General features: G+C 69.4%; 48 protein-coding genes, 1 tRNA gene and 1 pseudogene (1 of these 50 running past the window's edge). 26 read left to right on the top strand and 24 right to left on the bottom strand.

Annotation, left to right across the window (positions count from 1 at the left end; all coding sequences use genetic code 11):
* The 3 genes in view from C5B96_RS14465 to C5B96_RS14455 are tightly spaced (at most 4 nt apart) and all read left to right on the top strand, a layout consistent with a single transcriptional unit that may run on beyond the window.
* Positions 1-694 carry the 3' portion of a MoxR family ATPase gene (locus C5B96_RS14465; protein ID WP_104246055.1) on the top strand. The gene continues 491 nt to the left of window position 1, outside the view, so the window shows 694 of its 1,185 coding nt (coding positions 492-1,185); its start codon lies off the left edge, out of view; its stop codon occupies positions 692-694.
* Positions 695-698: 4 nt separating this feature from the next.
* Positions 699-2,117: a DUF58 domain-containing protein gene (locus C5B96_RS14460; protein WP_146078198.1), complete on the top strand. Its 1,419-nt coding sequence runs from the start codon at positions 699-701 to the stop codon at positions 2,115-2,117.
* Complete coding sequence (locus C5B96_RS14455; protein WP_146078197.1) at positions 2,114-4,690, top strand: DUF3488 and transglutaminase-like domain-containing protein; 2,577 nt, start codon at positions 2,114-2,116, stop codon at positions 4,688-4,690. Before C5B96_RS14460 ends, C5B96_RS14455 begins: the two co-directional genes overlap by 4 nt.
* On the opposite strand, the gene C5B96_RS14450 is transcribed toward C5B96_RS14455, so the two are convergent.
* Positions 4,671-5,522 carry a DUF72 domain-containing protein gene (locus C5B96_RS14450; protein ID WP_104246052.1) on the bottom strand — a complete coding sequence of 284 codons (852 nt, stop codon included), beginning with the start codon at positions 5,520-5,522 and terminating at the stop codon, positions 4,671-4,673. The genes C5B96_RS14455 and C5B96_RS14450 overlap by 20 nt on opposite strands.
* Positions 5,519-7,423, bottom strand: a complete 1,905-nt coding sequence (locus C5B96_RS14445; RefSeq protein ID WP_104246051.1) for a glycoside hydrolase family 15 protein — start codon at positions 7,421-7,423, stop codon at positions 5,519-5,521. Before C5B96_RS14445 ends, C5B96_RS14450 begins: the two co-directional genes overlap by 4 nt.
* Positions 7,424-7,457: 34 nt before the next feature.
* On the opposite strand from C5B96_RS14445, the gene C5B96_RS14440 reads away from it, so the two are divergent.
* From C5B96_RS14440 to C5B96_RS14425, 4 genes are all read left to right on the top strand, one after another.
* Complete coding sequence (locus C5B96_RS14440; RefSeq protein ID WP_104246050.1) at positions 7,458-8,612, top strand: acyl-CoA dehydrogenase family protein; 1,155 nt, start codon at positions 7,458-7,460, stop codon at positions 8,610-8,612.
* Positions 8,609-9,142: a gamma carbonic anhydrase family protein gene (locus C5B96_RS14435; protein WP_104246049.1), complete on the top strand. Its 534-nt coding sequence runs from the start codon at positions 8,609-8,611 to the stop codon at positions 9,140-9,142. The genes C5B96_RS14440 and C5B96_RS14435 overlap by 4 nt, the downstream gene beginning before the upstream one ends.
* Positions 9,143-9,441: 299 nt before the next feature.
* A complete protein-coding gene (locus tag C5B96_RS14430) occupies positions 9,442-10,485 on the top strand; it encodes a glycoside hydrolase family 3 N-terminal domain-containing protein (RefSeq protein WP_146078196.1) in 1,044 nt (347 codons plus the stop codon).
* A 112-nt stretch (positions 10,486-10,597) separates the two neighbouring features.
* On the top strand, positions 10,598-11,356 hold the full coding sequence (locus C5B96_RS14425) for an SOS response-associated peptidase (RefSeq protein WP_104246047.1): 759 nt from the start codon (positions 10,598-10,600) through the stop codon (positions 11,354-11,356).
* A 3-nt stretch (positions 11,357-11,359) separates the two neighbouring features.
* Here C5B96_RS14425 and C5B96_RS14420 read toward each other — a convergent pair whose 3' ends face one another.
* The 5 genes from C5B96_RS14420 to C5B96_RS14400 form a co-directional block, all read right to left on the bottom strand.
* Entirely contained in the window at positions 11,360-11,797 is a 438-nt protein-coding gene (locus tag C5B96_RS14420; protein ID WP_104246046.1) for a MarR family winged helix-turn-helix transcriptional regulator, read from the bottom strand.
* 9 nt (positions 11,798-11,806) lie between these two features.
* Positions 11,807-13,549 (bottom strand): MFS transporter, encoded by a 1,743-nt coding sequence (locus tag C5B96_RS14415; protein ID WP_233189220.1) that lies wholly within the window; start codon positions 13,547-13,549, stop codon positions 11,807-11,809.
* Positions 13,550-13,588: 39 nt separating this feature from the next.
* A complete protein-coding gene (locus tag C5B96_RS14410) occupies positions 13,589-14,305 on the bottom strand; it encodes a Pr6Pr family membrane protein (protein ID WP_104246045.1) in 717 nt (238 codons plus the stop codon).
* Between the two features lie 20 nt (positions 14,306-14,325).
* The gene (locus C5B96_RS14405; RefSeq protein ID WP_233189222.1) at positions 14,326-14,733 is read right to left on the bottom strand and encodes a hypothetical protein; all 408 of its coding nucleotides are present in this window, start codon (positions 14,731-14,733) and stop codon (positions 14,326-14,328) included.
* A gap of 87 nt (positions 14,734-14,820) precedes the next feature.
* Complete coding sequence (locus C5B96_RS14400; protein WP_104246043.1) at positions 14,821-15,828, bottom strand: DUF4349 domain-containing protein; 1,008 nt, start codon at positions 15,826-15,828, stop codon at positions 14,821-14,823.
* An 85-nt stretch (positions 15,829-15,913) separates the two neighbouring features.
* Here C5B96_RS14400 and C5B96_RS14395 point away from each other — a divergent pair, with 85 nt between their 5' ends.
* Complete coding sequence (locus C5B96_RS14395; RefSeq protein ID WP_104246042.1) at positions 15,914-16,897, top strand: aldo/keto reductase; 984 nt, start codon at positions 15,914-15,916, stop codon at positions 16,895-16,897.
* A gap of 31 nt (positions 16,898-16,928) precedes the next feature.
* Here C5B96_RS14395 and C5B96_RS14390 read toward each other — a convergent pair whose 3' ends face one another.
* From C5B96_RS14390 to hrpA, 3 genes are all read right to left on the bottom strand, one after another.
* Positions 16,929-17,753 (bottom strand): aldo/keto reductase, encoded by an 825-nt coding sequence (locus C5B96_RS14390; protein ID WP_104246041.1) that lies wholly within the window; start codon positions 17,751-17,753, stop codon positions 16,929-16,931.
* A 32-nt stretch (positions 17,754-17,785) separates the two neighbouring features.
* Positions 17,786-18,994, bottom strand: coding sequence for an MFS transporter (locus tag C5B96_RS14385; protein ID WP_104246040.1), 1,209 nt, complete (start codon positions 18,992-18,994; stop codon positions 17,786-17,788).
* A gap of 82 nt (positions 18,995-19,076) precedes the next feature.
* Complete coding sequence (hrpA, locus tag C5B96_RS14380; RefSeq protein WP_199176667.1) at positions 19,077-22,949, bottom strand: ATP-dependent RNA helicase HrpA; 3,873 nt, start codon at positions 22,947-22,949, stop codon at positions 19,077-19,079.
* A gap of 102 nt (positions 22,950-23,051) precedes the next feature.
* On the opposite strand from hrpA, the gene C5B96_RS14375 reads away from it, so the two are divergent.
* The gene (locus tag C5B96_RS14375) at positions 23,052-24,755 is read left to right on the top strand and encodes a thioredoxin domain-containing protein (protein WP_104246065.1); all 1,704 of its coding nucleotides are present in this window, start codon (positions 23,052-23,054) and stop codon (positions 24,753-24,755) included.
* A gap of 59 nt (positions 24,756-24,814) precedes the next feature.
* Here C5B96_RS14375 and C5B96_RS14370 read toward each other — a convergent pair whose 3' ends face one another.
* The 3 genes from C5B96_RS14370 to C5B96_RS14360 are packed head-to-tail and all read right to left on the bottom strand — an operon-like array spanning position 24,815 to position 27,139.
* Positions 24,815-25,285 carry a sulfurtransferase gene (locus C5B96_RS14370; protein WP_158507196.1) on the bottom strand — a complete coding sequence of 157 codons (471 nt, stop codon included), beginning with the start codon at positions 25,283-25,285 and terminating at the stop codon, positions 24,815-24,817.
* Positions 25,286-25,340: 55 nt separating this feature from the next.
* On the bottom strand, positions 25,341-25,847 hold the full coding sequence (locus C5B96_RS14365) for a CoA-binding protein (protein ID WP_104246038.1): 507 nt from the start codon (positions 25,845-25,847) through the stop codon (positions 25,341-25,343).
* Positions 25,844-27,139, bottom strand: a complete 1,296-nt coding sequence (locus tag C5B96_RS14360) for an O-acetylhomoserine aminocarboxypropyltransferase/cysteine synthase family protein (protein WP_104246037.1) — start codon at positions 27,137-27,139, stop codon at positions 25,844-25,846. Before C5B96_RS14360 ends, C5B96_RS14365 begins: the two co-directional genes overlap by 4 nt.
* 93 nt (positions 27,140-27,232) lie before the next feature.
* On the opposite strand from C5B96_RS14360, the gene C5B96_RS14355 reads away from it, so the two are divergent.
* Entirely contained in the window at positions 27,233-28,804 is a 1,572-nt protein-coding gene (locus C5B96_RS14355; RefSeq protein WP_104246036.1) for a long-chain fatty acid--CoA ligase, read from the top strand.
* A gap of 34 nt (positions 28,805-28,838) precedes the next feature.
* Here the strand turns inward: C5B96_RS14355 and C5B96_RS14350 are convergent, their stop codons facing one another.
* On the bottom strand, positions 28,839-29,894 hold the full coding sequence (locus C5B96_RS14350; RefSeq protein WP_199176666.1) for a YeiH family protein: 1,056 nt from the start codon (positions 29,892-29,894) through the stop codon (positions 28,839-28,841).
* A complete protein-coding gene (locus tag C5B96_RS14345; RefSeq protein WP_233189219.1) occupies positions 29,885-31,522 on the bottom strand; it encodes a dolichyl-phosphate-mannose--protein mannosyltransferase in 1,638 nt (545 codons plus the stop codon). The genes C5B96_RS14350 and C5B96_RS14345 overlap by 10 nt, the downstream gene beginning before the upstream one ends.
* A gap of 31 nt (positions 31,523-31,553) precedes the next feature.
* On the opposite strand from C5B96_RS14345, the gene rsmI reads away from it, so the two are divergent.
* The 5 genes from rsmI (at position 31,554) to C5B96_RS14320 (ending at position 36,894) form a co-directional block, all read left to right on the top strand.
* Positions 31,554-32,393 carry a 16S rRNA (cytidine(1402)-2'-O)-methyltransferase gene (rsmI, locus tag C5B96_RS14340; protein WP_104246035.1) on the top strand — a complete coding sequence of 280 codons (840 nt, stop codon included), beginning with the start codon at positions 31,554-31,556 and terminating at the stop codon, positions 32,391-32,393.
* Positions 32,394-32,398: 5 nt separating this feature from the next.
* On the top strand, positions 32,399-33,967 hold the full coding sequence (gene metG, locus C5B96_RS14335) for a methionine--tRNA ligase (protein WP_104246034.1): 1,569 nt from the start codon (positions 32,399-32,401) through the stop codon (positions 33,965-33,967).
* Positions 33,964-34,896: a TatD family hydrolase gene (locus C5B96_RS14330; protein ID WP_104246033.1), complete on the top strand. Its 933-nt coding sequence runs from the start codon at positions 33,964-33,966 to the stop codon at positions 34,894-34,896. The genes metG and C5B96_RS14330 overlap by 4 nt, the downstream gene beginning before the upstream one ends.
* A 157-nt stretch (positions 34,897-35,053) precedes the next feature.
* Positions 35,054-35,911 carry a 16S rRNA (adenine(1518)-N(6)/adenine(1519)-N(6))-dimethyltransferase RsmA gene (rsmA, locus tag C5B96_RS14325; protein ID WP_104246032.1) on the top strand — a complete coding sequence of 286 codons (858 nt, stop codon included), beginning with the start codon at positions 35,054-35,056 and terminating at the stop codon, positions 35,909-35,911.
* A gap of 47 nt (positions 35,912-35,958) precedes the next feature.
* Entirely contained in the window at positions 35,959-36,894 is a 936-nt protein-coding gene (locus C5B96_RS14320) for a 4-(cytidine 5'-diphospho)-2-C-methyl-D-erythritol kinase (RefSeq protein WP_104246031.1), read from the top strand.
* Between the two features lie 237 nt (positions 36,895-37,131).
* On the opposite strand, the gene C5B96_RS14315 is transcribed toward C5B96_RS14320, so the two are convergent.
* From C5B96_RS14315 to C5B96_RS14305, 3 genes are all read right to left on the bottom strand, one after another.
* Entirely contained in the window at positions 37,132-37,878 is a 747-nt protein-coding gene (locus tag C5B96_RS14315) for a 2'-5' RNA ligase family protein (RefSeq protein ID WP_104246030.1), read from the bottom strand.
* A gap of 274 nt (positions 37,879-38,152) precedes the next feature.
* Positions 38,153-38,689 carry an adenine phosphoribosyltransferase gene (locus C5B96_RS14310; protein ID WP_255414740.1) on the bottom strand — a complete coding sequence of 179 codons (537 nt, stop codon included), beginning with the start codon at positions 38,687-38,689 and terminating at the stop codon, positions 38,153-38,155.
* 10 nt (positions 38,690-38,699) lie between these two features.
* Positions 38,700-38,951, bottom strand: coding sequence for a DUF6458 family protein (locus C5B96_RS14305; protein ID WP_104246029.1), 252 nt, complete (start codon positions 38,949-38,951; stop codon positions 38,700-38,702).
* 93 nt (positions 38,952-39,044) lie between these two features.
* On the opposite strand from C5B96_RS14305, the gene C5B96_RS14300 reads away from it, so the two are divergent.
* Complete coding sequence (locus C5B96_RS14300) at positions 39,045-40,892, top strand: ABC-F family ATP-binding cassette domain-containing protein (RefSeq protein WP_104246028.1); 1,848 nt, start codon at positions 39,045-39,047, stop codon at positions 40,890-40,892.
* Between the two features lie 49 nt (positions 40,893-40,941).
* On the opposite strand, the gene C5B96_RS14295 is transcribed toward C5B96_RS14300, so the two are convergent.
* Positions 40,942-41,442, bottom strand: coding sequence for a MarR family winged helix-turn-helix transcriptional regulator (locus C5B96_RS14295; RefSeq protein WP_104246027.1), 501 nt, complete (start codon positions 41,440-41,442; stop codon positions 40,942-40,944).
* Positions 41,443-41,546: 104 nt separating this feature from the next.
* On the opposite strand from C5B96_RS14295, the gene C5B96_RS14290 reads away from it, so the two are divergent.
* From C5B96_RS14290 to C5B96_RS14275, 4 genes are all read left to right on the top strand, one after another.
* Positions 41,547-41,618, top strand: a tRNA-Gln gene (locus tag C5B96_RS14290).
* Positions 41,619-41,644: 26 nt separating this feature from the next.
* Positions 41,645-43,087, top strand: coding sequence for a bifunctional UDP-N-acetylglucosamine diphosphorylase/glucosamine-1-phosphate N-acetyltransferase GlmU (gene glmU / locus C5B96_RS14285; RefSeq protein ID WP_104246026.1), 1,443 nt, complete (start codon positions 41,645-41,647; stop codon positions 43,085-43,087).
* On the top strand, positions 43,088-44,065 hold the full coding sequence (locus C5B96_RS14280; RefSeq protein WP_104246025.1) for a ribose-phosphate diphosphokinase: 978 nt from the start codon (positions 43,088-43,090) through the stop codon (positions 44,063-44,065). It begins immediately after the preceding gene.
* Positions 44,066-44,110: 45 nt separating this feature from the next.
* Positions 44,111-44,380: a mycoredoxin gene (locus tag C5B96_RS14275; RefSeq protein WP_104246024.1), complete on the top strand. Its 270-nt coding sequence runs from the start codon at positions 44,111-44,113 to the stop codon at positions 44,378-44,380.
* A gap of 83 nt (positions 44,381-44,463) precedes the next feature.
* Here C5B96_RS14275 and C5B96_RS14270 read toward each other — a convergent pair whose 3' ends face one another.
* Genes C5B96_RS14270 through gndA form a run of 3 tightly spaced genes read right to left on the bottom strand, consistent with a single transcriptional unit; the run spans position 44,464 to position 47,248 of the window.
* A complete protein-coding gene (locus tag C5B96_RS14270; RefSeq protein ID WP_104246023.1) occupies positions 44,464-44,904 on the bottom strand; it encodes a hypothetical protein in 441 nt (146 codons plus the stop codon).
* The gene (locus C5B96_RS14265) at positions 44,892-45,746 is read right to left on the bottom strand and encodes an SDR family NAD(P)-dependent oxidoreductase (protein ID WP_104246022.1); all 855 of its coding nucleotides are present in this window, start codon (positions 45,744-45,746) and stop codon (positions 44,892-44,894) included. The genes C5B96_RS14270 and C5B96_RS14265 overlap by 13 nt, the downstream gene beginning before the upstream one ends.
* 38 nt (positions 45,747-45,784) lie before the next feature.
* Positions 45,785-47,248 carry an NADP-dependent phosphogluconate dehydrogenase gene (gene gndA, locus C5B96_RS14260; protein ID WP_104246021.1) on the bottom strand — a complete coding sequence of 488 codons (1,464 nt, stop codon included), beginning with the start codon at positions 47,246-47,248 and terminating at the stop codon, positions 45,785-45,787.
* Between the two features lie 215 nt (positions 47,249-47,463).
* Between gndA and guaD the strand changes: the two genes are divergently transcribed.
* The 6 genes from guaD (at position 47,464) to mfd (ending at position 55,533) form a co-directional block, all read left to right on the top strand.
* Positions 47,464-48,861, top strand: a complete 1,398-nt coding sequence (guaD, locus tag C5B96_RS14255) for a guanine deaminase (protein ID WP_104246020.1) — start codon at positions 47,464-47,466, stop codon at positions 48,859-48,861.
* Positions 48,862-48,863: 2 nt separating this feature from the next.
* On the top strand, positions 48,864-49,838 hold the full coding sequence (locus C5B96_RS14250; RefSeq protein WP_104246019.1) for an antibiotic biosynthesis monooxygenase: 975 nt from the start codon (positions 48,864-48,866) through the stop codon (positions 49,836-49,838).
* A 9-nt stretch (positions 49,839-49,847) separates the two neighbouring features.
* A complete protein-coding gene (locus C5B96_RS14245; RefSeq protein ID WP_233189218.1) occupies positions 49,848-50,384 on the top strand; it encodes a gluconokinase in 537 nt (178 codons plus the stop codon).
* Positions 50,385-50,551: 167 nt separating this feature from the next.
* A complete protein-coding gene (locus C5B96_RS14240; protein ID WP_104246018.1) occupies positions 50,552-51,157 on the top strand; it encodes a 50S ribosomal protein L25/general stress protein Ctc in 606 nt (201 codons plus the stop codon).
* A 31-nt stretch (positions 51,158-51,188) separates the two neighbouring features.
* Positions 51,189-51,782 carry an aminoacyl-tRNA hydrolase gene (pth, locus tag C5B96_RS14235; protein ID WP_104246017.1) on the top strand — a complete coding sequence of 198 codons (594 nt, stop codon included), beginning with the start codon at positions 51,189-51,191 and terminating at the stop codon, positions 51,780-51,782.
* A 94-nt stretch (positions 51,783-51,876) separates the two neighbouring features.
* The gene (gene mfd, locus C5B96_RS14230; protein WP_104246016.1) at positions 51,877-55,533 is read left to right on the top strand and encodes a transcription-repair coupling factor; all 3,657 of its coding nucleotides are present in this window, start codon (positions 51,877-51,879) and stop codon (positions 55,531-55,533) included.
* Between the two features lie 320 nt (positions 55,534-55,853).
* On the opposite strand, the gene C5B96_RS14225 is transcribed toward mfd, so the two are convergent.
* Together C5B96_RS14225 and C5B96_RS14220 are read right to left on the bottom strand one after the other, a co-directional pair.
* Positions 55,854-56,273 carry a VOC family protein gene (locus C5B96_RS14225; protein ID WP_104246015.1) on the bottom strand — a complete coding sequence of 140 codons (420 nt, stop codon included), beginning with the start codon at positions 56,271-56,273 and terminating at the stop codon, positions 55,854-55,856.
* A gap of 310 nt (positions 56,274-56,583) precedes the next feature.
* A pseudogene (locus tag C5B96_RS14220) lies at positions 56,584-57,441 on the bottom strand (DMT family transporter); the annotation flags it as partial.
* Between the last annotated feature and the right edge of the window lie 230 nt (positions 57,442-57,671).

The following is a 57,671-nucleotide window of genomic DNA, read 5'->3' as shown; positions in this document are numbered from 1 at the left end:
GGAGCGGCAGGTCTCCATCGACGGCACCACCTACTTTCTCGAGCCGCCGTTCAGCGTCGTCGCGACGCAGAACCCGATCGAGATGGAGGGCACCTACGCCCTCCCCGAGGCCCAGCGCGACCGGTTCATGGTGCGGGTGTCGATGGGGTATCCGGATGCCCGTGCCGAGCTCGCGATGCTGCACAACCGTGAGCAGCAGAGCCCGCTCGACGCCCTCGACGCGGTGGTCACGCGGCAGCAGCTGCAGGGCATGATCGAGACCGCGCGCTCGGTGTTCGTCTCGCCCGCGGTGGAACAGTACGCGGTCAACATCGCCCAGGCCACCCGTCGCGACCCCGACATCCGGCTCGGTGTCAGCCCGCGCGCGACCCTGCATCTGGTGCGCGCGGCCAAGGTCGCGGCCGCCCTCGACGGCCGGGAGTTCGTGCTGCCCGACGACGTCGACGCCCTCGTCATTCCCGTTCTGGCGCACCGGCTGCTGCTGACGCGCCGATCGCTCTCCGACAACCGGGTCGGCGGTGCCCCCGCGCCCGGTGCGGGCGGCGGCGTCGGCAGCGGCGGCATCGGTTCGGCCGCATCCGCCGGCAACGCCGCCACGGCCGGCCACGCGGGGGGAACGCACCGCGTCGTCGACGACGTGCTGCGCCGCATCGTCGCGAACACCCCCGTGCCGCTGGTAGCGGCGAGGGCCTAGCAGCGTGACAGCAGGCCAGCGCGTGGTCGCCTTCGTGCGCGACAGGATGCCTCGGCCGACGCTCCGGGGCTGGGGCTTCCTCGTGGCCGGCGTGGCGCTGCTCGTGGTCATGGAGGTCCTGCAGCGCAGGGACTTCGCGTTCCTTGCCCTGGTCGTGCTCGCCCTGCCGGTGCTGGGCGCGGTCGGCGTGTCGCTCTACCGCGTGCCGCTCGAGGTGGAGCGGCGGTTCACCCCCGAGCTCGCCTTCGCCGGCACGGAGGTCGAGGTCGAACTCCTCGTCACCAACACCGGCCTGTTCCCGTCGCCCGAGGCCGTGTGGTTCGACGCGGTCGCGGGCCCTCTGGCCGCCAGCCCGAGGGCAGACCTGCCGAAGTTCTCCCGGGGCCGCACCGACCGGCTGCACTACACCCTCGAGGCGCGGCACCGCGGGGTGCATGTGGTCGGCCCGCTCACGCTGCTGATCTCCGACCCCTTCGGCATGGTGGTGCGCCGCACGCCGGTCGGCGGCGTCGACGTGCTGACCGTGACGCCCTCGACGGTGCCCTTGCCGCGGGGCGCCGTGCGCCTGGCGTCGGGTTCGGGCTCCGCGCCCTCCTCCCGGCAGGTGGGCGGAGCGGGCGAGCAGGATGTGATCTCCCGCAAGTACCAGACCGGAGACTCGATGCGGCGCGTGAACTGGCCGGCATCCGCCCGATTCGGCGAGCTGATGGTGCGACAGGATGACCAGCAGAACGACCAGCACGCCGTCGTCATCCTCGACTGCGCGGCGGCGGGGTACGCGGCCGGCCGCCGGCAGTTCTCGGCGTCGTTCGGATCTGCTGGGCCGTTCGGATTCTCGGCGCCGTTCGAGTGGGCCGTCTCGATGAGCACCTCGATTGCGCTGCATCTGCTCGGCGAGGGGTTCCAGGTGCGCCTGATCGACTCGATCGGCGCCCGTTTCTCGCCGTCGTCTCCCGAGGAGCTGCTGCTGCACGCCGCGCGCACGACGGTGCTCGAGTCTGCCGGGAGCGGTGCTGCCGGGAGCAGCTCTGCCGGGAGCCGCACGGGCGCGGGCGACGGAGCCGACCCCGACGGATCGGTGCACGCAGGCGCCGCGCACGCTGATCCTCTGCACACCGACGCGGGCATCGACTACCGGCTGGCCCTCAGCCGCACCGAGTCGGCGGGAGGCGACCTGCCCCCGGTCTTCGCTGTCATCGGTCGGCTCGCGGATGCCTCGCTGCACTCCCTGGCCGGCGCCGCACGCTTCTCCTCCGGTGCGGTCGCGATCATCGTCGTGCCTCCGGGCGCTGCCGAGGCATCCTGGGCCGTCGCCGAGCGCGAGGTTCTCGAGTCCGCCGGCTGGACGGCGCAGATCATCACCTCCGACGACGCACCCTCCGCGGCGTGGGGAACCGTCGACGGCGAGAGGCTCGCACTGTGACCGGCACCAGGCAGGCCCCCCGATCCCCGCGGCGCACCGCCCGGACTGCACGCCCCGGCGCCCCGGGCCGGTTGCGGCCGGGCGCCGGTGACGGCACCGGCTGGCCCCGGGCATCCCGCTCGGCCGGCGACGAGGCCCCTGGGTCGTTCGACGGGGTGTTCGACGGCGTGTTCGGCGGTTCGGCCGGCACCTCGACGTCACGCGCCGTGAACCGTGACGCAGCCCGTGAGTCGACTCGTGACGCCGCCCGCCCCACCGAACCGCGGCGCCTCGCGCAGGCCGCGCTCTCACCGCTGGTCTTCCTGCTGATCATGCTGCCGGTCGGCGGTCTTGCTCCGCTGCTCTCGGGGTCGGGCTGGTGGTGGAGCACCGCTCTCGTCGTCGGCTTCACGCTCGGCGCAGCCCTGCTCGTGCGTCTGCTGCCCGTGCCGATCTTCGTTCCGCCGATCGCTGCCCTGCTGGCCTGGGCCGGCGCGGTGACGGCGCTGTTCGCCCCCGGCGACGCGGTGTTCGGGCTGGTGCCGACCGTCGGTACGCTCGACACCATCCGCCAGGGCCTCGCGGATGCGGGGGAGTCGATCGCCGTTCAGAGCGTGCCCGCCGACCCCGTGCAACCGATCCTGCTGCTCCTCGCCCTCACGGTGGGGTTGCTCGCCGTGCTCGCCGACGCGCTGGTCTTCGGGCTGCGGATGCCCGCGCTCGTCGGTCTCGTTCCCGCCGCGATTCTCACCGTGCCCTACACCGTGCGGCAGCAGAGCTTCGACCTCGTGCTGTTCGGCGTTCTCGCGGCGACCTACCTGCTGTTGCTCTTCGCAGCGGCCCGCGCCGGTGTCGGGTTGCGGCTCAGGGAGTCGACCGGCATCCGTTCGGGCCGGAACGGAGGGCGCGCCCTGCTCTCGGCGGGCCTCGCGATTCTGCTCGCCTGCTTCCTGCCCGGTGTGACGCCGGGCCTCACCCCGGAGTCGTTCCGCGCCCCGCTCTCGGCGCAGCTGCCGTCGATCTACTCCAGCGGCATCGACCCGTCGATCCAGCTGAGCCAGGATCTGCGGCGCACCAACCCGATCCTCTCGCTGACCTACACGACCACCTCCCCGACCGGGCTCTACCTGAAGCTCGTCAACCTCTCGGACTTCACGAACGGTCCCTGGCAGCCGGAGGGTCTCGACGGCGCGCTGCCGCTCGACACGGGCTTCGACACGCCCGACGGGCTCGCGGCCGACGTGGCCACCCAGCCGGTCACCACCGACGTGCAGGTGACCGGGTTGCGGAGCGACTGGCTGCCCGTGCCCTACCCCGAGTCCGCCGTCTCAGGGCTGCAGGGCGACTGGACCGTCAGCCCCGGCAGCCTCACGGTGACCGGCGTCGACACGAACACCACCGGGCAGGACTACTCGGTGACGAGCCTGGCCGTTCAGCCGACGGCGGCGCAACTCGCCGACGCCGGAGCGAGCGTTCCGGCGGCGCTGCAGGGCTACCTCGCCCTGCCGCGCGGCATCTCGCCGATCATCCGCAACACCGCCCAGCAGATCACTGGAGGTGAGGCGAACGCCTACGACAAGGCTGTCGCCCTGCAGGGGTACTTCACGGGCGGGCAGTTCGAGTATTCGGTGACCGCGCCGGTGGAGGGGCACTACGACGGCGGCAACTTCGCTGCGGTCGCCACGTTCCTGTCGGCGAAGAGCGGGTACTGCATCCACTTCGCCTCGGCGATGGCGGTCATGGCCCGAACGCTCGGCATCCCCTCGCGGGTGGCGATCGGCTACCACCCGGGCGGGTCGGGTTCGATCGCCGATGAGGGCCAGACCACGTTCCAGGTCTACAGCGACCAGCTGCACGCCTGGCCCGAGCTCTGGTTCGACGGCATCGGCTGGCTCGCCTTCGAGCCGACGCCGGGCCTCGGTCTGACGCCGCCCGACTACACGTTGCCGAACTACGAGAGTGCGGCCGCGGCGACGCCGCTCCGCGACAGCGCCGGCTCGTCGGCCGCTCCGACCACGCCGCGGGCCGCGCCGAACCTCGACAGCGGAGCCGTGACGCAGAGCCCGCAGGTGCAGGCCGCCGAGCAGGGCCGCCTCTGGCTGATCATCGCCGGAGTCGTGGTGCTGCTCGCCCTGGCCGGCATCGCCCCCGCCCTGTGGCGGCGAATCCGTCGCCGGCGCCGGCTGGCAGCGATGCTGGTCGGCCGGATGCCCGCCTCGACGGGCTGGCGGGAGGTCGCCGACTCGGCGCGGGACTACCGGTTCGAGCTCCGGCCGGGCGAGACGGCGCGCGGGTTCGCAGCCCGCCTCGGAGCGCTCTACCACATGCCCGCGGAGCCGGTCGATCGGCTGCTGCGTGCGGTCGAGCGGGAGCAGTTCGCGCCGGATCTGGGGGCGGCCCCGGTCGCGGCGGCAGCGGCTGGATCGGCTGCGGGTGGGTCGGCAGCGGCTGGATCGGCAGAGGCGGAACGCCGGAGGGCCCTCGTCGCCGACGTTCGGTCGATCATCCACGCGATCAGCGCCCAGGCGAGCACGGCCGACGACCGTCGGGCGCTCTTCGTGCCGCTGTCGCTGCTCAGCCGGTCAGCGCGCTGACCCGCTGCTGCAACCCCATCGCGTCGACGGGCGAGCGCACCTTCGCGTCGTTGTCGAAGTAGACATACACGTCACGGGGCCCGCCGTCGGGTGCGCCGCTGCCGTTCATCCAGCCGACCACCTCGCCCGCCCACCGATCGAGCGCCTCGTCGGTGTACCCGCTGACGTAGAGCTCGTCGGCGCCGTGCAGGCGGGCATAGACGAAGTCGGCGGTCACGACGTCGCGGAACATCGGCCAGCGCCCGGCCGTGTCGGCGACCACCATCGCGACTCCGTGTCGGGCCAGGATCTCGTGACACGCAGGGTCGTCGAAGCTCGAATGGCGCACCTCGAGGGCGTGCCGCAGCGGGCGGGCGGGGCGTGGCTCGAGCCACGACCGGCCCTCCATCCGCTCGTCGCGGTCGGCCGCCAGCCGGAGCGCCTCGTCTGTCGTCGCCGGGAGCTGCGCCAGGAAGGCGTCGAGCGTCTGCGCGTCGAAGGTCACCTTCTCGGGAAGCTGCCAGAGCAGCGGGCCGAGCTTCTCCTCGAGTGCGAGCACTCCGGAGGCGAAGAAGTTGGCGAGGGCCGTGTGCGCGTTCTTCAGCTTCAGCAGGTGGGTGATGTAGCGGCCGCCCTTGACCGAGAAGACGAACTCGTCGGGGGTGCTGGCCTTCCACGCCTCGAAGCTCGACGGCTTCTGCAGGGCGTAGAACGACCCGTTCAGCTCGATCGAGCCGAGCCGGCTGCTGGCGTACTCGAGCTCCCTGGCCTGCGTCAGGCCCTTCGGGTAGAACGTGCCGCGCCAGGGCGCGTACCGCCAGCCCGAGATGCCGATGTGGGCAGTCGTGCTCACAGCAGGCTCGACGTCACCAGCCCGCCGGAGTGCTCGCCGGCGAGTTCGTCGACGTTCTCGGCGGGCAGCCCGGCCGCCTCCCTGCTCAGCACCGACGGCGCCGTGGTGAGCGCGTCGGCTGCCCGCACGAGCGCGAGGTGGCTGAGCGCCTGCGGGGTGTTGCCCGCCTGCCGTCTGCCTGTGATGTCGTACTCCTCGCTGAGCAGGCCGACGTCGTTCCGCAGCAGCAGCAGAGCATCCATCAGCCGCCTGCCGTCTTCGAGACGGCCGCTTCGCGCATACTGTTCGACCAGCCAGAACGAGCAGGCGAGAAAGGGATACTCGCCCGCCGGCAGCCCGTCGACGCCCGTCTCGGTGCGGTACCGCATCAGCAGGCCTTCGTGCAGCAGCTCCTTCTCGATCTGCGCGACGGTTCCGAGCATGCGCGGGTCGTCGGCCTCGCAGTAGCCGACCTGGGCGAGCTGCAACAGGGAGGCGTCGACAGCGGTGCCGCCGAAGACCTGAGTGTAGCAGCCGAGCTCGGCGTTGAAGCCCTTCTCCTCGATCTCGTCTCGCACCTGGTCGCGGAGCTTCCGCCACGTGTCTACCGGCCCGCGGAGCCCGAACTGCTCGACGCCGCGCACTCCGCGATCGAGCGCCGCCCAGACCATGACGCGGGAGTGGGTGAAGAACTGGTCCCGCCCGCGGATCTCCCAGATGCCGGAGTCGGGTCGGTCGAGGTTCTGCTCGACCACCGAGAGCAGGGCGCGCTGCAGTGCCCAGGCATCCTGGCTCGCTTCGCCGGTGCGCACGCGCGACCGGTGCAGGGCGACCATCACCTCGCCGATCACGTCGGCCTGGTACTGGTCGACCGCGCCGTTGCCGATCCGCACGGGGGCCGCGCCGTTGTAGCCCGGCAGGGAGGGCAGCTCCTGCTCGGGCAGCCAGCGCTCGCCGGCGAGCCCGTACATGATCTGCACGTCGTTCGGGTCGCCGGCGATCGCCCGCAGCAGCCAGCCACGCCAGTCGGCGGCCTCGGTGTGGAAACCGTGGTCGAGCAGCACGGTGAGCGTCAGCGAGGCATCCCGCAGCCAGACGTACCGGTAGTCCCAGTTGCGCTGGCCGCCGAACGCCTCGGGCAGCGAGGTCGTCGCCGCGGCGACGATGCCGCCGGTGTCTTCGTGGGTGAGCGCCCTCAGCACGAGCAGCGAGCGCATCACCGCTCCGTGGTAGGGGCCGTCGTCGGTGCTGTTCGAGCCCCAGTTCTCCCACCAGTCGAGGGTGTCGGCGAGGGAGCGGTCGACATCCTGCGGAAGGGGGGTCGGGCGGTGCGAGGGGTACCACGTCATCACCGTGTCGACGGTCTCGCCTTCGGCCACGGTGTACTCGCGAACGTGGGCGTGGCCCTTGGGGTGCAGTTCGGCGCCGCGCACGACGAGGGCGTCGGGGCCGGCAACAGCGACGAGGTCGACGTGGGCAGCGGAAGCCACGCCGTCGGGATCGCCCGCCACGGTCGGAGTCGGAATCTGCCGCACCCACGGCATGGCCGTGGCGTAGCCGAACCGGATGCGCAGGTCGACCGTCATGTCGACCGACCCCGAGATGCCGGTGACCCGGCGCACGAGATCGGCCCGGCGGTCGCCGTGCGGCATGAAGTCGGTGACCTCCACCACGCCGGTCGACGTGGTCCACACGGTCGTCAGCACGAAGGTGTTGCCGACGTAGGCGCGGTGCGAGCGCGCGGTGCTGTCGGTGGGCGCGATCTTCCAGCGGCCGTGGCTCTCGTCGCCGAGCAGCGCCCCGAAGGTCGAGGGGGAGTCGTAGCGCGGCAGGCACAACCAGTCGATGCTGCCGTCGTTCCCGACCAGAGCTGCGGTGTGACAGTCGCTGATCAGTGCGTAGTTCTCGATCGGGAGGGCCATGTGACTATCTTGCCTGACCGCTTAGTCTTGAACGGTGAGCCCGGAGACAATCATCAGCGACGACCTGCTGCAGGTCATCCGCTCGCGGGCCGCCGGGTACGACGCGCGCAATGCGTTCTTCGCCGACGACCTCGCCGACCTGCAGGAAGCCGGCTACCTGCGGATGTTCGTGCCGACGGAGTTCGGCGGTCTCGGTTTCGGCCTCGAACGGGTCGCCCGCGAACAGCTCCGGCTCGCGACAGCGGCGCCGGCGACCGCTCTCGGCATCAACATGCACCTCGTCTGGACCGGTGTGGCGAAGGCCCTGCTCGATCGCGGCGACGACTCGCTGTCGTTCGTGCTGACGGAGGCGGCCGCGGGGGAGATCTTCGCGTTCGGCAACAGCGAGGCGGGCAACGACCTCGTGCTGTTCGGCTCCACCACCCGCGCCGAGCCCGATGAAGACGGCGGCTACCGCTACTTCGGGCGCAAGGTCTTCACCTCGCTCTCGCCGGCCTGGAGCCGCCTCGGCGTGTTCGGCCTCGACGACACCGACCCCGGGCATCCCACTCTGGTGCACGGCTTCATCGAGCGGGGCGCCGGCGGGTTCAGCACCCTCGATGACTGGGACACGCTCGGCATGCGCGCCACGCAGAGCCGCACGACGGTTCTCGACGGTGCTCGTGCGCGACCCGACCGCGTTGTGCGCAGGCTGCCCGCGGGCCCGAGCGCCGACCACTTCGTCTTCGCCATCTTCGCGAACTTCGAGATTCTGATCGCCGCGGTCTACACCGGCATCGGCGAGCGGGCGTTGCAGCTCGCCGTCGAGGCCGCCCACCGCCGCACCTCCCTGAAGAACGGCGGCCGGCCGTACGCGCACGACCCCGACATCCGTTACCGGGTGGCCGAGGCCGCGATCGCCCAGGACGGTCTGCAGCCGCAGCTCGACACGCTCGCCCGGGCCGTCGACGAGCTCGCCGATCTCGGCTCGACCTGGTTCCCCCGGCTGGTCGGCCTGAAGCTCCGGGCGACGGAGAACGCGCGGTTCGTCGTCGACCAGGCCCTGCGGGTGTCGGGCGGCTCGGCGCTGTCGAACTCGAGTGAACTCGGCCGCCTGTACCGCGATGTGGTCGCGGGCATGTTCCATCCCTCTGACCCCGAGTCGGCGCATTCGACGGTCGCAAACGCCTGGTTAGGACCGCTCCCATGAACCCGTTCGGCAGCATCCTCACGCTCGACGGCGTCACCCCGACCGTTCACGACGAGGCGTGGATCGCGCCCACCGCGCTGCTGATCGGCGATGTTTCGGTCGCCTCGTCGGCCAGCGTCTTCTACGGGGCCGTGGTGCGCGGCGACACCGCACCGATCGCGCTCGGCGAGGGCAGCAACCTCCAGGACAACGTCGTGGTGCACGCCGATCCCGGGTCTCCGGTGTCGATCGGAGCCGACGTGAGCGTCGGCCACGGTGCGGTGCTGCACGGGTGCACGGTCGGCGACCGCACGCTCATCGGCATGAACGCGACCGTGCTGAACAGAGCGCAGATCGGCGACGAGTGCCTGATCGCTGCCGGTGCGCTCGTTCTCGAGGGCACGGTCGTTCCGTCGGGGTCGCTGGTGGCGGGGATGCCGGGCAGGGTGCGTCGGGCACTGACCGATGAGGAGCGGGCGGCCGTGTACGACAACGCTCTGCGGTACCGCGAGACGGCGGCGCGGCACCGGCGCGCCACGGGCGGAGCGTGATCCGGCGGGGGCTGCCGCGGCGCGGTGTGCTGCGGCGCGGTGTGCGGAGGAGTGTTTTCGCTGCCGGTGTCGCGGTTCTCGGGGTCGGGATGCTCGGTGCGTGTTCGACGGGCGGAGGCCCTGGGGCTGACTCTCAGGTCGCGGGCAGTGCTGTTGCGTCGGCCGCCGCTGTTGCGTCTGCGAGTGCCGCTCCGACCGCCAGTTCTGCTCCGACTGCCCGTGCTGCTCCGACCGCCGGTGCCGCTCCGACCGCCGGCTCTACCGCCTCGGCCGGCCCCGCGGGCGCTGCCCCGGCCTTCGTGCCCGCGACCCCTGCGGAGCTCGACACGGTATATGCCGCGACACGCATGCAGTCCCTCTCGCTGAGCGACAAGATCGCGACCCTGTTCATGGTGCAGGTGCCGGGCACCGATCCGGCGCCGATGGAGCAGTACCTGGCCGCTCATCGCCCCGGAGGGTTCCTGCTGCTCGGCAACAATGTTCCGGCCTCTGCGGATGCCCTGCGGGTGCAGCTCGCCGGCGTCACGTCGACACCCGGGCTCACACCACTCATCTCCATCGACGAAGAGGGCGGAGACGTCACGCGCCTCTCCGAAGACACGTTCCCCGGCGCCGACCGGCTGAAATCGATGCCCGTCGACGAGACGACCGCATCGTTCACCCAGCGTGCCGCTCTACTGCAGTCGGCCGGCGTCTCGGTCAACTTCGGAACGGTCGCCGATGTCACCGCAGACCCGGGCTCGTTCATCTTCGACCGGGTGCTCGGCACCGACGCGGCGTCGGCATCCGCCCGGGTCGCGGCATCCGTCACCGCCGAGAACGGTTCGGTGTTCAGTACGCTTAAGCACTTCCCGGGTCACGGCGAGACGAACGCCGACTCGCACACGAGCATCCCGACCACCGACCTGCCGTTCGACCAGTGGCAGGTGCGAGACGCGCCGTCGTTCGCCGCAGGCGTCGACGCCGGTGCCCCGCTCGTGATGTTCGGTCATCTGGTCTACTCCGGGGTCGACTCCGCGCCGGCCTCGCTCTCGCCCCGCTGGCACGACATTCTGCGGAACGATCTGGGCTTCACCGGGGTGGCCGTCACCGACGACATGCTGATGCTCGAGGCGTCGGGCCTGCCCGACTACGCCGACCGCTCGGCGAACGCGGTGCGGGCGGTGTCGGCGGGCAACGACATTCTGTTGTACAACAGTGCGATAGACATGGCGCCGTCGGTCGCCGCCATCGCGGCTGCCGTGCAGTCGGGGCAGATCAGCGAGGCCCAGCTCGACCGGTCGGTCGTGCGGGTGCTCACGCTGCAGCGCGAACAGTGGGAACGCACCCACCCCGCGCCGTAGCGCGAACAATGGGAACGCACCCACCCCGCGCCGTAGCGAGAGACGACGACCAGCGCAGCCACGACCGACGACGACCAGCGCAGCCACGACGAAAGACGAAGGGGAAGACGGGATGTGCGGCAGGTTCGCGATGAACAAGGAGACCGATGACCTCATTCTGGAGTTCATCGCGCGCGGGGGGAGCGCAGAAGACTGGCGACCGAGGTACAGTGTCGCGCCGACGGACGAGGCCCCGATCATCCGAGAGCGCGTGGAGAGAGCCGACGACGCCGCAGCCGACGATCGCGCCGGTGCGGACGCGCCTGGGGGCGTCGAGCGGGGCGTCGAGCGGAGCCTCGAGCTCGCGAAATGGGGGCTGAAACCGGCCTGGTCGAAGCCGGGCGGGCCCGCCCCGATCAATGCGCGGCTCGAGTCGGTGGCGACGAACGGAATGTTCCGCAGCGCCTTCGCCTCCCATCGCTGCATCGTGCCGATGACCGGGTACTACGAATGGCAGCAGCAGAGCGACGGCAAGCAGCCCTACTTCATCCACGCCGATGTCGAGGTGCTCGCCGCTGCCGGTCTCTACAGCGTGCGCAAGGAGAACGACGACTGGCACGTGACCTTCACGATCATCACCCGTGAGGCGCGGGATGCGTCGGGAGAGGTGCACGATCGTATGCCCGTATTCCTGCAGCCCGACCTGTGGACGCAGTGGCTCGACCCCGACCGTGTGACGGCTCCGGATGCCCTGCTGCACCTGCTCGATCGCAGCTCGACCTCGGTGGCCCGTTCCATCACCACCTACCCGGTGGCGCGCACGGTCAACAATTCGCGCACCCTCGACCCGGCCGATGCGACGCTGATCGAACCCGTCGACCTGGCAGGCTGAGCGTCAGGCGCGGTTCGACGCAGCGGCCTCCAGCGCCGGAAGGGCGTTCAGCAGCCGACCGATCTCATCGTCGCTCTGGTCGGCGAGCAGCTGCAGCACGCGGTTGGTGCGCGACAGCTTCGCCGCGGCGACGGCCTCCACACCCGACTCCGACGCGCGGAGGAGAAAGGAACGACCGTCGGCCGGGTCGGGTTCGCGCTCGACGAGCCCCCGGTTCTCGAGGTCGGCCACGATGCGGGTCATCGTCGGCGCGGCCACGTTCTCGAGGCGCGCGAGGTCGCTCGGGCGGAGGGGGCCGGCGTTCTTCACGCTCGAGAGCGCGGAGAGCACGCCGTTGCTCAACTCGTCTCCGACCGGACGGATGCGGCGGTTCAGCCTGCTGATGGCCAGCGTCAGGCGTTCGGCAACGTCGTGGCGGTCGATGCTGGATTCGTCTGGCATTCCTCGACTTTACACCGGGGAGCTGGAGGCCCCCGACAGCTCCTGCGGGCTTTCGGCGGGGGATTCGTCGGCGTGCACGTACTTCGAACCGCGGGTGATCGACATGACCGCGGCCACCACCGACATTGCCGCAGCCACGACGAAGACGAGCACGAGCCCGTCGTGGAACGGATCCGACAGCAGCTCGGGAAAGAAGGTCTTCCCGGTCAGCATGGCGACGTTCTGGCTCGAAAGCGAGCTCAGGATGCCCGACGGCCCCAGCAGGTTCTCGATCGGGTTGTAGCCGAGGAATGCGGCGAACAGGCTGCCGACCGGGGGAGTCTGGCCGACCTGGGCCGCGACATCCGCAGGCACGCCGTTCTGGCTGAGGCCGGCGGTCATCGCACTCGGCAGCGACGACGCCAGCCCCGCGATCATCAGGGAGAAGAACACGCCGATCGACAGCGAGCTGCCCGCATTGAGGGCGGCTCCGGCCATCCCGGAGGCCGAGCCCCGCTGGTTCGCCGGCACGCTGTTCATGATCGCGGTGCGGTTCGGTGAACTGAACAGGCCCGATCCGATACCGCTGAGGCCGGTGATCAGCGCGAACTCCCAGTACTCGAAGTTGACGGGGATGAGCAGCAGGGCGATGAACGTCGCTGCGTTCAGGAGCAAGCCGATCGTCGCGAAGGCGCGGGCGCCGAAGCGGTCGGAGAGGGCGCCGGAGAGCGGCCCGGCGATGAGGAAGCCGATGGTGATCGGCAGGAGGTAGATGCCCGCCCAGAGCGGAGTGTCTTCGTACGAGTAGCCGTGTAGCGGCAGCCAGATGCCCTGCAACCAGATGATCAGCATGAACTGCAGGCCGCCGCGGCCGATCGCTGCGAGGAGACCCGCGAAGATGCCGCTGGAGAACGCCCGGATTGCGAACAGGTGCATGTTGAACATCGGGTTCGGCACCCGCAGTTCGATCAGAACGAAGACCACCAGCAAGGCGAGGCCCCCGATGATCGCGGCCAGCACCCACGGGTTCAGCCAGCCCATCGTCTGGTCTCCGTAGGGCTGGATGCCGTAGGTGATTCCGGCGAGCACGGCCGTCAGCCCGACCGCGAAGGTGATGTTGCCGGGCCAGTCGACCGAGCTCTTCGCCGAGGTGCCGACCTCGTGCAGCGACTTGTACGACCAGATCGTGCCGATGATGCCGATCGGCACACTCACGAAGAAGACGGCGCGCCAGTCGACGACGGCGAGCAGTCCACCGACGATCAGGCCGATGAAGCTGCCGGCGATGGCGGCGACCTGGTTGATGCCGAGGGCGAACCCCCGCTTGTTCACCGGGAAGGCGTCGGTGAGGATTGCGGTCGAGTTCGCGAACAGCATCGCGCCGCCGACGCCCTGGACCACGCGCCAGACGATGAGCCACAGGGCTCCGGCGCCGGCGGTGAACGGGTCGAGGGCCAGGGCGATCGACCCCACCGTGAACACGATGAAGCCGATGTTGTAGATCTTCACCCGGCCGAAGATGTCGCCCAGCCGCCCGAAGGTCACCACGAAGACCGCTGTGACGAGCATGTATCCCATCAGGATCCACAGCAGGTAACTCACGTTGCCGGGTTCGAGCGGGTTCAGGCCGATGCCGGTGAAGATCGCCGGCAGCGAGATGATCACGATCGAGGAGTTGATCGTCGCCATCAGCACACCGAGAGTGGTGTTGCTGAGCGCGACCCACCGGTATCGCGGGTGGTCTTTGGTGAAGAGTGCGGTGCGAGAGGCCACAGGATGCTCCGAAGTCGGTCAGTGGCTAGTTGCTTTAGCCTAACTAACTATACGTCTCTCGGGCCGGCCGGAGCCACGGCCGGAGCCACGGCCGGAGCCACGGCCGCGACTGACCCGGATGGCGCCCGCACCCAGGGCCACGATGACCAGGCCGATCAGGATGACGTAGAACGAGACGGAGAGGTAGCCGTTCGGCGACGTGGCGGGGTTCAGAAAGGGGTACGGATACCACGGTGCGCCGGTCGCGGCGTCGATGGCCAGGGGCCCGCGCACCAGGGAGTACAGCACCCAGACGATCGGGAAGGCCACGATCGCCCACAGCTTCTTCCACTCCAGCGGAACGCGACCGGGCGCGAACAGCCAGTCGAGAAGCAGGTAGAGAGGCGCGATGACGTGCAGGATCTCGTTCGACCAGGCGAGCGTCTGGCCCTGCGGCAGAGCGATGCCCCGCAAGAGGAGGTTGTAGACGATTCCGGTGGTGACCATGTAGGTGACCACGGCGGCACGCACGGTCGTGAAGAGCACCGGGTCGGGGTGCACGCGACGGGCGACCAGCACGACCCCGGCGAGAAGCACGACGACACTGGCGGCGTTCGAGTCGATCGTGAAGAAGCTGAAGAAGTTGACGGCCACGAACCCGACGGAGGCCGGGTCGGCCGCCGCCGCGTTCCCCGCCGAGTGGATGAGCTGCCCGATGATCGCGGCGGCGATCGCCACGGCCACGACCGTTCGGAGCACGCTGAAGAGGAGCCTCATGGCCACAGCTTAGAGCGCAGTCACGCCGCTGTCGCGAACGACCCCTCTGCCTGCGACGACGGACGGATCACGCCGTCGTCGGGAACCACCGAATCGTGCGCGACATGCGTCGAATCAGCGATCACCGCGCGGTCACCGATGCGGGTGTGGCTGCCGATCTTCGCGCCCCGGCCGATGCGCGAATCCATGCCGACGTGCACGTTCGCACCGATGAAGACGCCTGCGCCCACGAGGGCGCCCTTGTCGATCCAACTGCCTGCTCCGATCCATGCGCCCTGGCCGACCTGCGCATCGGGTTCGACGTAGGCCGACGACTCGATGTAGGCGGTCGGGTGCACGGTGGCGGTCGCGGAGATGAAGCCTCGCCCATTCAGGTGGTGCTTGTACCGCGCGAGCTCGCCGAACTCGTTCTCGATCTCCACATACACTTTGCTCAACGCTGTCTCCCTGCCCTGCTTGTATCTTTGATACATGCAACACCGCAGATGGGTAGTCGATTCCCTACAGCCTGCAAATCAGCTGGATGTTTCGGAGGGCGACGGGTCGGGTGCTGCGGTGGCTGGCGCTGCTGTTGCTGCCGGTGTCGCTGCTGCCGGTGTCGCTGTCGCCGCTCTTGCTGCTGTCGCTGCCGGCCGGGGGCGGCGGGCGGCCAGCCGGATGATCGCCAGCACCGCGAGGGCGATGACCCCGAGCGTGACGAGCCACGGCACGAGTACGCCGAACGCGACGAGTGCGGCCGACAGGGCGGTCACGAGCGAACTCCAGCCGGTGCCGAGCCCGCTCCAGAAGTCGCCCGGCGTCGCGACCGCGACCGCCTCGGTGCGGGCGATGCTCACGGTGATCGACGAGTACTGAACGGTGTCGGCGATCGCGTTCTTCTGCGCGGTGAGGCCGTCGAGGTCGGCCTGACGTTCAGAGAGGGTCGATTCCAGCGCGATGAGATCGGTGGTGTCGCTCGCCTTCGCCATCAGGTCGAGTAGCCGGTTCACCGAGGTCTGCAACGCGGTGATGCGTGCGTTCACGTCGCTGACCTGGGCGGTGACATCAGTCGCCGTGATGGCCACGGAGTCGACGGTGGCCAGCGTCTTCAGCCCGTCGACGGCCTCATCGACTCTGGCACTCGGGATGCGCAGCACGAGATCGGCGCGGGCCTGGCCCGACGACTGCTCTGTACGGTTGTCGACGTGGCCGCCGAGCCCGGTTGCGAGGGCGACCGCCCGGTCAGCTGTGCCCACCGGGTCGTCGGCCCGCAGCGCGATGGTTCCCGTCGTCACGACCTGCGCGTCGGGGAGGAGGGGCGCGGCATCGCGGCCTGCACCCGGCGCTCCCGCTGCGAGCGATCCACCGCTGTCGGAGGCACCCGGCTCGTCGGGCACGACCTCGCTGGTGCCCGATGAGCCGCCGGATGTGCCGGAGCCGCCGGATGGGCCCGAGGCGTTCGACGACGAGCTGCCGAAGGCCGAGCATCCGGCCAGCAGCAGCGTCGAGGCGAGCACGCCGATGACGAGGATTTTTCGTTTCATGCGGCAACTGTAGAGAGAAGACGCTGAGAACAAGCCCCACGGGACAACATGGTTACGGGGTTGTTATGCGCCCTAGGCTGAAGGAATGCATTCACGTGAACTCGGCCGTACCCACCGCACCGTCTCAGAGATCGGACTCGGAACCTGGCAGCTCGGTGCAGACTGGGGTGACGTGCGCGAAGCGGATGCCCTGGCTGTGCTCGATGCGGCGGTCGACTCCGGCGTGACCCTCTTCGACACGGCCGACGTGTACGGCGACGGGCGCAGCGAGCAGACGATCGGCTCGTACCTGTCTGCCAATCCCGGGCATTCGATCACGGTGGCGACGAAGATGGGTCGCCGCGAGGCCCAGGTCGCCTCGAACTACGTGCTCGACAACTTTCGCCTGTGGACGGATCGCTCGCGCCAGAACCTGGGCGTCGAGACTCTCGACCTCGTGCAGCTGCACTGCCCGCCCACCGAGGTGTTCAGCGACGACGCTGTCTACGATGCGCTCGACACTCTGGTCTCCGAAGAGCGCATCGCGGCCTACGGATTCAGCGTCGAGACGACGGAACAGGCGCTGACGGCGATCGCGCGGCCCGGCACTGCGACGATCCAGATCATCCTGAACGCCTTCCGCCTCAAGCCGCTCGACGAGGTGCTGCCGGCCGCGCGCGAAGCCGGTGTGGGAATCATCGCGCGGGTGCCGCTCGCGTCGGGGCTCCTGAGCGGCAAGTACACGGCGGAGACGACCTTCGACGCGAACGATCACCGCACCTACAACCGCGACGGCAGCGCCTTCGACGTCGGGGAGACGTTCTCGGGCGTCGACTTCGAGACCGGGGTCGAGGCCGCCCGCGCCTTCGCCGAACTCGTTCCGCAAGGGGTGGCGCCAGCGACGGCCGCCCTGGCGTGGGTGGCGCAGCAGCCGGGGGTGAGCACGGTCATCCCCGGTGCCCGCAATCCCGGCCAGGCCGTCGCCAACGCGTCAGCCGGCTCGGTGCCTCCGCTCGGAACGGCCTTCGACGAGGGGGTTCACCGCATCTACGACCGCTACTTCCGGGGCAGCATCCACTCCCGCTGGTGAGCGTGCGGGGCTCCGGCGGCCGTCTCGATTCTCAGCCGACGTCGTCGGGGTCGCGCCCGGTGCGCTCGCCGCTCTCGAGCGTGGCGATCAGGGCCAGATCGTCGTCGTCGAGCGAGAAGTCGAAGATGTCGATGTTGCTGGCGATGCGCGACGGAGTGATCGACTTCGGAATCACCACGTTGCCGAGCTGAACATGCCACCGGATGACGACCTGCGCGGCGGAGACGCCGTGCCTGGCTGCGATCTCGTCGAGAACCGGGTTGTCGAGAACCCGGCCGCGGGCGAGCGGCGACCAGGCCTCGGTCGCGATTCCGTGCGCAGCGTGGTACGCGCGCAGCTCCGCCTGCGGCAGCCACGGGTGCAGTTCGACCTGGTTCACGCTCGGCACGATGCTCGTCTCGGCCGCGAGCCGGTCGAGGTGGTGGGTGTGGAAGTTGGAGACACCGATCGAGCGGGCCAGACCATCGGCCTGGATCTTCTCCAGGGCACGCCACGTCTCGACGTAGCGGTTCTGCTTCGGTGCCGGCCAGTGGATGAGGAACAGGTCGACGTACTCCAGCTGGAGTCGCTGCAGGCTCTCATCGAACGAGCGCCGCGCTTCGTCGTAGCCGTGCCGGTCCTGGAACACCTTCGTGGTGACGAAGATCTCTGCGCGGGGCACCGCCGCACGTTTCACCGCTTCGCCGACACCGGTCTCGTTGTCGTAGAGGGTGGCCGTGTCGATGTGCCGGTAGCCGCTCTGCAGGGCGGAGGCGATGGCATCCACCGCCTCCGAATCGGAGACCTTGTAGACGCCCAGGCCGACCTGGGGGATGCTGTGGCCGTCATTGAGCGGGATGAGCGGAGCGGTTGTCATGGCTCCATTCTCCCGCGTTCGACCGTCTCTGCTCAGCCCGAGACCGTGGCGAACGGTTCGGTGTCGGCGATCGGGCTCGCATCCCTGCCGCGGAGGTCGGGGTGCCAGCTGCGCAGAACGAGCGGAACGAGGAAGCCGACGAGGGCGAGGCCCGCTGCCACGAGGAAGGCGCCGGTCGGCCCCTGGGCGTCGATCAGGAAGCCCGCGAGAGCCGACCCGACCGCCGCGCCGATGAGCTGCCCTGTGCCGACCCAGCCGTAGGCCTCCGCGGTCTCGCTGAATCGAACGCTCGACGACACGATCGAGAACATCACCGCGAGGGCGGGGGCGATTCCCACACCGGCGAGAAAGAGGAACACCGACAGCCACCAGACATTCAGCGAGATGGCGGCGATCGCCGTGCCGATGAAGACCACGAGCATCCGCTGGGCGAGCGCCCATGGGCCGATTCCGACGTGCCCGAGTGCGAGGCCGCCGACGAGCGAGCCCACAGCGAAGATCGCCAGCACGATGCCGGCTTCGGCGCCGCCGTGCCCGAAGGAGGCGACCACCCCGGCCTCGATCGCAGCGCAGGCCGCCACGAGGAGGAAGCCGACGATGGTCGCCAGCAGCACGGGGGGCTTCGTCAAGACGGCGCCGAGACGCTTACGGCTGCGCGGGATGCGTACACGGCCGAGCTCGGGGCTCGAGAGGAACCAGGCTCCGCCGCCGATCAGGAACGCGACCGCGAGCAGGATGCCCTCGATCGTGCCGACCTGTGTCGCGGTGAAGGTGGTGATGACCGGGCCGACGACCCAGATGATCTCCTGGGCAGACGCGTCGAGGGAGAAGAGCGGCGTGAGCTGCTTCGAGTTCACCATCTTCGGGTAGATGGTGCGCACGGCGGGTTGGATGGGCGGCATGGTGAGGCCGGCCACGAGGGCCACGCCCATCGTCACCGGGATGGTCATCGGCACCAGGGCGATGACGGAGACGGCGAACGCGCAGATCACGATGGTGCCGGTGATGACGGGGCGCATGCCCCAGCGGCCCATCAGCCGGCTGGTCAGGGGCCCGGCGATGGCCTGCCCGATCGACAGTGCGGCAAGCACGAGGCCGGCGGCGCCGTACGAGCCGTGCACGCGCTCGATGTGCAGCAGGAAGGCGAGCGAGAGCATACCGAAGGGGAAGCGGGCCACCAACTGGGCGGCCATGATCCGCCCGACGCCCCGGGTCTTCAGAAGATTCGCGTAACTACTCACAAGAGATCAAGTGTACCGGTTGGACGGTACAAACCTTCCTGTCGTCTCCGAACGGTCACCCTTCGGCAACCGACTGTTCCGGTCAGCTCGCCAGCAGCTTCTGCAGTCGCTGCAGCGAGACGGGTTCGGCGGTGCCGAGCGACTGCGCGAACAGGCTGATGCGCAGCTCTTCGATCATCCACCGCGCCCGGATGAGCAACGGGCTCAGCGCCGTCGCCGCATCCGGTGGCAGGGGCAGCAGCCCTCCCGAGGCCTCGTATCGTGCCGTCGCATTCTGTACCTCCGTCATCCAGGCCCGGTCCCGTGCCGGTGCGTCAGGCAACTTTTGCATGCGCTGCTCAAGGCCTGTCAAGTACCGTGGATAATTCCGCAGTTGAGCGATGCCTGTGGAGGAGATGAAGCCGGGGAACAGCAGTGCGCCGAGCTGCGCCCGCGCGTCGGAGAGCGCCGGCAGCAGGGACACGCTGGTGACGGCCTTCAGAGCCCGCTCCGCATCCCGCGCCTTCGTGAGCGAGGCAGCGACGGTGGCGACGGTCTGGTACATCGCGTCGATCAGCCCCGACGACAGTCTGTCCCGAACGGCGTCGAACTCCGGCTTCGTGCGCACGAGGCCATCCGGGTGCAGGGCGCGAAGCGCGTCGTCGGCGCACGCCTTCAGGCAGTCGTCGAACAGCGCCTGGATGCTCGGGTAGGGGCTGGTCGCCAGAATGAGCTTCTCGTTCTGGCTCAGGTGGTCGCGAACGTAGGAGACGGGGGAGGCGACGTTCAGGAGGAGGAGTCGGCGGATGCCCGCGGGCGTCACCCTGTCGGCTTCCTGCTGGGTGCTCATCAGTTTCACCGCAACGGAGGTCTTCTCCTCCACAATCGCGGGATACGCGCGAATCACACTGTTCTGGAGTCTCGTGTCCACGAAGGTCGGCAGTTCCGTAATGTCCCATGTCGTGAGGCCGCTCCGCTCGATCGAGTGGGCGCTCGAACGGGATGCTCGGGCGACGCTGTCGCGCGCAGCCGACTGGAACCGGGCCTGCAGTGCAGGCAGGTCCTTCGACGACGCGACAGTGGCACCCTTCTCGTCGACGACGCGGAAGGTGACAGAAAGGTGAGACGGAATGCGACTCCGGTCGAAATCAGAGACAGCAACGGGAACGTACGCCAGCCGCGACATGGTCTGTGCGAGGGAGGAGAGAAAGGCCAGATCGCCTGCCGACCCCCGGGCGCCCGATCCCCGGGCGCCCGATCCCTGGGTGCCCGATCCCGGGGTGCCCGGCGTCGCCTCGTCGGGCAGCGCCGTGAGGAGCTTCGCCGCCCAGTCGGTGGCGGGTACGAAGTTGCGGCGAATGGCCTTCGGCAGCGAACGGATCAGTGCGGTCACCAGTTCTTCGCGAAAACCCGGAACCTGCGCTTCGAACCCGGCGGCGTCGAGCCTCGGCAGCAGCGCCAGCGGAACGGTGACGGTCACACCGTCGTCGTCGGAACCCGGCTCGAACCGATACGCGAGGGCGAGCTGCTGGTCGCCCTGCTGCCAGATCGCCGGGAACTTCGACTCGTCGATCTCCGGCGCACCCTCGGGCAGAAGCGATTCGACGGTCATCGTGAGCAGATCGGGGGAGTCGTAGCGGGTCTTCTTCCACCAGCCGTCGAAGCTCCGTGCGGTGTTCACGTCGCGTGGAACCCGCTTGTCGTAGAACTCGAAGACCGCTTCGTCGTCGAGCAGCAGGTCGCGCCGGCGACTGCGCTCCTCGATCTCGGCGAGCTCGTCGCGAAAGCGCCGGTTGTCGAGGTCGAAGGCGTGGTGCGACTCCCACTCGCCGTCGACGAGCGCGTGGCGGATGAAGAGTTCGCGTGCGTAGGCCGGGTCGACGCGCGAGAACTGCACACGGCGCCGCGGGATGATCGGCACCCCGTAGAGCGTGACCCGTTCGTAGGCGACGACGGCGCCCTGCTTCTTCTCCCAGTGCGGCTCGGAGTAGCTCCGCTTGCAGAGGTCGCCCGCGAGCTGCTCGGCCCACGCCGGATCGATCGAGGCGTTCATGCGGGCGAACAGCCGGCTCGTCTCGACGAGCTCGGCGCTCATGACGGCGTTCGGCTGCTTCTTCGACAGGGCAGACCCGGGGAAGAGGCTGAATCGGGTCTGTCGCGCGCCGACATAGTCCTTCTTGGCGACGTCTTTCAGACCGATGTGTGAGAGGAGACCGGAGAGTATCGATCGGTGGATTCCGTCAGGGTCGACAGACGGATCGCCGATCACCAGGTTCAGGGGCTTGCTGAGCTGCCGCAACTGCCGAAAGACATCCTGCCATTCGCGCACACGCAGGTAGTTGAGGTGCTCGGCCTTGCAGAGCCGACGGAAGGCGCTCGACGAGAGTTCCCGTTGACGTTCCTCCAGGTAGTTCCACAAATTCAACAGCGTGAGGAAGTCGCTCGTGGGGTCGGTGAACCGCGCGTGGAACTCGTCTGCCCGCTGGCGCTTCTCCAGCGGGCGTTCACGCGGATCCTGCACGGTCAGCCCCGCGACGATCGCCATCACTTCGCGGCTCGAGCCATGATTCTTCGACTCGATGACCATGCGGGCGAAACGTGGCTCGATGGGCATGCGGGAGAGATCGCGCCCGACGCGGCTGAGTGTGGGCACAGCCGATGTGCCGGGCTTGCCCGGGGCCGAGCCGGGTGTGTTGATCGCACCCAGCTCGCTCAGCAGGTCGAGCCCGTCTTTGATGCCGCGCGAATCCGGGGCCTGGAGGAAGGGGAAGGAGGCGATGTCGCCGAGGCCCAGTGAGATCATCTGCAGGATGACGGCGGCGAGGTTGGTGCGGAGGATCTCGGGTTCGGTGAACTCCGGGCGCGCGAGGTAGTCCTGCTCGGAGTAGAGGCGGATGCAGATGCCGTCACTGGTGCGGCCGCTTCGCCCGGCACGCTGGTTCGCGGAGGCCTGCGAGATCGCCTCGATCGGAAGGCGCTGCACCTTCGACCGCACGCTGTAACGGCTGATGCGGGCGGTTCCGGTGTCGATGACGTACTTGATCCCCGGAACGGTGAGGCTCGTCTCTGCCACGTTCGTCGCCAGAACGATCCGGCGCCGGATGCCCGGGGTGCTCGTTCGCTGGAACACCTTGTGCTGGTCTGCCGCCGACAGCCGCCCGTAGAGCGGCAGTACCTCGGTGGCGGAGCCGAGCGAGCCCGACCGACCGGAGTTCAGCCGGCCGCGGATCGACTCTTCGGCGTCGCGGATCTCGTTCTCGCCCGAGAAGAACACCAGCACGTCGCCGTCGCCCTCGCGGGCGAGCTCGTCGAGGGCGTCGTTGACGGCGTCGAGGGGATCGCGGTCGGCGGTGGCGTCGTCGACGTCGTCAAAGGTCTCACCGTCGGCGACCAGCGGGCGGTAGCGAACCTCCACCGGGAACGTTCGACCGGAGACCTCGATGATGGGTGCGCCGCCGAAGTGCCGCGAGAAGCTCTCGGGGTCGATGGTGGCGGAGGTGACGATGACCTTGAGGTCGGGGCGCTGGGGCAGCAGCTCCCTGAGGTAGCCGAGCAGGAAGTCGATGGTGAGGCTGCGCTCGTGAGCCTCGTCGATGATGATCGTGTCGTACTTCTTGAGCAGCCGGTCCCGGTGGATCTCGTTCAGCAGAATGCCGTCGGTCATCAGCTTGATGCGGGTGTTCGGCCCGACCCGATCGGTGAAGCGCACCTGGTAGCCGACGAGGTCGCCCACCTCCTGGCCGAGCTCTTCGGCGATGCGCTCGGCGATCGTGCGGGCAGCGATGCGCCGGGGCTGGGTGTGGCCGATGCTGGTGCGACCGAGCTCGAGGCAGATCTTGGGAATCTGCGTCGTCTTGCCCGATCCCGTCTCGCCGGCGATGATGACGACCTGGTTGGCTTCGATCGTCGCCGCGATCTCCTCCCGGAGCTTGCTGACGGGGAGCTCGGGCGGAAAGTGGATCGACTCGGGAATCATTGGCCTTCCAGTCTACAAGCGCCGAACCCGGCTCGGGCAGGGGTGAGCGCGGCGGCCGGCCGCCACACCGGTGCTCGTTCTGTCGCCGCGTACGCTGGGATCATGGCCAACCGACTCGGCGACGCGATCAGCCCGTACCTCCGTTCGCACAGTGACAACCCGGTGGACTGGTTCCCCTGGGGGGAGGAGGCGTTCGCCGAAGCCGAGCGCCGGGACGTGCCGGTGCTCGTCTCCATCGGGTACTCCACGTGCCACTGGTGCCACGTCATGGCGAGGGAGAGCTTCAGCGATCCGGCGCTCGCGGCCGAGCTCAACAGGGGCTTCGTGACGATCAAGGTCGACAGGGAGGAGCATCCCGAGGTCGACTCCGTGTACCTCGCGGCCGCGGGAGCGTTCACGCAGAACCTCGGCTGGCCGCTCAACGTGTTCGTCACACCGCAGGGCCGGGCGTTCTTCGCCGGCACCTACTCCCCGCCGGTGGCGGTGCAGGGGAACCCGTCGTTCCGGCAGGTTCTGGGAGCGGTCGAAGAGGCGTGGACGACGCGACGGGCCGATGTCGAGAGCACGGCCGCCCAGCTCCTGGCCGCGCTGGTCGCGGCGGGCGAGGGTGCCGCCGACGAGGGTGACGCGGCAGCAGGTGACGCTGCCGCTTCGGGGGAGGCGCCGCGCGAAGCGGCCGACCGTGACCGCGACCTCGACGACGGGGTGCCCACGGCCGCCCAGCTGGCCCAGGTCGTGTTCGAACTCGACGCCTACGAAGACACCGTGCACGGGGGGTTCGGCACGGCGCCGAAGTTCCCCGTCGCACCCGTGCTGCAGTTCTTGCAGGCGATGGATGCGCCTGTCGCCGATCGCGCCCTGCAGGCCATGGCGGCTTCCGATCTGCGGGACCCCGTCGAAGGCGGCTTCTTCCGCTACGCCACGCGGCAGGACTGGAGCGACCCGCACTACGAGCGCATGCTGTACGACAACGCCCTGCTGCTCGACGCCTACACGACGGCGGCCGAGCGACACCCCGGCGCAGAATGGGCCCGCTCGACGGCCGAGGGCATCGCGTCGTACCTCGTCGAGCAGATGCAGCAGCCCGCCGGCGGTTTCGCGTCGGCCCAGGATTCCGAGAGCACTGTCGCGGGCGAGCGCACGGAGGGCGGGTACTACGCGCTCACGGCGGAGGCGCGCCGCGCCGAGGTGCCGCCGGCATTCGACCTGAAGATCCTGACCGGCTGGAACGGGCTGGCCATCGGAGCCCTCACCCACGCGGGGACCGCCTTCGGCGAGCAGAGTCTGGTCGAGGCGGCCCGGCGGAGCGCCGACTACCTGCTCGAGAACCATCTGCGAAGCGACGGTTCCCTTGTTCGCGCATCGCTCGAGGGCCGGGTCTCGGATGCCCGGGCCACCCTCGAGGACTACGGCATGTTCGCCACCGCGCTGCTGCAGCTCGGAGCCGCGACGGGTGACGAGCGCTACAGCAGTGAGGGAGCACGCCTGCTCGACAGCATCCTGGCGCTCGGATCGGCCGAGAACGCCGCCGAACCGTGGGGGGTTCCCGGCGGGGGCGACCCCGTGCTCGCCGCCCGCGGCCTGCTGCTCGAAGGGGATGTCTCGGAGGGTGCGTACCCGTCGGGCAACAGCGCGGCGGCCCGTGCCGCGTTCCTGCGCTATCGGGAGACCGGCGACGACCGCTACCGGCACGCCGTGCTGCGCGCGCTCGTTCCGGTTGCAGCCGATGCGCTCTTGCGGCCGATCGGCTTCGGGGCAGCTCTCGAGCTGCTGGTGCGCCTGCGCGCGGAGTCACCCACCGCCTGACACGCCAGACCCAGCTGACACGAGAGCCGTCTGACGCGAAACCAGCTGCCGCCCCAGCGCTACCCGATCGGGCGCTCCTCGGCGGCCCACTTCGCGAAGCCACCGGTCAGCACCGAGACGCGCTCGAACCCGAACGAGCGGAACAGCCACCAGAGCCGCATGGCCTCCTGGCCCGACGCCGTGTCGTAGACGACGACCGTCGTCTCGGTCGTGATGCCGAGGCCGTCGAGGGCGGTGCCGAAACGGGTGGCCGAGGGGCGCGCATACGGCTCAGCGCCCGACGGGTCGGAGAAGTCGCCGGCGAGATCGGCGTAGAGGGCGGTCGCGATGTGCAGCCGGTCGAAGTTCTGCCGCGTGGCCGAGGCATCGAGCACGACCATCGTGTCGGAGCCGAGGTGGTCGCAGAGCCACTGGGTCGACACGGCAGACGGGGCCGCCGGCAGCGCTGCGGGCGAGGCGAGGAACGAGGAGAAAGAGGAGAAAGAGGAGAAAGAGGAGGGGAAGGAGCTGGAAGCAGTCGAAGCGTTCACCCGGCTCACGCTAGTGGCGACGGGTGACATCCGGCTGAACGTCTGCAGAACGCCTCTAGCGGATCGTCTTTCGCGCCGTGATCTGGCCGGTGTCGAAGCCGAGCAGGTGGAGTCCCCCGTGAAAGCGGGCGTGCTCCACCTTGATGCAGCGGTCCATCACGACGGTCAGTCCCTTGCTCTCGCCGTGCACCGCGGCATCCTGGTTCCAGATGCCGAGCTGCACCCAGACCGTCTTCGCGCCGCTCGCGACCACGTCGTCGATCACGGCGGGGATGTCGCTCGCCTTGCGGAAGACGTCGACGATGTCGGGCACCTCCGGCAGCGACGCGAGGTCGGGGTAGGCGGGATGCCCGAGGATCTCGGTCGCGTTCGGGTTCACGAAGTACACCCGGTAGGTGCTCGACTGCAGCAGGTACGTCCCCACGAAGTAGCTCGAGCGGGCCGGGTTCGGCGAAGCGCCGACGATCGCGATCGACTTCGCGGCACGGAGGATCTTCAGGCGCCCCTTGGCATCGGGACCGACCCAGGTGCGTTCCGGTGTCGCAGGCGAGGTGAGCGTCATGAGAGACCTTCCGTTGCTTTCGACAGGGCCTGGTCGAGGTCGTAGATGATGTCGTCGGGGTCTTCGATTCCGACGCTGATGCGCACGATGCCGGGCAGCACGCCCGCTTCGAGCAGCTGCTGCTCGTTCAGCTGGGCGTGGGTGGTCGAGGCGGGGTGGATGACCAGGGTCTTCGCGTCGCCGATGTTCGCCAGGTGGCTCGCCAGGTCGACGGACTCGATGAACGTGCGCCCCGCATCCCGCCCGCCCTTCACTCCGAAGCTGAACACCGAGCCCGGCCCCTTCGGCAGGTACTTCAGGGCACGGTCGTGGTGCGGGTGCGCCGGCAGCCCGGCCCAGTTGACGAACTCGATGCGGGGGTCGGCATCCAGCCACTCGGCGACGATGCGCGCGTTGTCGACGTGCGCCTGCATGCGGAAGGGCAGGGTCTCGACGCCCTGCGCCAGGAGGAACGCCGAGTGCGGCGCGAGCACCGGGCCGATGTCGCGCAGCTGCTCGGCGCGCAGCCGGGTCAGAAACGCGTACTCCCCGAAGTTGCCCGACCACTCGAGGCCACCGTAGGTCGGCACCGGTTGACCGAACAGCGGGAACTTCTCACTGTGCCAGTCGAATAGCCCACTCTCGACCACGACGCCGCCGAGGGTCGTGCCGTGGCCGCCGAGGAATTTGGTCGCCGAGTGGATGACCACATCGGCGCCCCACTCCATGGGCCGGTTCAGGTAGGGCGTCGCGATCGTCGAGTCGATGATGAGGGGCAGGCCGTGCGCGTGTGCGACGTCGGCGAGGCCCTGGATGTCGGCGACCTCGCCCGACGGGTTCGCCACCGTCTCGGCGAAGACCAGCTTGGTCTTGTCGGTGATCGCCGCGGCGTAGTCGGCCGGGTCGGAGCTCCGCACGAAGGTCGTCTCGACGCCGAAACGGCGGAGCGTGACATCCAGTTGCGTCACCGAACCGCCATAGAGATTGGCCGACGACACGATGTGGTCGCCCGCGCCGGCGAGCGAGGCGAAGGTGATGTACTGGGCAGCCAGGCCGCTGGCCGTGGCGACGGCGCCGAGGCCGCCCTCAAGGCTCGCGACGCGCTCCTCGAAGGAGGCCACGGTCGGGTTCGAGAGCCGGCTGTAGACGTTGCCGTACTTCTGCAGGGCGAAGCGGGCCGCGGCATCCGCCGTGTCGTCGAACACGAAAGCCGAGCTCTGGTAGATCGGCAGCGCACGTGCGCCCGTCACCTCGTCGGGGATGTTCCCGGCGTGGATTGCCCGCGTTCTAAAGCCGTATTCGCGATCTGCCATGGCTTGAATCTACCGGAGCAGCAAACTGCCGGAGCACTCGCAACGAACAGAACTAAGCTGTGTGACGTCAACGTCGACTGAGAGAAGTGCTTCATGAGTACAGGTTTTGCCACGATGTCCGTCGCCTCCATTCTGGTCGAGGCCGCGAAACGAACGCCCGATCGGGTCGCCATCGTGGTGGGTGAGTCGCAGACCACCTACGCCGAGCTCTGGCAGCAGACGCGGCAGTATGCCGGTGCCCTTCGCGACAGGGGAGTGGGACCGGGAACCGCCGTCGCCATGCTCATTCCGAACGTGGCCGACTTTCCGCGCATCTACTATGCGGTGCTGTCGCTCGGCGGCGTCGTGGTGCCGATCCACGCCCTTCTGAAGGGCAAGGAGATCGAATACGTGCTGCGTGACAGCGGCGCCGAACTGCTCGTCTGCGCGGCTCCGCTGCTCGCAGAGGGCGCGAAGGGCGCTGCGCTCGCCGGTGTGCCCGTTCTGAGCGTGCTGTTGCCCGAGGCGAACCCCGAGCTGCCGCCGCGTCTCGAAGACGAGAGCCGGGCATCCGTTCCCATCGACACCTACGTGCAGCGGAACCCCTTCGACACCGCCACCATCCTCTACACCAGCGGCACGACCGGCACGCCCAAGGGCGCTGAGGGGTCGCACCTCGCGCTCGTCGAGCAGGTCAACGTGTCGCTGATGACCACCTTCGACATGGAGGAGGGCGACCGGGTGCTGGGGGCGCTTCCGCTCTTCCACACCTTCGGCCAGACCTGCACGATGAACACGGTCTTCCGCGCCGGGGCGACGCTCGTGATGGTGCCGAAGTTCGACGGCGACACCGCCCTCAAGGTCATGAACGACCAGCAGTGCACCATCTTCATGGGCGTTCCGACGATGTACATTGCGCTTCTGGATGCCGCGGGCCGCACCGAAGCGCGCCCGCCGCTGCGCTACGGCATCTCGGGCGGGGCGGCCATCCCCGTCGCCGTGATCAACCGCTTCAAGGAGCTGTTCGGCACCGAGATCCACGAGGGATACGGGCTGACGGAGACCTCGCCGGTGGCGACCTTCAACATGGTCGGTGTGCCGCCGCGCGCGGGCACGATCGGTACGCCGATCTGGGGTGTCGACGTCGAGATTGCCGACGCGGAGGTTGCCGAGACGATCGAGCTGCTGCCGACCGGTGAGCTCGGCGAGCTGGTGATCCGGGGGCACAACCTGATGAACGGATACCACAACCGGCCCGACGACACGGCGAAGGCGATGGTCGACGGCTGGTTCCGCACCGGCGACCTCGGCCGGAAGGACTCCGACGGCTACCTCACCATCGTCGATCGAACGAAGGACATGATCCTCCGGAACGGCTACAACGTGTACCCGCGCGAGGTCGAGGAGGTGCTGGCGGCGCATCCCGCCGTCTCGATGGTCGCCGTGTACGGCGTTCCGCACGAGACGCACGGGCAGGAGATCGTGGCCTCGGTCGTGTTGGCGTCGGGTGCGTCGGCGACCGTCGACGAACTGCTCGCTTTCGTGAAGGAGGATGTGGCGGCGTACAAGTACCCCCGCCACATCGACATCGTCGAGTCGCTGCCGCTCGGCCCCTCCGGCAAGGTGCTGAAGCGCGAGCTCGTCGCCGCCTACGCCGCCCGCGAGCAGGAGCCGGTCGTCGGCTGACGCGGCGCCGCCCGCTGGGCCTACCGGCAGGGCGTCAGCGGAGGAGGGACACCGCCGCCAGCGACAGGAGGGCGATCAGCAGCCAGGAGGCGAGGCCCACGAGCAGGGCGCGCCAGCCGGTGCGAGCCAGGGCGGCGAAGCGGATGTTCGAGCCGAGGCCGAACAGCGCCATGCCGAACAGGATGGTCTGCAGGGTGTCGGCGACCGACAGCACCGGGGCGGCGATGGATGCGCCGCTCGGGTCGAGCACGAAGGTGCGCACCAGCACCGCGGCCAGGAAGCCCACGATGAACAGCGGCACGATCGCGGGCCGCGCTCCGGTCGACGCCGGGCGGGTGCCGGCCTGAACGGCCCGGCTCTCGCGCCGACGCTCGACGAAACCCACGATCGCCACCATCGGAGCCAGCGTCAGCACCCGCGTGAGCTTCACCACGACGGCGACCGCCAGCGCCGCGGGCCCGGCGATCTGCGCCGTCGCGACGACCTGGCCCACATCGTGCACGCTCAGCCCGACCCACAGCCCGAAGTCGGCATCGTCGAGCCCGAGCGGGAAGCGGAGCGCCGGGAGGATGAAGATCGCGAGGGTTCCGCAGAGCGTCACGAGCGCGACCGGCGTGGCCTGGTCTTCGTCTTTGCTGCGGGTCACCGCGCCCATCGCTCCGATCGCCGAGGCGCCGCAGATCGAGAAACCGGCGGCGATCAGAATGGGCTGGGTTCCGGGCAGGCGCAGCAGCTTCCCGAGTCCGAGGGTCGCCGCGAAGGTGATGCCGACGACGAGAACGATCACGAGGATGGTCGGCCAGCCGAGCCCGGCGATGTCCACCAGCGAGAGCTTCAGCCCGAGCAGCACGATGCCGATGCGGAGGAGGCGCCGCGCAGCCACCGCGATACCGGGCTTCAGGATGCTGTCGAGCAGTCGTTGCGTCGCGGGAATCTGGCCCACGATCATCCCGAGCCCCACCGCAGCGGTCAGCAGCGGGATCGCCGGCACCGCGAGGTGCAGCAGGAAGGCGACCAGCGTGGCGGCACCGGCGACCACGAGGCCCGGCAGCCACCGCGGGCCGCGCAGGGAACGCCCGCCTACCGCCACGACGGCAACCAGTAGTGCAACGTCAGCAGCCAGCCCGGGATCGGCTGCGCCGTCCACACCGGCCAGAAGAACACCGACACCGCGATCGCGAGTACGAGGTAGGCCGCCACGACCCAGAGCGCCGAGACGCGTTTTCGCCGGGCATCCGTTCGCCGACCGAGCGCCAGCCCGATCACGAACGTCAACCCGAGAATCATGTACGGCTCGAAGGCGATTGTGTAGAACTGGAAGATCGTGCGGTTCGTGAACAGCAGCCAGGGAAGGTATCCGCCGACCATTCCCATCAGAATGATGCCGACCTGCCACTCGCGCTTGCGAATGAGACGGTAGACGAGGAAGAAGATGGCAGCGGTCGCGGCCCACCAGATGGCCGCGTTGCCCACGGAGGTGATGTTCTCGTAGCAGGTCTGCTCGCCGCAGCCGCCCGACCCGTCGCTGATCGTGTTCACGTACATCTGCGTCGGCCGGATCATGAACAGCCAGGTGAACGGATTCGCCGCGTAGGGGTGGGGCGAGTGCTCGTTGACGTTGAAGTTGTAGACAGAAGCCTCGAAGTGCCAGAAGTTCTGGATGGTCAGCGGCACCCAGGCGAGGCCGCCGGTCCAGGGCGTACCGTCGGTCTGCGCCCAGTTGCGGTAGTAGCCGTTCGAGCTGGCGAACCAGCCCGTCCAGGTCACGAGGTAGCTGGCCAGGTAGATCGGCACGATCAGCACGAGGGAGGCCAGGCCCTGCTTCAGGATGCTCGCGCTGAGCCAGAACGGGAGGCCGGCGCGTCGGCGGGCCAGGGCATCCACCAGCACCGTGTAGAGCGCGAACGCGACCAGGAAGTAGAGGCCCGACCATTTCACGGCCGTCGCGAGACCGAGGGTGAGGGCCGCGACCATCAGCCACGGTCGCCACCAGATCGCGGGGCCCCAGAGAACCTCGTGGCCCTCGCGCTCGCTCTGTTCTATCCGCGCCGCCAGGCGTTTCAGATGCCACTCGCGATCGAGCAGGAAGGCACCGAAGCCGAGCAGCAGGAACAGCATCAGAATGCCGTCGAGAATGCCGATGCGGGCCATCACGATCGCGTGGCCGTCGATCGCGAACAGGAAGCCGGCGATCGTGCCGAGCAGTGTCGAGTGGAAGAGTTTCGTGCCGATCAGCGAGATCAGCAGCACGCCGAGAATGCCGCAGACGGCCACAGAGACGCGCCAGCCGAAGCTGTTCTCGGCGCCGAAGACCGCGAGGCCGAGGGCGATGATCCACTTGCCGAGGGGCGGATGCACGACATACCCCGGAGCGTCGAGGTACGAGTTCACGTCGCCGGCGTTGAAGGCCGGGTCGGGCGTCGCCGGCCACGAGCCCTCGTAGCCGAGGTGGAGGAGCGACCAGGCGTCTTTGACGTAGAACGTCTCGTCGAAGACCAGGCTGTGCGGGTCGCCGAGGTTCCAGAGCCGGAGGATCGCGGCCAGCAGGGTGACGGCGAGGGGGCCGCCCCAGCGCCACGCGCGCTGCCGGGCCGGGGTCGAGACGAGACCGGCCCACCACGTGTCGAGCCGACTGCCGCGCGGGCGCTCGGGCTTCGGCGGAGCGTCGCCGGCGAGCGGGTCTGGCGCGGGGGTCGCGGAGTCGGTGGCTTGGCTCACCCGCCCATGGTACTGGTGCAGACTGGAGCGCATGATCATCCTGGCCGCCACGCCCATCGGCAACCTCAAGGATGCCTCCGTGCGCCTCGTCGAGACCCTCGAGGCCGCCGAGGTCGTCGCTGCCGAAGACACCCGCGTCACGGCGAAGCTGCTGCGCGCGCTCGGCGTCGAGAACCGGCCCCGCCTCATCGCCCTGCACGACCACAATGAGCGCGAGAAGGCCCTCGAACTCGTCGAGCTCGCGCGCACGACCGACCTCGTCGTGCTGAGCGATGCCGGTATGCCGACCGTCTCGGATCCGGGGTTCCATCTCGTGCAGGCCGCGGTCGCCGGGGGAGTGGATGTCACGATCATCCCGGGCCCGTCGGCCGTCGTCTCGGCGCTCGCCGTCTCGGGCCTGCCGACCGACCGATTCACGTTCGAGGGTTTTCTGCCGCGGAAGCAGGGCGACCGGCTGCGGGTGCTGCGGGAGCTGGTGCGGGAGCGCCGCACGATGGTGTTCTTCGAGTCGCCGAACCGGCTCGAGGCTTCCCTCGCCAACATCGCGTCTGCCTTCGGCGACGACCGGCTCGTCGCGGTCTGCCGGGAGCTCACGAAGCTCTATGAAGAGGTGCGGCGGGGCACCGCGGCGTCGCTGGTCGAGTGGGCGGCGGCCGGGGTGAAGGGCGAGATCGTGCTGGTCGTCGCCGGCGCGGAGGCTCTCGAGGTCACACTCGAGGTCGGTGTGGCCCAGGTGCAGGAGCTCGTCTCCGACGGCACGCGGCTGAAAGACGCGGCCGCCGCCATCGCCGATGCCACCGGCCTCAGCAAGCGCGACCTGTACGAGGCGGCCCTCGCCGCCCGGGTGGAGGCCCGGCACGCCTTAAGATGAGGAGCATGTCCGACGGCTCCTCTTTCTACATCACCACGCCGATCTTCTATGTGAACGACGTGCCCCACATCGGGCACGCCTACACCGAGGTCGCCGCCGACGTTCTCGCGCGCTGGCACCGCCAGGCGGGCGACCCCACGTGGTTCCTCACCGGCACCGACGAGCACGGCCAGAAGATCCTCCGCACCGCCACGGCCAACGGCGTCACGCCGAAGGAGTGGGCCGACCGCCTCGTCGCCACGGCCTGGCAGCCGCTGCTGAAGACGATCGAGATCTCGAACGACGACTTCATCCGCACGACCGACGAGCGGCACGAGACCAACGTGCAGCTCTTCCTGCAGCGCCTCTTCGACGCCGGCTACATCTACACGGGCGACTACGAGGGCTTCTACTGTGTGGGCTGCGAGGAGTACAAGCAGCCCGGCGACCTGGTCGACGGCACCGGCCAGTACGAGGGCGTGCAGGTGTGCGCCATCCACTCGAAGCCGGTCGAGCTGCTGCAGGAGCGCAACTACTTCTTCCGCATGAGCGACTTCACCCAGCCGCTGCTCGACCTGTACGAGTCGAACCCGGGGTTCATCCAGCCCGAGAGTGTGCGCAACGAGATCGTCGCGTTCGTGAAGCGCGGCCTCACCGACCTCTCCATCAGCCGGCAGTCGTTCGACTGGGGCATCAAGGTCCCGTGGGACGACACGCACGTCGTCTACGTCTGGTTCGACGCGCTGCTGAACTACATCACCGCGGCCGGCTACGGCAGCGACGACGCCCGCTTCGCGGAGCTGTGGCCCGCGACCCACATCGTCGGCAAAGACATCGCGCGCTTCCACGCCGTCATCTGGCCGGCCATGCTGATGGCCGCCGGCCTCGACGTGCCGAAGCAGGTCTTCGGCCACGGCTGGCTGCTGGTGGGCGGCGAGAAGATGTCGAAGTCGAAGCTCACCGGCATCGCGCCGAACCAGATCACCGACACGTTCGGGTCTGACGCATTCCGCTACTACTTCATGAGCGCCATCAACTTCGGGCAGGACGGCTCCTTCAGTTGGGAAGACCTCTCGGCCCGCTACCAGGCCGAGCTCGCGAACGGCTTCGGCAACCTCGCCTCGCGCGTCGTCGCCATGCTCATCCGCTACTTCGACGGGCGGGTTCCGGATGCCGTGACCCTCGCCGAGGCAGACGAGAACCTTCGCGCACTCGAACACCGCGTGGTCGCCGAGGCAGACGCCGCCATCGAGCGCCTCGCCATCCACGAAGCGATCGGCGCCGTCTGGCAGCTGGTCGACGAGCTGAACGGCTACATCACCGCCCAGGAGCCGTGGAAGTTGGCGAAGAACCCCGACGACCGTCCGCGCCTCGAGGCGGTGCTCGCGACGGCCGTGCACGGTGTCGGCACCCTCGCCGTGCTGCTCTCGCCGGTCATCCCCGAGGCGACGGCGAAGCTCTGGAGCGCCCTCGGCGGCGTCGGCGAGATCGGCGAAGTGCCCATCCGTGCCGCGTTCGACTGGCAGGGCAGCGGAACCGTGACGGCCCTCGAGCCGCTCTTCCCGCGCGTCGAGACCATCGAAGGCGCGGCGTGAGCGACGCGGGCGGCGGTGCACCGTCGCGCGGCCGCGACCTGACGTATCCGCCGCCGCCGCAACCTCTCGTGGTGCCGGTGTACGACAATCACACCCACCTCGAGATCATCCCTCAGCGCTCGGCCAGCCCAGACGGAGCGCCGGGCGAGCAGCTCTCGTACCGCGAACAGCTCGACCGGGCATCCAGTGTCGGCGTCGCCGGGGTCGTGCAGGTCGGCACTGACGTCGAGACCTCGCGCTGGTCGGCGGAGCAGGCCCTCCGCGAGCCGCGGATGCTCGCCGCCGTCGCCCTGCACCCGAACGAAGCCCCCGTGCACGACCGGGCCGGCGACCTCGACGACGCACTCGCCGTGATCGCAGAGCTGGCGACCCGGCCCCGCGTGGTGGCGGTCGGCGAGACCGGGCTCGACTTCTTCCGCACCTCGGGCGACGAGGCGATCGCGGCGCAGTACCGTTCGTTCGAGGCGCACATCGAGATCGCGAAAGAGAACGACCTCGCCCTGCAGATCCACGACCGGGATGCCCACGCCGAGGTGATCGCGACCCTGAAGCGGGTCGGCGCGCCCGAGCGCACGGTGTTCCACTGCTTCTCGGGTGACGTCGAACTCGCCCGCATCTGCGCCGAGAACGGGTGGTTCATGTCGTTCGCCGGCACCGTGACGTTCAAGAACGCAGGCAAGCTGCGCGACGCGCTGGCCGTCGCGCCCCGCAACCTGCTGCTCGTCGAGACCGACGCCCCCTATCTGACGCCGACGCCGAACCGCGGCCGGCCGAACGCGCCGTACCTCATCCCGCACACGCTCCGCGCGATGGCCGAGCACCTCGGCACCGATGCGTCGATGCTCGCCGCGCAGATCACCTCGAACACCGAGCTGGTGTACGGCTCGTGGAACGCCGAGCCCGTCGTCCTGCCCGGCCGGGACGACTGATGCCGCCCCGCACAGCGCTCCCCGCCCGCCTCCCGCTCCCCACCCACGCCGGCGCCCTCTACCGCGAGATGGTCACTTCCGGGCGAGACCGACGGCCCTACCTGACCGTCTCGGCGCGAACTGTCCGTCTCGCGGGCCAAGCGGCGGGGGAGGTCCGATGACCGACGAGAAGGCAGCGCTGCTGGGGCCGGCCGAGATCCGCGACCTCGCCGACCTGCTCGACCTGACCCCGACGAAGAAGCTCGGCCAGAACTTCGTGATCGACGGCAACTCGGTGCGGCGCATCGTGCGCATCGCCGGTGTGCAGCCGGGAGAGACCGTCGTCGAGATCGGCCCGGGGCTCGGTTCGCTGACGCTCGGCATCGTCGAGATCGGCGCCGAGGTGATCGCCATCGAGATCGACAAACGGCTCGCCGAACAGCTGCCGCACACGGTCGGGATGCTGCAACCGGATGCCCGGCTGACCGTCGTGCGCGACGACGCGCTCCGCATCATGAGCCTGCCCGGCGCCCCCACCCGGCTCGTCGCGAACCTGCCCTACAACGTCTCGGTGCCGGTACTGCTGCACTTCCTCGAACATTTCTGGAGCATCCAGAGCGGTGTGGTGATGGTGCAGGCCGAAGTCGGTCACCGCATCGCCGCCGACCCCGGCTCGAAGGTCTACGGCAGCCCCAGTGTGAAGGCCGCTTGGTACGGAACCTGGCGAACGGCAGGCCAGGTGAGCCGCCAGGTGTTCTGGCCCGTGCCCAACGTCGACTCTGTGCTGGTCGCGTTCGAACGCTCGACGACGAGCCTCGCCAGCGAGGAACTGCGGCTCGCGACCTTCGAGCTGGTGGATGCCGCGTTCCAGCAGCGCCGCAAGATGCTGCGGCAGTCGCTCTCGAGCGTGTTCGGGTCGTCGGCGACGGCGGCAGAGGTCATCACGGCTGCGGGGCAAGATCCGACCGCGCGCGGAGAGGCGCTGACGGTGCACGACTTCCTCGCGATCGCGAAGGTGGCCACGCGGGTCGAGTGAGGGGGCGGGCGTCGAACGGTTCTGCCCGGCTCAGGTAAGTTAACGTCATGACCCAGAACTGGCGAGGCAAAGCGGTTCACGTCAGGGCGCCGGGGAAGATCAACGTGTTCCTGAAGGTCGGGGCCGTCATGCCCGACGGCTACCACGACGTGGCGACCGCCTACCAGGCCGTGTCGCTCTACGAAGACGTGCGTGCGACTGACGCCGACGACTTCTCCGTCAGCTTCACCGGGTCGATCGACTCCTCGAACCTGCCGACCGACGGGTCGAACCTGGCGATCCGCGCCGCGCGCATGCTCGCCCACCGCGCCGGCTTCCGCGGCGGCGTGCACCTCGAGATCTCGAAGAACGTCCCCATCGCGGGCGGCATGGGCGGCGGCTCTGCGGATGCCGCGGCCACCCTGTTGGCCTGCGACACCCTCTGGGGCACCGAACTCGGCCGTGAGGAGCTGCTCGGCCTCGCCGCGCGGCTGGGGGCGGATGTTCCGTTCGCCTTCACGGGCGGCACCGCCATCGGCACCGGGCGCGGCGACCGGCTGAGCCCGGCGCTCGCGAAGGGGCAGTTCCAGTGGGTGCTGGCGCTCGCCGACTACGGTAATGCGACCCCCGAGGTGTACACGGAGCTCGACCGCCACCGCGACCGTCACGCGCAGGACATCTTCCCGGCCCAGACCCAGCCGACGGTTGACGCCGACGTGCTGCAGGCGCTCCGCGCAGGAGATCCGCACATGCTCGCGGAGTCCCTGCACAACGATCTGCAGGCCCCGGCCCTGCACCTGGCGCCGCAGCTCGCCAGCGTGCTGGAGGTTGGCGAGGCCAACGGCGCGCTCGCCGGCATCGTGTCGGGCTCGGGCCCGACGGTCGCCTTCCTGGCGGCCGACCTCGACGGCGCCCTCGAACTGCAGATCGCGCTCTCGGCCGGCCGCCACACCGTCGTGCGGGCCACCGGCCCCGTGCACGGCGCCCGCGTCGTCGGCGACTGACCCGCCCGCTGCCCGCCGCGCGCCGCGCTGCCCGCCGCGCGCTGCGCTGCGCTGCGCGCCCTCGGACCCCTCCCACACGGACGGAGCTGAGCGCATCCGAGGCGATAGTCGCGCCGGTTCGCGTCATGTCCGTCCTGATGGGGCAGAGACGTGGTCTCCCGCACACTCCTCGGCCCGACCGGGCCCGTATTCGCCGCCGATTGGGCGAGCGGTGTCCCGGCGACACCCGGCGGCGGGTCAGGAGGGCGGCGGGATGACGGTGCTGACGGTCTTCGTATCGCCGTTCCAGTGCCGCAGCGAGATCGCGAACGCGACGCTGGGCGGTGTGACGGGCGGTGCGACGGGAGCGGCGGCGGGTGGGGTCACGGCTGCAGATGCCTCCGCGTGGGCGGCGAGCACCTCGATCGCTGAGGCGAGCTGCGCGGGGGTGAGGCGGCTGGCGAGGGTGACGTGCGGGGTCCAGTGGTCGGGGGAGGTCTGCTCAGAGAGGCCCTCGACTCCGGATGCCCGGCGGTGCACGCTCGTGTGCAGCAGTGCGAGGTCGGCGGTCACCGCGACGAGCCGCGCCAGCACGAGCCCGCGCGGCGGTCCGCCGAACACGATGAGACCACTGAGGTGGACCGGGATCGGCAACCCCAGTTCCCGCCCGTGCCCCTGCTCGAGACCCGGCGCGGGTGCCGTCTGAGGTCTCGCCGCTGTGGCGTCGGCCAGTAGGACGGCGGCTACGGCGACGGCGACGGCCGGGGCGGTGGCCGAGGCGGGAGCAGAGGGGGCGGCGGCGGCGCTGGCGGCGGCGTGGCGCGCCGCGGCTGCGGGGCGGAGGGTGGGGCTCACGGACTGCGCGGCGAGCAAGGTGATGTGCGGGGCGTTGCTCGCGCCGGTGTGGCGGGCCTGGCTGGGGAGGTCGGCATCGACCAGGGCCGTCCACTCGGCCCGGATGCGGGCATCCGTCGCCGCGTCGAGCAGCAGCTCGAGGCTCATCATGCGCGGGCCGCCGCCCTGCGCCAGCGCGCAACACCCGTCGCGCCGGGGGTGGCGATCATCGAAGCGCCGGGGGTGGTGACCGCCGCCGCCCGACGGCGCGCGCCCACCGCGCGGCGACAACCCGCACGCGCAGCCGCGCCAGCGCAGCGGCGCGCCGCCGCCCGACGGCGTGCGCCCGCCGCGCGGCGCCAGCGCGCGACCGCACCCACACCCGCGCCCGCACCAGCGCAGCGGCGCGCGGCGCCGCCGCAGGCACCCGGCACGGGCATCCCGCTCACCCCTCGAGCGCGAGCAGCGCGTGCACGGGGTAGCCCGCGACCGCCGCCCGCCCGCCGAGGTCGGCGAGCTCGATCGCGATGCCGAGCCCCGCCACCACGTAGCCGGCCCGCTCGAGCAGGCGAACCGCGGCGGCCATCGTTCCGCCGGTCGCCAGCACATCGTCGAGCACGTAGACCCGCGACCCGGCGGGCAGCGAGTCCGGCTGCAGCTGGATGGTCGCGGTGCCGTATTCGAGGTCGTAGGTCTCGCTCAGCAGCGGGCCCGGCAGCTTGCCCTCCTTGCGGATCGGGTACACCCCGATGCCCCGCGCGTGCGCCGCGGCGGCTGCGAAGAGAAAGCCCCGCGCCTCCACGCCGACCACTGCGTCGATGTCGGCGGGCATCTCGGCGAGCAGCGCCGCCGTCACCTCCCGCAGAGCCGCGCCGTCGGCCATCAGCGCCGTCAGGTCACGGAACAGGATGCCCGGCTTCGGGAAGTCGGGCGTGGTCGTCATGCGGGCAGAGATGAGCTCCGCCACACCGGTGGTTGTCACGCGACGCGGGTCAGACGACGTCGTCGCGGCGTTCGCTGCGTGTGACCTGCTCGCCGCTGACCGGGTCGACCGCGCTGCGGGTCGTCGCGGTCGACGAGCGTTTGCGAGCGATCAGCGCGATTCCGATGATGACGATCACGAAACCGGCGCCCATCAGGATGTAACCGACCGTCTTGATGTCGACCCAGCTGACCGTCACGTCGAGCGCGAAGGCGAGGATGGCGCCGACGGCGATGAGGAAGATACCGAATCCGAGACTCATGGGGGCCTGCTTTCTGCGTCAGCACCGACGCTACAGGGTGCCCTCGCCGGGCGCTCTCTGTGACCTCGGCGATTCTGTGGTCAACTTGACACAATGGCACATCTACTGGGCGCAGAGTCCCTTCACCTCGAATTCCCCACCCGCATCATCTTCGACGACGTCACCATCGGCATCAACGAGGGCGATCGCATCGGTATCGTCGGCCGGAACGGCGACGGCAAGTCCACGCTGCTCCGGATGCTCGCCGGGCGCCTCGAGCCCGATTCCGGTCGCGTCACCCGCCGCAACGGCGTCACGCTCGCCGTGCTCGACCAGTCCGACACCCTCGACGACTCCCTGACGGTCGGCCAGACCATCGTCGGCGACATCGAGGAACACGTCTGGGCCGGGGACCCGATCGTGCGCGACGTGATCGCAGGCCTGGCCAGCGACATCCCGTGGGATGCGAGCGTCGCCGACCTCTCGGGTGGCCAGCGCCGGCGCATCGCGCTCGCCCAGCTGCTGATCGGCGACCACGACATCATCTTCCTCGACGAACCGACGAACCACCTGGACGTCGAGGGCATCGCCTGGCTCGCCGGGCACCTGAAGCGCCGCTGGTCGACGAACGCGGGCGGGCTGGTGGTCGTCACCCACGACCGGTGGTTCCTCGACGAGATCTGCACCGCGACCTGGGAGGTGCATGACCGGCTGGTCGAGCCGTTCGAGGGCGGGTACGCCGCCTACATCCTGCAGCGCGTCGAGCGCGACACGATGGCGGCGACCATGGAGGCGAAGCGCCAGAACCTGATGAAGAAGGAGCTCGCGTGGCTCCGCCGCGGCGCTCCGGCCCGCACGGCGAAGCCGAAGTTCCGCATCGACGCCGCGAACGCCCTGATCGCCGACGAGCCACCCGTGCGAAACTCGGTGAGCCTCGCGTCGATGGCGATGCAGCGGCTCGGCAAAGACGTGGTCGACCTCGAGAACGTCTCTGTCGTGTACGACGGCGTCGGGGGAGCGGGCGAGAAGCGTGTGCTGCACGACGTCACCTGGCGCATCGCCCCGGGCGAGCGCACCGGCGTGCTCGGCATCAACGGCGCAGGCAAGTCCACGCTGCTGAGCCTCGTCTCCGGTTCGCTGCAGCCGACGGGCGGAACCGTCAAGCGCGGCAAGACGATCCGCGTCGCGACCCTGACCCAGCAGCTCTTCGAGCTCGACGACATTCTGAACGACCGGGTCAGCGATGTCATCGGCCGCCAGCGCAGCTCCTACGTGTCGGGCGGCAAGGAGATGACGCCGACCCAGTTGCTCGAGCGCGTCGGCTTCACGAGCGCCCAGCTCTCGACGCAGGTCAAAGACCTCTCGGGTGGGCAGAAGCGCCGCCTGCAACTGCTGCTCATCCTGCTGAGCGAACCGAACGTGCTGATTCTGGATGAGCCGACCAACGATCTCGACACCGACATGCTCGCGGCGATCGAAGACCTGCTGGACACCTATCCCGGTACGCTCCTCGTCGTCTCGCACGACAGGTACCTGCTCGAACGCGTCACCGACAACCAGTACGCCGTGATCGACGGGGGCTTCATCCACCTGCCGCGGGGCGTCGACCAGTACCTCGAAGTGCGCGCCCTGCAGCAGCGCACCGGCACGCGCGGGTCGACGTCGAGCCCGACAGAGTCGCAGGGTGCGTCGGCGAATGGATCGGGCAGTGCCGGCGGCACTCCTGCGAAGCCGAAGCTGTCGGGTGCCGACCTCCGCAACGCGCAGAAGGAGCTCGCCTCGGTCAACCGCCGGCTCGAGAAGTACGGCGCGCAGGTGAACGACATCCACGTGAAGATGGCCGCGCACGACCCGAACGACTACACGGGCCTCGGCGCTCTCTCTGCCGAGCTGGACACGGTGCAGAACACGCTGAGCGACCTCGAGCTGCGCTGGCTGGAGCTCAGCGAGCTTCTGGCCTGACGCCGGGCGGCTGGCCGGCAGGGCGGCTGGCCAGCTGGGCGGCTGGGCTTCAGCCGAAGTCGCGTGAGAGCTTTCGCAGCAGCCCGGCCAGCCGTTCCTGGTCGGGCTTCGACAGGCCGGAGAGCAGCTGCGTCTCGCTGATCACCAGCTCGTCGATGGCCCGGTCGACCCGGGCGAGCCCGTCGGCCGTCATGGTGACGAGGATGCCGCGACCGTCGTTCGGCGAGGTGCGACGCTCGACCAGGCCGCGGCTCACCAGCCGGTCGATGCGGTTCGTCATCGTTCCCGACGACACCAGGGTCTCTTCGAGCAGCGCCTTCGGGCTCAGCTGGTAGGGCGTTCCGGCCCGGCGGAGCGCGGAGAGCACATCGAACTCCCACGAATCCAGCTCGCTCGTGCCGAACGAGGTGCGACGGGCCCTGTCGAGGTGCCGGGAGAGTCGCCAGACGCGCGACAGCACCTGGAGGGGCGCGAAGTCGAGGTCGGGCCGCTCGCGCTTCCACGCGTCGACGATCGCGTCGACGGAGTCTGTGGATTCGGGATCGGGCATCCTTTCATTATCGCTGCAATCGCCCACGATCTCCTGTGGCCCGTCACGCGCGAGCGCGCGATCTGGCAGACTTGTTCACTGCACGCGGCAGACGCCACGGGCATTCCGCCTTGGTGTAACGGCAGCACGACAGCCTTTGGAGCTGTTAGGACTAGGTTCGAATCCTGGAGGCGGAGCGCTTGACGGAGACAGGGAGAGAAACATGACCGACTCCAGACTCGCGATCATCATCCTCGCCGCCGGGCAGGGTACGCGAATGAAATCCGAGACGCCGAAACTCCTCCATCACCTTGCGGGCATTCCGATCGTCAGCCACGTTCTGGGCACGGCGAGGGAGCTCGACGCCGCCCACACGATCGCCGTCGTGCGCCACGAGCGCGACCGTCTGGTCGACGTGATCACCGACCAGTTGCCTGACGGCCTGGTCGTCGACCAGGACGAGACGCCCGGCACCGGCCGTGCCGTCGAGCAGGCGGTGCAGGCCCTGCCCGCCGACTTCGACGGCGACGTTCTGGTGATGAACGGCGACACCCCCCTGCTCGACGTGCAGACGCTCTCGGGCCTCGTCGCCGAGCATCGCCGGTCGCGCGCGGCGGCGACGCTGCTCTCGGCCTACCTCGACGACCCCTCGGGGTACGGGCGCATCGTGCGGCACGATGCGGGCGACTCGACGGTCGACCGCATCGTCGAGCACCGCGACGCCACCGACAGCGAACTCGCGATCGCCGAGATCAACGCCGGCGTCTACATGTTCGGCGTCTCGCAGCTGCGCGACCTGCTGCCGCAGCTCAGCACGCACAACGCGCAGGGCGAGAAGTACCTCACCGACGTGATCGAGCTGCTGCGCCGCGCCGGCTCCGAGGTCAGCGTGCTGCCGGTGGCCGACTCCTGGCTGGTCGCGGGCATCAACGACCGCGCCCAGCTGAGCGAGGCCGCCGCGAAACTGAACGCCCTGATCATCCGCGGCTGGCAGCTCGCCGGCGTCACCGTGCACGACCCGGCGACCACGTGGATCGACCTGAAGGCGACCCTCGAACCCGATGTGACCCTGCTGCCGGGCACGCAGATCCGGGGCGCGACGACGATCGCGCGCGGCGCCGTGGTCGGCCCCGACACCACCCTCCTCGACTGCGAGGTGGGGGAGCGTGCGACGGTGAAGCGCACAGACGCCGAGCTGGCCGTGATCGGCGCCGGGGCATCCGTCGGCCCGTTCGCCTACCTGCGCCCGAACACCGTTCTCGGCGCAGACGGCAAGATCGGCACCTTCGTCGAGACGAAGAACGCCGAGATCGGCGCGGGCAGCAAGGTGCCGCACCTCTCGTACGTGGGCGACGCCACCATCGGCGAGGGCACCAACATCGGCGCGGCGACGATCTTCGCCAACTACAACGGGGTCACGAAGAGCCACACGGAGGTCGGCTCGCACGTGCGCTCCGGGTCGCACAACGTCTTCGTCGCCCCCGTTACACTGGGTGACGGAGCCTACAGCGCCGCCGGAACAGTGGTGCGCAAGAACGTTCCGGCAGGGTCACTGGCCATGAACGTCGCACCGCAGCGCAACCTCGAGGGGTGGGTCGCTGCGCATCGCGCGGGTTCAGCCGCCGACCGTGCGGCCCAGCGCGCCCAGGAAAGTTCAGGAGAATAAGTGTCCGAGATCACGTCGAACGGTGAAAAGCACCTGGTTCTCGCAACCGGCCGGGCGCATCCGAAACTCGCAGAGGCCATCGCCGCCGAGCTCGACACCGGACTGATCAGCACGACCTCGCACACCTTCGCCAACGGCGAGCTGTACGTTCGCTTCAACGGCAGCGTTCGCGGCAGCGACGTCTTCGTCATCCAGTCGCACTCGACGCCGATCAACGAGTGGCTGATGGAACAGCTCATCATGGTCGACGCTCTGAAGCGCGCCTCGGCGAAGCGCATCACCGTCGTCGCCCCGTTCTACCCCTACGCCCGGCAGGACAAGAAGCACCGCGGCCGTGAGCCGATCTCGGCCCGGCTCGTCGCCGACCTGTTCAAGGCGGCCGGGGCCGACCGCATCATGTCGGTCGACCTGCACGCCCCGCAGATCCAGGGGTTCTTCGATGGCCCCGTCGACCACCTGTTCGCCATGCCGGTGCTCATGGAGCACATCCGTAAGACGTTCGACCTCGAACAGCTCACGGTCGTGTCGCCAGACATGGGCCGCGTGCGCGTCGCCGACGTGTGGAGCGACAAGCTCGGCACTCCGCTCGCGATCATCCACAAGCGTCGCGACCCGCTGGTGCCTAACCAGGTCTCCGTGCACGAGATCGTGGGCGACGTCAAGGGCCGCTGGTGCCTGCTGGTCGACGACCTGATCGACACCGGCCGCACCATCGTCGCGGCCTCCGAGGCGCTGAAGAACGCCGGTGCGAAGGGCGTCATCGTCGCCGCGACCCACGCGGTGTTCTCCGACCCGGCCTACGACATCCTGCAGTCGGACTTCATCGACTCCGTGGTCGTCACCGACACGCTGCCGATTCCCGATGAGAAGCGCTTCCCGTCGCTGACCGTGCTGCCGATCGCGCCGCTGCTGGCGCGCGCCATCCACGAAGTCTTCGACGACGGCTCCGTCACGTCGATGTTCGACGGCGACGCCTGACCGCGCTGCCGAAATAAACGCGGTGGTCGGCCGGTTGCACTGAGCATGACGACGACAACCGACTTCCTCCCGGCCGCTGAGACCATCACGATGTTCTCCACCTCGTGGTGCGGCTACTGCAACCGCCTGAAGAAGCAGCTCGACAAAGACGGCATCGGGTACACCGAGGTCAACATCGAGGAGATCGAGGGCACAGCCGCCCTCGTCGAATCGTTGAACGGGGGCAACCAGACGGTGCCGACCGTGCTCTTCCCCGACGGGTCGAGCGCAACGAACCCTTCGGTCATCGAAGTGAAGTCCCGCCTGGGGCTCTGAGCCGATGGATCGGCCGGTCCCTGCCCGGCCGATCGTGATGAGCCCGCGATACGCCGACGTGCGGCCGATCGCCCCGCGAATCGCTAGGGGTTCAGCGAGTCCTGCGGCTGCAGCTGACGCAGGTCGGCCTGCGTGGGGTACGAGGGAATGAGCCCCAGCGCGGCTACCGGCTTGCGGTCCCCGCCGTACGCGCCGACTGAATAGCAGACCCAGCCCACCCCCGCCGGGCCGAAGAGCTCGAAGCGTACCGTCGACGAGCGGGCGCTCGGCACGCGATAGGCGACGTTGGCCGCGCAGGCGGCCCCGGCCGTGGCCTTCGCCAGGCTGTAGGTCGTCAGGATGCCCGGCAGCACCAGCGCGACGATGCCGAGCACGACGACCGCCCGCATGAGCTGCACCTTGCGCGCACTCCGCAGGGGGCGGTTGCCGTGCGGTTCGTACCCGGCGAGCTCGGGCTCGTCATCGCTGTCATGGTCGTGGCCCTGGTCGTGGTCGCGGCCGTCGCCGTAGGTCACGCGATCCATCCCGCGGTGGTGCCGGTGACCGCAGCGCCGTCGAGATCCCGTAGCTTCAGCCCGACGAACGAGGTCGCGGCGTCGCTGCTCTGCACCCGGAACGGCGGCCGATCATCCGCCAGCACGCCGACGATCACGTCGGCGACACCCTCCGGTCGCTGGGCGTTCGAGAAGGCGCCGGCGGTGCGTTCGACGTAGTGGTCGAACGCCTCCCGGTAGGGGCCGGGCTCGTCGGTCAGTGCCCCGAAGCTCTGCCGTGTCGTGTCGACGAACTGCGTCGCGACCGCCCCGGGCTCGACGACAGTGACGCGAACGCCGACCGCTGCCGCGACCGGGTGCAGGCTCTCCATCATGCCCTCGACCGCGAACTTCGCCGCGCAGTAGCTCTCGTTGAACGGCTGCCCGACGACGCCGCCCACGCTCGTGACGGTGACGAGGCTGCCGCCGGATGCCCGCAGGTGCGCCATCGCGGGCTTCGTGACGTTCAGCACGCCGAAGTAGTTGACCTCCATCACGCGGCGTGCGGCGTCGAGACTGTCTTGCTCGATCGTTCCGACGTGGCCCTGGCCGGCGTTGTTCACCACCGCGTCGAGGCGGCCCCGGGTGGCGACGATGTCGGCGACCAGCGCGGCCGCGGCGTGCGCGTCTGTGGTGTCGAGCATCCGCACCTCGACATCGTCGGCGACCCCGGCGATGTCGGCCGCTGTACGCAGTTCGGCGTCGCTGCCGGCCCGTCGAACGGTGGCGACGACGTGCCAGCCGGCGAGTGCAGCAGCCACCGCCGTGCTGAGACCGATGCCGGAGGAGGTTCCGGTGACCAGCACGACGGGGCGGGAGGAATCAGAGGCCATGCAGCAAATTATCCTCCATCTGCTCTGGCGGCGCGCTGCTAGTGCGAGCTGCCCTCCGACTCGATCTCGCTGCGGTCTCCCGACCAGAGCGTGTGGAAGGTGCCCTCTTTGTCGACGCGCTTGTAGGTGTGCGCGCCGAAGAAGTCGCGCTGCGCCTGCACGAGCGAGGCCGGCAGGCGCTTCGACGCGAGCGAGTCATAGTAGCTGAGCGCCGAGCTGAAGCCGGGAACAGGGATGCCCGACAGCGCGGCGGTCGAGACGATGCGGCGCCAGGCGGCCTCACCATTGGCCACGGCCGAGGCGAAGTACGGGTCGGCCAGCAGCGTCTTCAGGCCCGGGTTCTTGTCGTACGCCTCGACGATGCGGTTCAGGAACTGGGCACGGATGATGCAGCCGCCCCGCCAGATCTTGGCGATGTTGCCCTTGTTGATCTCCCAGCCGTACTTCTCGGCCCCGGCGATGATCGCGTCGAAACCCTGCGCGTAGGCGACGACTTTCGAGGCGTAGAGCGCAGCGTTGACGTCATCGGCGAACGAGTCGCCCACCTCGACGGGCGAGGGCCGCGAGGTGATGACGGCCTGCGCGGCCTCGCGCTGCTCCGGGTGCGACGAGACGGCGCGGGCGAACACAGCCTCGGCGATACCGCCGACAGGCACGCCCAGGTCGAGGGCGTTCTGCACCGTCCACACACCGGTGCCCTTCGACCCGGCCTGGTCGAGCACGACGTCGACGAACGGCTTGCCCGTCTCGGCGTCGACCTGCTTCAGCACCTCGGCCGTGATCTCGATCAGGTACGACTCGAGGTCGCCCGAGTTCCACTCCGTGAAGACGTCGGCGGCCTCGCGCGGCGTGAGCCCGCCGACCTTGGTCAGCAGGTCGTACGACTCGGCGATGAGCTGCATGTCGGCGTACTCGATGCCGTTGTGGATCATCTTGACGAAGTGGCCGGCGCCGCCGGTTCCCACGTGGGTGACGCAGGGCTCGCCCTCGGCGACGGCCGCGATGGACTCGAGGATCGGGCCGAGCGTCTGCCACGACTCGTTCGAACCGCCGGGCATGATCGAGGGGCCCTTCAGCGCGCCCTCCTCGCCGCCCGAGATACCGGTGCCGACGAAGTGGATGCCCGTCGCGGTCACCGCTTCTTCGCGGCGGATGGTGTCGGTGAACAGGGCGTTGCCGCCGTCGACGATGATGTCGCCCTCTTCGAAGAGATCGGCGAGCTGGGAGATGACGGCGTCGGTGCCCTTGCCGGCCTGCACCATGATGATGGCGGTACGCGGCTTGGTGAGCGAGGCGACGAAGTCCTCGATCTTCTCGCTGGCGACGAATCCGGCCTCAGGATGCTCGTCGATCAGAAGGCGCGTGCGCTCGGGCGAGCGGTTGTAGACCGCCACGGTGTTGCCCTCGCGGCTGGCCAGGTTCCGCGCCAGGTTCGAGCCCATCACGGCCAGTCCGACGACGCCGATGTTCGCTGTCGCTTCGGGTGTTTCTGCCATAGTCATCCTCCAGTTGCGTGCCCGATCCAGCGTAGTGCGTCGGGTGGAATGGCCAGCGGATGAATGTTCACACACTATGTGGGGAAACATCCCCACAAGTTCCTCCGGCGGTAGTACGATTCCCTCCGTGGGGGAATTCTCGGCGCGCTCGCACGACTCAGCCGGTGCAGAAGACCACATCGCCGTACACCGTCTGACCAGCATGTGAGAGAGGCAACACCATGACCACCACCGGAATCCGTGGCACCTTCTTCGACTTCGTCGACGACCCGTGGAAGCACGTCGGCGACGAAGAGGCATCCGCCCGCTTCGTCTCCGACGGCCTGCTCGTCGTCGAAGACGGCATCATCATCGCTTTCGGCCCCTATGCCGAAATCGTGAACGACTTCGCCGACATCGACATCACGCACATCGAGCACCGCATCATCACGCCGGGCTTCATCGACGGCCACATCCACTTTCCGCAGACGCGCGTTCTCGGCGCCTTCGGCGAGCAGCTGCTGCCCTGGCTCCAGAAGTGGGTCTTCCCCGAAGAGGCGCGGTACGCCGAGCGCTCCTACGCCAAAGACGGCGCCGTGCGCTTCTTCGACAACCTGCTCGCCTCGGGAACCACGACCGTGCAGGCGTTCACGTCGAGTGCGCCGGTCTGCACCGAAGAGCTGTTCGAAGAGGCGTCGCGTCGCAACATGCGCGTGATCGCCGGGCTCACCGGCATCGACCAGAACGCCCCCGACTACTTCGTCGACACCCCCGAGAACTTCTACGCCGACAGCAAGACCCTCATCGGCAAGTACCACAACGTCGGCCGCAACCTCTATGCGATCACGCCCCGCTTCGCGTTCGGCGCCAGCCCCGAGCTGCTCGAGAAGTGCGCCGAGCTGAAGCGCGAGCATCCGGATGCCTGGGTGCACACCCACATCTCCGAGAACCCTGCGGAGGTACGCGGCGTGGGCGCGGCCCACGAGGGCGCCGAAGACTACCTGGCCGTCTACGAGAAGTACGGCCTGGTCGGCCCGAAGTTCACCGGCGGGCACGCGGTGTGGCTGTCGAACTCGGAGTACCGTCGCCTGCACGAGGCAGAGGCCTCTGTCACGTTCTGCCCGAACTCCAACCTCTTCCTCGGCAGTGGCATGTTCCGCATCGGCAAGGCCACCGACCCCGAGCAGCGCGTGCGCATGACCTTCGGCACCGACATGGGCGGTGGCAACCGGTTCAGCATGCTCTCCGTTCTCGACGGCGCCTACAAGGTCGGGATGATCAACAACACCCTGCTCGACGGCAGCGTCGACCCCTCACTGAAAGACAGCGCGGAGGCCGAGCGCAACAAGCTCTCGGCCTACCGGGCCTTCTGGTCGATCACGCTGGGCGGTGCCGAGGGCCTCTACATCGACGACCGCGTCGGCAGCTTCGAGGTCGGGAAGGAAGCCGACTTCGTCGCCCTCGACTGGACGCAGGGCCCTCCCGGCGCCGACTGGCACTCCTCGCTCATCGCCGACGGCGGCGACCCTGTCACCGTCGACGACGCGGCGAACATGCTGTTCGGCATCATGATCGTCGGCGACGAGCGCGCCGTCGACGAGACGTGGGTGTTCGGCGAACGCGCCTACAAGAAGGGCTGAGCGTGACGACCACGGCCGAGACGACCACCAGGGGGCCAGCGGTCTCGCTGGTCGTCCAGCGCAGGGTGCTGCCCGAGAGCGACGAGGTCTACCGCTCCTGGCAGCGCAAGCTCGGCAATGTGCTCGCGACCTGGCCCGGCTTTCTCGGCCGTGACGTCATCGAGCCGTCGCCGCCCGCGCAGTTCGACTGGGTGCTCGTGCAGCGCTTCGTCGACGTCGAGGCGGCGCGCGGCTGGCTGCAGAGCGCAGAGCGTGCGGCGCTGTTCGACGAGATCCAGGCCCACTTCGTCGGCCAGGAGGAGATCCACCTCGTCACGGAAGACGAACGGAAGGTGCCGGAGGCGGCATCCATCATCGTCACCAGCACGGTCGACCCGGCCGACGAGGGCGCGTTCCTCGCCTGGCAGCGCAGAATCTCGGCGGCCGAGGCGAACTTCCCGGGGTTCCAGGGGCACAAGATCGAACGCCCCACGCCCGGTGTGCAGGAGGACTGGACGGTCATCCTGAGCTTCGACACCGACGAGCACCTGACGGCCTGGATGGAGTCGCCCCAGCGCACGAAGCTCCTGGCCGAGGGGTCGGCGTTCGCGTCGGACATGCGCGTCTCGAAGGCGCGCTACGGCTTCACCTTCTGGAGCGAGGACCGGCCCAGCAGGCTGATGATCTTCAAGGACAACCTGCTCGTGCTGCTGGTTCTCTACCCGATCGTGTTCCTGTTCGGCTATCTCGTGGCGACGCCGTTCCTCAGCGGGGTGCCGTTCTGGCTCAGCCTCTTCATCGGCAACGTCGTGAGCACCCAGCTGCTCGGCTGGCTCGTCGCGCCCTGGATCTTCCGGGTGTTCGCGTGGTGGCACAAGCCCGGCATCGGGTCGCGGCGCGAGGTGCTGGGGTACGTCGTGATCGGTGTGCTCTACGCCGCGTCGATGGCGCTGGATGCTCTGCTGATCGCCCTCGGGCCCCTCGGTGGTGGCGCTTAGGCTGGTCGTGTGACCTCTCCCTCCTTCGTTCTTCCGCCCGTCGTCGTGATGGGTGTCTCCGGTTCGGGCAAGACCACGATCGGGCTGGCGCTCGCCGCCGCTCTGGCGGTCGACTTCGTCGACGGTGACGACCTGCACACCGAGGCGAACAGGCAGAAGATGGCCGCCGGCATCCCGCTCACCGACGACGACCGGGCGCCCTGGCTGGCGTCGGTCGGGCGGGTTCTGGGCTCGGCGCCCGGTGCCGGCCCCGTCGTCGCGTGCTCTGCGCTTCGCGTCGTGTACCGGGATGCCCTGCGGCAGGCGGCTCCGGATGCCGCGTTCCTGCACCTGGCGGGCGGCGCCGACCTCCTCCGGGCGCGCATGGTGCACCGTGAGCACCACTTCATGCCGGCGGCCCTGCTCGAGTCCCAACTCGGAACGCTCGAGCCGCTGACCCCCTCGGAGAACGGTGTCGTGCTCGACACCTCGGGCGGCATCGACGAGGTCGTCATGCAGGCGATCGCGTGGCTCCGCGGTTCCCGGCCGGGCGCCGAATCCGTGTAGACTCTCAAGCTGAACTTCGGCGAGGGATGCCCGGCATCCGTTATCGACGCGGTGGAAGAGGCTCTCGGTCTTTCCTCACGCTGATGCGTTCGAGTTGAACACACCCCACACACCTCTCATATCTGAGACTTTCACGGCGAACCACTGCGGTTCGCGAGGAGAACACCATGGCTGACGACAACAAGATCATCGCGGAGACCCGCACCTCATTCGGCAAGGGAGCGGCGCGCAAGCTCCGCGCCGCCGGCAAGATCCCTGCCGTGATCTACGGCCACGGTGGCGAGCCGCAGCACGTGAGCCTCCCGGGCCATGAGGTCTTCCTGCTCATCCGCAAGTCGAACGCGCTCATCGAGCTGAACATCGACGGCGCCACCCAGCTCGCGCTGGTCAAAGACGTTCAGAAGGACCCGGTGCGCCAGATCATCGAGCACCTCGACCTGATCACCGTTCGTCAGGGCGAGCGCGTCGAGGTCGAGGTCTCCGTGCAGGTCGAGGGCGAGTCGGTCTCGGGCACGGTTGCCGACCTCGACACCTTCACCCTGCTGCTCGAGGTGCTGGCCACGAACATCCCGACCCGCGTCACCGTCAACATCGAGGGTGCGGAGGCCGGCACGCAGGTTCTCGCGAAGGACATCGAGCTGCCCGAGGGCGCCGTTCTCGTCGGCGACGAAGACCAGCTCATCGTCGCCATCTCGATCCCCGAGGAGCAGGACCTGGGCGACAGCCTGTCGGCCGGCGACGCGTCGACGAGCGACGCTCCGACGCCCGCCTAGTCGTTCCTCTCTCCTCCTTCACCTCCCTGTCATGGCAGTCGACGATCGCTGGCTCGTGGTCGGGCTCGGAAACCCCGGGCCCGAGTACGCCGGCAATCGCCACAACGTGGGGCAGATGGTGCTCGACGACCTTGCCGCCCGGTTCTCGGGTGCGTTCAAGGCCCACAAGACCAACGCGCGTGTCGCCGAGGGCCGACTGGTCCCCGGCGGCACGCGTTTCGTGCTTGCCAAGCCGAACAGCTACATGAACAACTCGGGCGGCCCGGTTGCCGGGCTGCTCTCGTACTACTCTCTCGACCCGGCACACCTGATCGTGGTGCACGACGATCTCGACATCCCGTTCGACACCCTGCGGCTGAAGGCGGGTGGCGGCCACGGCGGCCACAACGGCATCCGCGACATCATCGCGGCGACAGGCACCCCCGATTTCGCGCGGGTGCGGGTCGGTATCGGCCGCCCACCCGGCCGGCAGAGCGCGGCGGACTTCGTGCTGCGCGACTTCACGTCGACTGAGCGCCAGGTGCTGCCGAACCTGCTGGCGGATGCCGCCGACGCGGTCGAGCTCATCGCCGCCGACGGCCTGACGGCCGCCCAGCAGCGCTTCCACGCGCCGCCCCCCGCGTAGCCGCACGGGCCCTGTGACGCGGTCAACAGGCAGCTCCTCCTCGGTTGCGCAAGGGCCGGGGCGGGTGTCGGAGGGTGACCGTAGACTTGACGACGTGATACTTCAGGGCTTGATCTCGGCGCTCTCGCGCGCCTCGACGTTCGACAGCGCCCTGGCGGAGGCCGGCCGCGACGCTGATTTCTCGCTGACCGACGGGCTGCGTGCGCCGCTGCTCGCGGGGCTCCTGGCGCAGCGCGCCGAGCGCGGCCTGCCGCAGGTGCTCTTCGTCGTCACGGCGACGGGCCGAGACTCCGAGAGCCTTCGCGCAAGCCTCGACTGCCTGGCGCCGGGTGCCGACATCCTCGAGTTCCCGGCGTGGGAGACGCTGCCGCACGAGCGGCTGAGCCCGAGCGCCGAGATCGTCGGCAAACGCATCGCCGCGCTCCGGCGCCTCACCGAGTGGAGCGACCAGACCGCCGCAGCCGACGCCCAGACGAAGGGCGCGGTGCGCCCGCGTCCCCTCATCGTGGTGGCCTCCGTGCGGGCCGCGCTGCAGCCGCTGGCCGACAACCTCACGGCCATCGACCCGGTCCGCCTCACCAGGGGTGGCCGCGGCTACGACCTCGCCGAGTTGACGACCGACTTGGTCGAGCTCGCCTACTCGCGGGTCGACATGGTCACGCGGCGCGGCGAGTTCGCCGTGCGCGGCGGCATCCTCGACATCTTCCCGGCCGTCTCCGAGCACCCCGTGCGGGTCGACTTCTTCGGTGACGAGATCGAGGAGATCCGCGGGTTCTCCGTGGCCGACCAGCGGTCGCTCGAGAACCAGTTCGACGAGATCGAACTGCCGCCGAGCCGCGAGCTGCTGCTGAGCGAATCGGTGAAGCAGCGGGCGCGGGAGATGCAGCACGAGTTCCCGAGCCTCTCCGGGTTGCTCGAGAAGATCGGCCAGGGCATCCCCGTCGAGGGCATGGAGTCGCTCGCACCCGCCCTGCTCGACCGGCTCGTCACCGTGACCCACTACCTGCCCGCGGGCGCGGCGATCGCCGTCATCTCGCCCGAGCGGGTGGCCAACCGGGCCGTGAGTCTCACGGAGACGAACCGCGAGTTCCTCTCCGCAGCATGGAATGCGGCCACCGCCGGCGCCGAGGCCCCGATCGACCTGGCGTCGGGCGAGTTCATCACGCTGAGCGACCTGCGCGACGCCGCGGGCATCCACCGCCCCTGGTGGACGTTGAGTACATTCGACAGCGGTACGGCATCCGTCGACGAGCATCTGGCGGCAATCGTGGGTACGGATGCGCACTATGTGCGCATCCAGGCCGACGCCGTGCCGAGCTTCCAGGGCAACGTCGAGGGCGCGCTCGAGCACGTGGCGAGCCGGATGCGCGAGGGCTGGAGCGTCGCCGTCGTCGCGGCGGGTGCCGGCCTCGTCGAGCGGGCGGCCGACGTGCTGGCCGAGCGCGAGCTCGCGGCCCGCGTCGTCGAGCAGTACCCCGAGCATCCAGAACCCGGCATCGCCTACCTCGTGAAGGCGACCGTCGAGAGCGGCTTCGAGCTGCCCGAGATCAAGCTCGCCCTGATCAGCGAGAACGAGTTCTACGGCCGGAGCGCCGGATACGACGCCCGCCAGGTCAAGAAGCTGGCGACGCGTCGCAAGAACGTCGTCGACCCCTTGCAGCTGAAAGCCGGTGACATCGTCGTGCACCAGACGCACGGCATCGGCAGGTTCCTCGAGCTCGTGCAGCGCGAGGTGTCGAGCGGCGGGCGCAACCCGGTGAAGACAACCCGCGAATACCTGCTGATCGAGTACGCACCGTCGAAGCGCGGCTACCCGGGCGACAAGCTCTACGTGCCGACCGACCAGCTCGATCTGCTCACGCGTTATGTCGGTGGCGAGGCCCCCGGACTGTCGAAGATGGGCGGCAGCGACTGGTCTGCCGCGAAATCGAAGGCGCGCAAGGCCGTTCGCGACATCGCCGTCGAACTCGTGAAGCTCTACTCGGCGCGCATGGCGTCGAAGGGCTACGCCTTCGGGCCCGACACGCCCTGGCAGCGCGAGCTCGAGGAGGCGTTCCCGTTCGCCGAGACGCCCGACCAGCTGACGACGATCGACGAGGTCAAGGCCGACATGGAGCGGCCCATCCCGATGGACCGCCTGCTCGCCGGCGACGTCGGCTTCGGCAAGACCGAGGTCGCCGTGCGCGCCGCGTTCAAGGCGATCCAGGAGGGCAAGCAGGTCGCGATGCTCGTGCCGACCACGCTTCTCGTCCGCCAGCATCTCGAGACCTTCACCGAACGTTTCGCAGGTTTTCCCGTGCACACCCGGGCACTCTCGCGGTTCCAGACCGAGAAGGAGGCCCGGGAGACCATCAAGGGCCTCGAAGACGGCACCATCGACATGGTCATCGGTACCCACCGCATCCTCGCCGAAGCGATGACGTTCAAAGACCTCGGCCTCGTGATCATCGATGAGGAGCAGCGTTTCGGTGTCGAGCACAAAGACAAGCTGAAGAAGCTCAAGACGAACGTCGACATCCTCTCGATGAGCGCCACGCCCATCCCGCGCACCCTCGAGATGGCCGTCACGGGCATCCGCGAGATGTCGACGCTGGCGACCCCGCCCGAAGACCGGCACCCGATCCTCACCTACGTCGGGCCGAACTCCGACCGGCAGATCGCGGCCGCCATCCACCGCGAGATGCTGCGCGAGGGCCAGGTGTTCTTCGTGCACAACCGCGTCTCGTCGATCAACCGCGTCGCCGCGCACATCGCCGAGCTGGTTCCGGATGCCCGCATCGCCGTCGCCCACGGCCAGCTGCCCGAGCACGTGCTCGAACAGGTGATCGTCGACTTCTGGGAGCGCAGGTTCGACGTGCTCGTGTCGACCACGATCATCGAGACCGGGCTCGACATCCCGAACGCCAACACCCTCATCATCGACAGGGCCGACAAATACGGGCTCTCGCAGCTGCACCAGTTGAGGGGCCGGGTCGGGCGTGGGCGCGAGCGCGCGTACGCGTACTTCCTCTACGACGAGCTGAAGCCGCTGTCGGAGACCGCCCATGACCGGTTGGCGACGATCGCCGCGAACAATGAGCTCGGGTCGGGCATGCAGGTCGCGCTGAAAGACCTCGAGATCCGTGGGGCGGGCAACCTGCTCGGCGGCGAGCAGTCCGGGCACATCGCGGGCGTCGGGTTCGACCTGTACCTGCGCATGATCGGGGAGGCCGTCTCGACGTTCCGCGGCGACGTCGCCGAGGGCCAGACCGAGCTGCGGCTCGAACTGCCGGTGGATGCGCACATCCCCGAGGGCTACGTCGACAGCGAGCGGCTGCGGCTCGAGGCGTACCAGAAGCTCTCGACCGCGTCGTCTCCGAGCGCAGCCGAGGGGCAGATCGACCAGGTTCTCGAGGAGTTGACCGACCGCTACGGCGAACCGCCCGAGCAGGTCACGAACCTCATCACCGTTTCGAAGCTGCGCCGCCTCGCGCAGCGCACCGGCCTGTCGGAGGTCGTCGCGATGGGGTCGAACCTGCGCGTGGCGCCCGCTGTGCTCGCCGACTCGACCCAGGCCCGCCTGCGGCGCATGTACCCGTCGGCGAAGTACCTCGGCGCCGCGGCGGCGCTCTCCGTGCCGATGCCCGTGGTGAACGGGCAGCCGCTGCCCGACGCCGACCTCATCGCGTGGGTGGAGTCGCTGCTCGCCGCCATCTTCCCGGCGCCTGCGGCGGCCGTGCCGGCGGCGGGCGCGCCCGCCGCCGCGGAGTAGCGCCCGCGTCGCCGCGCCCGCGACGATCGTCGCGCCCCCCCGCCGCAGCCGTGCCCGCGCCTGCCGTGCGGTCGCGCCGGTGCGGTCGCGCCCGTGTGATCGCGCCCGCGACGATCGTCGCGCCCCCGCCGCAGCCGCGCCCGCGCCGTCGCGTGCGGCCGCGCCCCCGCCGCGGCCGCGCCCGGGAACTGCTTCCCCACGCGAGGCGTAACCGAGGATGAGCGGACCGATATGGCTGTGGGGGAGGCATCGGCTGCGTCATCCTCGGTTGCGCAGCGCAGCGCCGGGGCGCCGATGGGGGCCGGCGACGGGGAGGAGGGTCAGAGATTTTCGCCGCGGTAGGAGCCGACGCTCCAGGCGTTGCCCTCGGGGTCGAGGAAGGCGAACTCGCTGCCGCCGTAGCTCTGCTCGGTGAGGGGGCGGATGATCGTCCAACCGGCTGCGTCGACGCGCTCGAATACGGGGCGTGGGTCGTCGGCGCTGAGGTACGTCGTGGCCGTGCCCGGCCCGCCCGCGCTTCCCGCCCAGCCGGAGCCCGTGTCACTGCCGAGCATGATGCCGCCGCCGCCCGGCCAGAGCAGTTCGGCGTGCGCGACGTCGCGCTCGGGGTCGCCCACCGCGTCGCCGCGGTAGACGGCGTGCTCGGTGAATCCGATGGTGTCGACGAGCCAGCCGAGGGCAGCGGCCGCGTCACGGAAGCGGAGGCTCGGCCAGACTCCTGGCGCTGGTGTCGCGGTCATGGCGCCCAGTGTGCCACTCGCCGACCGACGGCGCCAGAGATGGAACTCCGGTTCACCCCAACGGCTCGGCGGGCGGCGCGGCCGCTGCCGCGGCATCCGGAGCCGTACCGTACGCCGCGGGCGTCGGCTCCGGCTTATCGGATGGCGATGCTCCCGACGCGGAGGTGCCCGACGGCGCGTCTGACGGCGATGTACCCAGGGACGATGCGACCGGGGGTGAAGTAACCGCCGACGACGAACCCGTCGACGCAGCAGCCGCTGACTTCGGCGCGGCCGCCGGCGAGTGGAGCCCGCGGCGACGTGAGCGGAGCGACGCGGCCCGCACGGCGCCGATGCTCGCGGCGATGACGAGCGCGATCGCGACCGCCTCGAGCCCGGTGAGCGGCTGGCCGAGGATGACCAGCCCGGCCAGCGCCGCGATCGCCGGCGCGAGGCTCATCAGGATGGAGAACGTGGCCGCGGGGATCCGCCGCAGCGCGAGTAGTTCGAGCGCGTAGGGGATGGTCGACGACAGCAGGGCGACTGCCAGCCCGAGGAGCAGAACCGGCGGTTGGATGATCACTGGGCCGGCCGTGAGGAGTCCGAACGGCAGGGAGATGGCCGCGCCGACGACCATGGCGATCGCGATGCCGTCGAGCCGGGGGAAGCGCTGGCCGGTGCGGGCGGAGAGAAGGATGTAGGCCGCCCAGAACACGCCGGTGCCGGCGGCGAACGCGACGCCGACCGGGTCGAGGGCGTCGGTTCCGCCCTGGCTGAGCAGGGCGACGCCGGCGAAGGCGAGCACGGCCCACAGCCACGCTGAGGCGCGGCGGCTGACGACGACCGACAGGATCAGCGGGCCGAGAACCTCGATAGTGACGGTCGTTCCGAGGGGGAGCCTGTCGAGTGCGGTGTAGAACAGCATGTTCATGCCGCCGACGGTCAGGCCGAACGCGACCACGATCATCCAGTCGCTGCGGCTGTAACCGCGGACGCGGGGGCGGCAGACGATCGCCAGAACGAGGGCGGAGAAGACGAGGCGCAGGGTGACCATGCCGAGCGGACCGACCGTGGGGAACAGGCCGATCGCGACCGAGGCGCCGATCTCCTGGCAGAGGAGTCCGGCGACGACCAGACCGACCGGCCAGAGTGCGCCGTCGCCTCGCGTCGGGGCGGTCGCGGCGGTCACGTGCTCACGTTACCCGCTCGCCCCGGCTCGCCCTGCTCGCTCCCGCCGCGCGGTCTGCTGCCGGAACATCGCTCGGCCGCTCCGGCGCGTGGGCGGTGGGTGGGCGATGGATGCGCGGCAGCTCGCCGCGCGGTCACCCACCCGGACTCCGCTCAGCCGATGTGGCGCGAATACGGGGTCGGTTTGGCTGAGGAGTGTCCGGGTGGGAGGGAGGCGGTGCGAAAGGGGTG

Origin of the sequence: Subtercola sp. Z020, assembly GCF_002931235.1 — a bacterium.
Taxonomy (GTDB): domain Bacteria; phylum Actinomycetota; class Actinomycetes; order Actinomycetales; family Microbacteriaceae; genus Subtercola.
Note: the sequence above shows the minus strand (reverse complement) of the source record. Positions and strands in the feature narration are given on the sequence as shown.

What these genes read in the sequence shown, in the direction of transcription:
- C5B96_RS14445 (WP_104246051.1), bottom strand. Translation starts at nt 7,423, where the DNA reads ATGGCCCTCCCGATCGAGAACTACGCACTGATCAGCGACTGTCACACC.
- C5B96_RS14435 (WP_104246049.1), top strand. Translation starts at nt 8,609, where the DNA reads ATGAACCCGTTCGGCAGCATCCTCACGCTCGACGGCGTCACCCCGACC.
- C5B96_RS14425 (WP_104246047.1), top strand. Translation starts at nt 10,598, where the DNA reads ATGTGCGGCAGGTTCGCGATGAACAAGGAGACCGATGACCTCATTCTG.
- C5B96_RS14420 (WP_104246046.1), bottom strand. Translation starts at nt 11,797, where the DNA reads ATGCCAGACGAATCCAGCATCGACCGCCACGACGTTGCCGAACGCCTG.
- C5B96_RS14410 (WP_104246045.1), bottom strand. Translation starts at nt 14,305, where the DNA reads ATGAGGCTCCTCTTCAGCGTGCTCCGAACGGTCGTGGCCGTGGCGATC.
- C5B96_RS14400 (WP_104246043.1), bottom strand. Translation starts at nt 15,828, where the DNA reads ATGAAACGAAAAATCCTCGTCATCGGCGTGCTCGCCTCGACGCTGCTG.
- C5B96_RS14395 (WP_104246042.1), top strand. Translation starts at nt 15,914, where the DNA reads ATGCATTCACGTGAACTCGGCCGTACCCACCGCACCGTCTCAGAGATC.
- C5B96_RS14390 (WP_104246041.1), bottom strand. Translation starts at nt 17,753, where the DNA reads ATGACAACCGCTCCGCTCATCCCGCTCAATGACGGCCACAGCATCCCC.
- hrpA (WP_199176667.1), bottom strand. Translation starts at nt 22,949, where the DNA reads ATGATTCCCGAGTCGATCCACTTTCCGCCCGAGCTCCCCGTCAGCAAG.
- C5B96_RS14375 (WP_104246065.1), top strand. Translation starts at nt 23,052, where the DNA reads ATGGCCAACCGACTCGGCGACGCGATCAGCCCGTACCTCCGTTCGCAC.
- C5B96_RS14365 (WP_104246038.1), bottom strand. Translation starts at nt 25,847, where the DNA reads ATGACGCTCACCTCGCCTGCGACACCGGAACGCACCTGGGTCGGTCCC.
- C5B96_RS14360 (WP_104246037.1), bottom strand. Translation starts at nt 27,139, where the DNA reads ATGGCAGATCGCGAATACGGCTTTAGAACGCGGGCAATCCACGCCGGG.
- C5B96_RS14355 (WP_104246036.1), top strand. Translation starts at nt 27,233, where the DNA reads ATGAGTACAGGTTTTGCCACGATGTCCGTCGCCTCCATTCTGGTCGAG.
- rsmI (WP_104246035.1), top strand. Translation starts at nt 31,554, where the DNA reads ATGATCATCCTGGCCGCCACGCCCATCGGCAACCTCAAGGATGCCTCC.
- metG (WP_104246034.1), top strand. Translation starts at nt 32,399, where the DNA reads ATGTCCGACGGCTCCTCTTTCTACATCACCACGCCGATCTTCTATGTG.
- rsmA (WP_104246032.1), top strand. Translation starts at nt 35,054, where the DNA reads ATGACCGACGAGAAGGCAGCGCTGCTGGGGCCGGCCGAGATCCGCGAC.
- C5B96_RS14320 (WP_104246031.1), top strand. Translation starts at nt 35,959, where the DNA reads ATGACCCAGAACTGGCGAGGCAAAGCGGTTCACGTCAGGGCGCCGGGG.
- C5B96_RS14315 (WP_104246030.1), bottom strand. Translation starts at nt 37,878, where the DNA reads ATGATGAGCCTCGAGCTGCTGCTCGACGCGGCGACGGATGCCCGCATC.
- C5B96_RS14305 (WP_104246029.1), bottom strand. Translation starts at nt 38,951, where the DNA reads ATGAGTCTCGGATTCGGTATCTTCCTCATCGCCGTCGGCGCCATCCTC.
- C5B96_RS14300 (WP_104246028.1), top strand. Translation starts at nt 39,045, where the DNA reads ATGGCACATCTACTGGGCGCAGAGTCCCTTCACCTCGAATTCCCCACC.
- C5B96_RS14295 (WP_104246027.1), bottom strand. Translation starts at nt 41,442, where the DNA reads ATGCCCGATCCCGAATCCACAGACTCCGTCGACGCGATCGTCGACGCG.
- glmU (WP_104246026.1), top strand. Translation starts at nt 41,645, where the DNA reads ATGACCGACTCCAGACTCGCGATCATCATCCTCGCCGCCGGGCAGGGT.
- C5B96_RS14275 (WP_104246024.1), top strand. Translation starts at nt 44,111, where the DNA reads ATGACGACGACAACCGACTTCCTCCCGGCCGCTGAGACCATCACGATG.
- C5B96_RS14270 (WP_104246023.1), bottom strand. Translation starts at nt 44,904, where the DNA reads ATGGATCGCGTGACCTACGGCGACGGCCGCGACCACGACCAGGGCCAC.
- C5B96_RS14265 (WP_104246022.1), bottom strand. Translation starts at nt 45,746, where the DNA reads ATGGCCTCTGATTCCTCCCGCCCCGTCGTGCTGGTCACCGGAACCTCC.
- gndA (WP_104246021.1), bottom strand. Translation starts at nt 47,248, where the DNA reads ATGACTATGGCAGAAACACCCGAAGCGACAGCGAACATCGGCGTCGTC.
- guaD (WP_104246020.1), top strand. Translation starts at nt 47,464, where the DNA reads ATGACCACCACCGGAATCCGTGGCACCTTCTTCGACTTCGTCGACGAC.
- C5B96_RS14240 (WP_104246018.1), top strand. Translation starts at nt 50,552, where the DNA reads ATGGCTGACGACAACAAGATCATCGCGGAGACCCGCACCTCATTCGGC.
- pth (WP_104246017.1), top strand. Translation starts at nt 51,189, where the DNA reads ATGGCAGTCGACGATCGCTGGCTCGTGGTCGGGCTCGGAAACCCCGGG.
- C5B96_RS14225 (WP_104246015.1), bottom strand. Translation starts at nt 56,273, where the DNA reads ATGACCGCGACACCAGCGCCAGGAGTCTGGCCGAGCCTCCGCTTCCGT.